This is a genomic window from Stenotrophomonas sp. KH_029 (assembly GCF_057839765.1).
Genome location: NZ_CM174498.1, coordinates 4,048,529 through 4,104,706, shown reverse-complemented (window position 1 = coordinate 4,104,706; position 56,178 = coordinate 4,048,529). Strand labels below are relative to the sequence as shown.

At 68.5% G+C, this 56,178-nt stretch carries 52 protein-coding genes (2 of these 52 only partly in view); 30 read left to right on the top strand and 22 right to left on the bottom strand.

Annotated elements, in window-relative coordinates:
* Positions 1–323 carry the start of a lytic polysaccharide monooxygenase gene (locus AC3ITM_RS18380; protein ID WP_489267104.1) on the bottom strand. 823 nt of this gene lie to the left of the window's left edge, so the window shows 323 of its 1,146 coding nt (coding positions 1–323); its start codon is at positions 321–323; its stop codon lies beyond the left edge, outside the window.
* 431 nt (positions 324–754) lie between these two features.
* On the opposite strand from AC3ITM_RS18380, the gene AC3ITM_RS18375 reads away from it, so the two are divergent.
* From AC3ITM_RS18375 to AC3ITM_RS18360, 4 genes are all read left to right on the top strand, one after another.
* Entirely contained in the window at positions 755–2,275 is a 1,521-nt protein-coding gene (locus tag AC3ITM_RS18375) for an alpha/beta hydrolase (RefSeq protein WP_489267102.1), read from the top strand.
* The gene (locus tag AC3ITM_RS18370) at positions 2,272–3,018 is read left to right on the top strand and encodes an ABC transporter ATP-binding protein (RefSeq protein ID WP_489267100.1); all 747 of its coding nucleotides are present in this window, start codon (positions 2,272–2,274) and stop codon (positions 3,016–3,018) included. Before AC3ITM_RS18375 ends, AC3ITM_RS18370 begins: the two co-directional genes overlap by 4 nt.
* Positions 3,015–4,199, top strand: coding sequence for an ABC transporter permease (locus tag AC3ITM_RS18365; protein WP_489267099.1), 1,185 nt, complete (start codon positions 3,015–3,017; stop codon positions 4,197–4,199). The genes AC3ITM_RS18370 and AC3ITM_RS18365 overlap by 4 nt, the downstream gene beginning before the upstream one ends.
* A gap of 1,052 nt (positions 4,200–5,251) precedes the next feature.
* The gene (locus AC3ITM_RS18360; RefSeq protein ID WP_489267097.1) at positions 5,252–5,524 is read left to right on the top strand and encodes a hypothetical protein; all 273 of its coding nucleotides are present in this window, start codon (positions 5,252–5,254) and stop codon (positions 5,522–5,524) included.
* Here AC3ITM_RS18360 and AC3ITM_RS18355 read toward each other — a convergent pair.
* Positions 5,467–7,116, bottom strand: a complete 1,650-nt coding sequence (locus AC3ITM_RS18355) for an MASE1 domain-containing protein (protein WP_489267095.1) — start codon at positions 7,114–7,116, stop codon at positions 5,467–5,469. The genes AC3ITM_RS18360 and AC3ITM_RS18355 overlap by 58 nt on opposite strands.
* 555 nt (positions 7,117–7,671) lie before the next feature.
* On the opposite strand from AC3ITM_RS18355, the gene AC3ITM_RS18350 reads away from it, so the two are divergent.
* From AC3ITM_RS18350 to AC3ITM_RS18340, 3 genes are all read left to right on the top strand, one after another.
* Positions 7,672–8,130 (top strand): hypothetical protein, encoded by a 459-nt coding sequence (locus tag AC3ITM_RS18350; RefSeq protein WP_489267093.1) that lies wholly within the window; start codon positions 7,672–7,674, stop codon positions 8,128–8,130.
* A gap of 212 nt (positions 8,131–8,342) precedes the next feature.
* Positions 8,343–8,789, top strand: a complete 447-nt coding sequence (locus tag AC3ITM_RS18345; protein ID WP_489267091.1) for a hypothetical protein — start codon at positions 8,343–8,345, stop codon at positions 8,787–8,789.
* Positions 8,786–11,470: an XVIPCD domain-containing protein gene (locus tag AC3ITM_RS18340; RefSeq protein ID WP_489267089.1), complete on the top strand. Its 2,685-nt coding sequence runs from the start codon at positions 8,786–8,788 to the stop codon at positions 11,468–11,470. Before AC3ITM_RS18345 ends, AC3ITM_RS18340 begins: the two co-directional genes overlap by 4 nt.
* 35 nt (positions 11,471–11,505) lie before the next feature.
* Here AC3ITM_RS18340 and AC3ITM_RS18335 read toward each other — a convergent pair whose 3' ends face one another.
* Positions 11,506–12,300 carry an AraC family transcriptional regulator gene (locus AC3ITM_RS18335; RefSeq protein ID WP_489267087.1) on the bottom strand — a complete coding sequence of 265 codons (795 nt, stop codon included), beginning with the start codon at positions 12,298–12,300 and terminating at the stop codon, positions 11,506–11,508.
* A 77-nt stretch (positions 12,301–12,377) separates the two neighbouring features.
* Here AC3ITM_RS18335 and AC3ITM_RS18330 point away from each other — a divergent pair, with 77 nt between their 5' ends.
* Positions 12,378–12,632, top strand: a complete 255-nt coding sequence (locus AC3ITM_RS18330) for a hypothetical protein (RefSeq protein WP_489267086.1) — start codon at positions 12,378–12,380, stop codon at positions 12,630–12,632.
* Between the two features lie 57 nt (positions 12,633–12,689).
* Here AC3ITM_RS18330 and AC3ITM_RS18325 read toward each other — a convergent pair whose 3' ends face one another.
* Together AC3ITM_RS18325 and AC3ITM_RS18320 are read right to left on the bottom strand one after the other, a co-directional pair.
* Positions 12,690–13,694 (bottom strand): energy transducer TonB, encoded by a 1,005-nt coding sequence (locus tag AC3ITM_RS18325; RefSeq protein ID WP_489267085.1) that lies wholly within the window; start codon positions 13,692–13,694, stop codon positions 12,690–12,692.
* Positions 13,695–13,879: 185 nt separating this feature from the next.
* On the bottom strand, positions 13,880–14,515 hold the full coding sequence (locus AC3ITM_RS18320; RefSeq protein WP_489267083.1) for a TIGR00645 family protein: 636 nt from the start codon (positions 14,513–14,515) through the stop codon (positions 13,880–13,882).
* A 108-nt stretch (positions 14,516–14,623) separates the two neighbouring features.
* On the opposite strand from AC3ITM_RS18320, the gene AC3ITM_RS18315 reads away from it, so the two are divergent.
* The 5 genes from AC3ITM_RS18315 (at position 14,624) to AC3ITM_RS18295 (ending at position 21,123) form a co-directional block, all read left to right on the top strand.
* Complete coding sequence (locus AC3ITM_RS18315; RefSeq protein WP_489267081.1) at positions 14,624–15,313, top strand: glutathione S-transferase N-terminal domain-containing protein; 690 nt, start codon at positions 14,624–14,626, stop codon at positions 15,311–15,313.
* A gap of 174 nt (positions 15,314–15,487) precedes the next feature.
* Positions 15,488–17,716 (top strand): S9 family peptidase, encoded by a 2,229-nt coding sequence (locus AC3ITM_RS18310; protein ID WP_489267079.1) that lies wholly within the window; start codon positions 15,488–15,490, stop codon positions 17,714–17,716.
* Positions 17,717–17,747: 31 nt separating this feature from the next.
* The gene (locus tag AC3ITM_RS18305) at positions 17,748–18,263 is read left to right on the top strand and encodes a cytochrome c oxidase assembly factor Coa1 family protein (RefSeq protein WP_489267077.1); all 516 of its coding nucleotides are present in this window, start codon (positions 17,748–17,750) and stop codon (positions 18,261–18,263) included.
* A 247-nt stretch (positions 18,264–18,510) separates the two neighbouring features.
* Entirely contained in the window at positions 18,511–19,206 is a 696-nt protein-coding gene (locus tag AC3ITM_RS18300; RefSeq protein WP_489267076.1) for a hypothetical protein, read from the top strand.
* Between the two features lie 105 nt (positions 19,207–19,311).
* A complete protein-coding gene (locus AC3ITM_RS18295) occupies positions 19,312–21,123 on the top strand; it encodes a DUF885 domain-containing protein (protein ID WP_489267074.1) in 1,812 nt (603 codons plus the stop codon).
* 180 nt (positions 21,124–21,303) lie between these two features.
* Here the strand turns inward: AC3ITM_RS18295 and AC3ITM_RS18290 are convergent, their stop codons facing one another.
* Positions 21,304–21,738 (bottom strand): hypothetical protein, encoded by a 435-nt coding sequence (locus tag AC3ITM_RS18290; protein WP_489267073.1) that lies wholly within the window; start codon positions 21,736–21,738, stop codon positions 21,304–21,306.
* 234 nt (positions 21,739–21,972) lie between these two features.
* Between AC3ITM_RS18290 and AC3ITM_RS18285 the strand changes: the two genes are divergently transcribed.
* From AC3ITM_RS18285 to AC3ITM_RS18270, 4 genes are all read left to right on the top strand, one after another.
* Positions 21,973–22,221: a hypothetical protein gene (locus tag AC3ITM_RS18285; RefSeq protein ID WP_228886103.1), complete on the top strand. Its 249-nt coding sequence runs from the start codon at positions 21,973–21,975 to the stop codon at positions 22,219–22,221.
* 121 nt (positions 22,222–22,342) lie between these two features.
* Positions 22,343–23,260 (top strand): bestrophin family protein, encoded by a 918-nt coding sequence (locus AC3ITM_RS18280; RefSeq protein WP_489267072.1) that lies wholly within the window; start codon positions 22,343–22,345, stop codon positions 23,258–23,260.
* A gap of 39 nt (positions 23,261–23,299) precedes the next feature.
* The gene (hemB, locus tag AC3ITM_RS18275; RefSeq protein ID WP_489267071.1) at positions 23,300–24,289 is read left to right on the top strand and encodes a porphobilinogen synthase; all 990 of its coding nucleotides are present in this window, start codon (positions 23,300–23,302) and stop codon (positions 24,287–24,289) included.
* 31 nt (positions 24,290–24,320) lie between these two features.
* Complete coding sequence (locus AC3ITM_RS18270; protein WP_489267070.1) at positions 24,321–24,593, top strand: SHOCT domain-containing protein; 273 nt, start codon at positions 24,321–24,323, stop codon at positions 24,591–24,593.
* Positions 24,594–24,994: 401 nt separating this feature from the next.
* On the opposite strand, the gene AC3ITM_RS18265 is transcribed toward AC3ITM_RS18270, so the two are convergent.
* Positions 24,995–25,897: a TolB family protein gene (locus AC3ITM_RS18265; protein ID WP_489267069.1), complete on the bottom strand. Its 903-nt coding sequence runs from the start codon at positions 25,895–25,897 to the stop codon at positions 24,995–24,997.
* 54 nt (positions 25,898–25,951) lie between these two features.
* On the opposite strand from AC3ITM_RS18265, the gene aroE reads away from it, so the two are divergent.
* The 3 genes from aroE to dinG all read left to right on the top strand — a co-directional run bounded on the left by aroE (position 25,952) and on the right by dinG (position 29,397).
* Positions 25,952–26,797: a shikimate dehydrogenase gene (aroE, locus tag AC3ITM_RS18260; protein ID WP_489267067.1), complete on the top strand. Its 846-nt coding sequence runs from the start codon at positions 25,952–25,954 to the stop codon at positions 26,795–26,797.
* A gap of 5 nt (positions 26,798–26,802) precedes the next feature.
* Positions 26,803–27,156 carry a hypothetical protein gene (locus AC3ITM_RS18255; protein WP_489267065.1) on the top strand — a complete coding sequence of 118 codons (354 nt, stop codon included), beginning with the start codon at positions 26,803–26,805 and terminating at the stop codon, positions 27,154–27,156.
* A 180-nt stretch (positions 27,157–27,336) separates the two neighbouring features.
* Complete coding sequence (gene dinG, locus AC3ITM_RS18250; RefSeq protein ID WP_489270137.1) at positions 27,337–29,397, top strand: ATP-dependent DNA helicase DinG; 2,061 nt, start codon at positions 27,337–27,339, stop codon at positions 29,395–29,397.
* Between the two features lie 210 nt (positions 29,398–29,607).
* On the opposite strand, the gene ilvD is transcribed toward dinG, so the two are convergent.
* A complete protein-coding gene (gene ilvD / locus AC3ITM_RS18245; protein ID WP_489267064.1) occupies positions 29,608–31,440 on the bottom strand; it encodes a dihydroxy-acid dehydratase in 1,833 nt (610 codons plus the stop codon).
* A gap of 203 nt (positions 31,441–31,643) precedes the next feature.
* On the opposite strand from ilvD, the gene AC3ITM_RS18240 reads away from it, so the two are divergent.
* Genes AC3ITM_RS18240 through AC3ITM_RS18230 form a run of 3 tightly spaced genes read left to right on the top strand, consistent with a single transcriptional unit; the run spans position 31,644 to position 34,042 of the window.
* Positions 31,644–32,207: a DUF1190 domain-containing protein gene (locus AC3ITM_RS18240; RefSeq protein ID WP_489267062.1), complete on the top strand. Its 564-nt coding sequence runs from the start codon at positions 31,644–31,646 to the stop codon at positions 32,205–32,207.
* 3 nt (positions 32,208–32,210) lie between these two features.
* Entirely contained in the window at positions 32,211–33,389 is a 1,179-nt protein-coding gene (locus tag AC3ITM_RS18235; protein ID WP_489267060.1) for a glutathionylspermidine synthase family protein, read from the top strand.
* Positions 33,389–34,042, top strand: coding sequence for a hypothetical protein (locus tag AC3ITM_RS18230; protein ID WP_489267058.1), 654 nt, complete (start codon positions 33,389–33,391; stop codon positions 34,040–34,042). Before AC3ITM_RS18235 ends, AC3ITM_RS18230 begins: the two co-directional genes overlap by 1 nt.
* A 144-nt stretch (positions 34,043–34,186) precedes the next feature.
* Here AC3ITM_RS18230 and AC3ITM_RS18225 read toward each other — a convergent pair whose 3' ends face one another.
* From AC3ITM_RS18225 to AC3ITM_RS18185, 9 genes are all read right to left on the bottom strand, one after another.
* A complete protein-coding gene (locus tag AC3ITM_RS18225) occupies positions 34,187–35,485 on the bottom strand; it encodes a DUF58 domain-containing protein (RefSeq protein WP_489267056.1) in 1,299 nt (432 codons plus the stop codon).
* Between the two features lie 37 nt (positions 35,486–35,522).
* Positions 35,523–36,536, bottom strand: a complete 1,014-nt coding sequence (locus AC3ITM_RS18220) for an AAA family ATPase (protein WP_228886091.1) — start codon at positions 36,534–36,536, stop codon at positions 35,523–35,525.
* Positions 36,533–37,720 (bottom strand): DUF4350 domain-containing protein, encoded by a 1,188-nt coding sequence (locus AC3ITM_RS18215; RefSeq protein WP_489267054.1) that lies wholly within the window; start codon positions 37,718–37,720, stop codon positions 36,533–36,535. Before AC3ITM_RS18215 ends, AC3ITM_RS18220 begins: the two co-directional genes overlap by 4 nt.
* Positions 37,717–39,357 (bottom strand): DUF4129 domain-containing protein, encoded by a 1,641-nt coding sequence (locus tag AC3ITM_RS18210; RefSeq protein WP_489267052.1) that lies wholly within the window; start codon positions 39,355–39,357, stop codon positions 37,717–37,719. The genes AC3ITM_RS18215 and AC3ITM_RS18210 overlap by 4 nt, the downstream gene beginning before the upstream one ends.
* Positions 39,347–40,339, bottom strand: coding sequence for a stage II sporulation protein M (locus AC3ITM_RS18205; protein WP_489267050.1), 993 nt, complete (start codon positions 40,337–40,339; stop codon positions 39,347–39,349). The genes AC3ITM_RS18210 and AC3ITM_RS18205 overlap by 11 nt, the downstream gene beginning before the upstream one ends.
* The gene (locus AC3ITM_RS18200; RefSeq protein WP_489267049.1) at positions 40,336–41,025 is read right to left on the bottom strand and encodes an RDD family protein; all 690 of its coding nucleotides are present in this window, start codon (positions 41,023–41,025) and stop codon (positions 40,336–40,338) included. The genes AC3ITM_RS18205 and AC3ITM_RS18200 overlap by 4 nt, the downstream gene beginning before the upstream one ends.
* Positions 41,026–41,192: 167 nt before the next feature.
* Positions 41,193–41,723, bottom strand: a complete 531-nt coding sequence (locus AC3ITM_RS18195) for a gamma carbonic anhydrase family protein (RefSeq protein WP_489267047.1) — start codon at positions 41,721–41,723, stop codon at positions 41,193–41,195.
* Between the two features lie 129 nt (positions 41,724–41,852).
* Positions 41,853–43,742: a tRNA uridine-5-carboxymethylaminomethyl(34) synthesis enzyme MnmG gene (gene mnmG, locus AC3ITM_RS18190; RefSeq protein WP_489267046.1), complete on the bottom strand. Its 1,890-nt coding sequence runs from the start codon at positions 43,740–43,742 to the stop codon at positions 41,853–41,855.
* 556 nt (positions 43,743–44,298) lie between these two features.
* The gene (locus AC3ITM_RS18185; RefSeq protein ID WP_489267045.1) at positions 44,299–44,808 is read right to left on the bottom strand and encodes a hypothetical protein; all 510 of its coding nucleotides are present in this window, start codon (positions 44,806–44,808) and stop codon (positions 44,299–44,301) included.
* A gap of 271 nt (positions 44,809–45,079) precedes the next feature.
* On the opposite strand from AC3ITM_RS18185, the gene AC3ITM_RS18180 reads away from it, so the two are divergent.
* Both AC3ITM_RS18180 and AC3ITM_RS18175 read left to right on the top strand, forming a co-directional pair.
* Complete coding sequence (locus AC3ITM_RS18180; RefSeq protein WP_489267043.1) at positions 45,080–46,039, top strand: pyridoxal-phosphate dependent enzyme; 960 nt, start codon at positions 45,080–45,082, stop codon at positions 46,037–46,039.
* The gene (locus AC3ITM_RS18175; RefSeq protein WP_489267041.1) at positions 46,024–46,635 is read left to right on the top strand and encodes a YdcF family protein; all 612 of its coding nucleotides are present in this window, start codon (positions 46,024–46,026) and stop codon (positions 46,633–46,635) included. Before AC3ITM_RS18180 ends, AC3ITM_RS18175 begins: the two co-directional genes overlap by 16 nt.
* A 57-nt stretch (positions 46,636–46,692) precedes the next feature.
* Here the strand turns inward: AC3ITM_RS18175 and bioC are convergent, their stop codons facing one another.
* The 5 genes from bioC to bioB form a co-directional block, all read right to left on the bottom strand.
* The gene (gene bioC, locus AC3ITM_RS18170) at positions 46,693–47,577 is read right to left on the bottom strand and encodes a malonyl-ACP O-methyltransferase BioC (RefSeq protein WP_489267039.1); all 885 of its coding nucleotides are present in this window, start codon (positions 47,575–47,577) and stop codon (positions 46,693–46,695) included.
* A gap of 34 nt (positions 47,578–47,611) precedes the next feature.
* Entirely contained in the window at positions 47,612–48,394 is a 783-nt protein-coding gene (locus AC3ITM_RS18165; RefSeq protein WP_489267037.1) for an SDR family oxidoreductase, read from the bottom strand.
* Between the two features lie 59 nt (positions 48,395–48,453).
* Positions 48,454–49,215: a pimeloyl-ACP methyl ester esterase BioH gene (gene bioH / locus AC3ITM_RS18160; protein WP_489270136.1), complete on the bottom strand. Its 762-nt coding sequence runs from the start codon at positions 49,213–49,215 to the stop codon at positions 48,454–48,456.
* Between the two features lie 16 nt (positions 49,216–49,231).
* The gene (gene bioF / locus AC3ITM_RS18155; protein ID WP_489267036.1) at positions 49,232–50,443 is read right to left on the bottom strand and encodes an 8-amino-7-oxononanoate synthase; all 1,212 of its coding nucleotides are present in this window, start codon (positions 50,441–50,443) and stop codon (positions 49,232–49,234) included.
* 85 nt (positions 50,444–50,528) lie between these two features.
* Positions 50,529–51,578 (bottom strand): biotin synthase BioB, encoded by a 1,050-nt coding sequence (gene bioB / locus AC3ITM_RS18150; protein ID WP_489267035.1) that lies wholly within the window; start codon positions 51,576–51,578, stop codon positions 50,529–50,531.
* Positions 51,579–51,827: 249 nt separating this feature from the next.
* On the opposite strand from bioB, the gene AC3ITM_RS18145 reads away from it, so the two are divergent.
* The 5 genes from AC3ITM_RS18145 to AC3ITM_RS18125 all read left to right on the top strand — a co-directional run.
* Positions 51,828–52,406, top strand: coding sequence for a helix-turn-helix transcriptional regulator (locus tag AC3ITM_RS18145; protein ID WP_489267033.1), 579 nt, complete (start codon positions 51,828–51,830; stop codon positions 52,404–52,406).
* A 2-nt stretch (positions 52,407–52,408) separates the two neighbouring features.
* Positions 52,409–53,680, top strand: coding sequence for a type II toxin-antitoxin system HipA family toxin (locus AC3ITM_RS18140; RefSeq protein WP_489267032.1), 1,272 nt, complete (start codon positions 52,409–52,411; stop codon positions 53,678–53,680).
* A gap of 129 nt (positions 53,681–53,809) precedes the next feature.
* A complete protein-coding gene (locus AC3ITM_RS18135; protein ID WP_489267031.1) occupies positions 53,810–54,508 on the top strand; it encodes a ComF family protein in 699 nt (232 codons plus the stop codon).
* 48 nt (positions 54,509–54,556) lie between these two features.
* Positions 54,557–55,573: an SMI1/KNR4 family protein gene (locus AC3ITM_RS18130; protein WP_489267029.1), complete on the top strand. Its 1,017-nt coding sequence runs from the start codon at positions 54,557–54,559 to the stop codon at positions 55,571–55,573.
* A 159-nt stretch (positions 55,574–55,732) separates the two neighbouring features.
* Positions 55,733–56,178: the 5' portion of a SecDF P1 head subdomain-containing protein gene (locus tag AC3ITM_RS18125; protein ID WP_489267027.1), read on the top strand. The gene runs 22 nt beyond the window's last position; only the first 446 of its 468 coding nucleotides appear in the window; the start codon lies at positions 55,733–55,735; its stop codon lies beyond the right edge, outside the window.

Genomic DNA, 56,178 nt, shown 5'->3' with positions numbered 1-56,178 from the left:
CAGTCGGTACGCGGCAGATCCAGGCCGCGGAAGGTGGGGTGGTTGCCGCTGCACAGCGTGCCATCGGGCACCACCGCCTGGTGGTTGCCGGCCGCGTTGGCCTGGTTGATGCCCATCCAGTCGTAGAACGCCTGCGGGCCGGTCACTGCCTTGGCCGCCGCGCAGGCGGCATTGGTCGGGTTTTCCGGGTTGCCCTGGAAGCAGGTGTAGACCCGGCTCATCGGCTTGAGCATGGTGCCGTGCGCGTGGACGGTGCCGGACAGGGACAGGCCACCGAGGGCCAGGGACAGGGCCAGGGCTGCGTGGGGTAAACGAGGAGACATGGAGAAATCCAACAGGAAGGGAAGAGTGCCGCCCCGGGCGGGCGGTGCGCCGTGGCGGCACCCCGCCCGACGCCGCGCGGTGACCGCAGCGGCGCCGGGAGTGTCGCTGCGCGGCGGCCTGTCGAAGGGTAGGAAATCGTGCCATTGCAGCGTTCTGGGCACTGCGTCCCGTTCCCGCTGTGCTGTTCTTCGCGCAGCGGTGCGGTTGGGTTGGGAACGGCCCATGCGCATGGCGTCATTGGCGTCATCGATGCGCCGATGGCCGCGGCGTCCGTGCCGGAGCCGACGGTGATCCTGCCGCGCGGGAACTGCCCGCGCGTGCCGGGCCGGGTGGGCAGTACCGGCCCGCCCGGTGTCCGTGTAAGTTGGGTCACATTCGCCGCACGGCATCGTCGTGATGGCACGCACTTCAATGAGGGGAAGCACCGAAGATGTCCACATACCACCTGAGGTTGGCTGCGGTGCTGGCCGCCGCCCTGGCCGCCGGCTGCAGCGCGCCATCGGCCGGGCCGGTGCCGGCCGCCGACGCCGCCGGCCGCAGCTACGGCACGTTGCTGTTCAAACCCTGCACGCTGACCAGCACCCGCGCCAGCGACAACGTCGAGGCGCAGTGCGCCACCCTGCAGGTCGCCGAAAACCCGGCCGCGCCGCAGGGCCGCAGGATCAGCTTGAACATCGCCTGGCTGGAGGCCGGCAATGCCGGCAAGGGCAAGGACGACCCGGTGTTCTTCCTGGCCGGCGGGCCCGGCCAGGCCGCCACCGAAGTGGCCGCGGTGATCAACCAGTCGCTGCGCGAAGTGCGCAAGCAGCGCGACATCATCCTGGTCGACCAGCGCGGCACGGGCAAATCCAACCCGCTCACCTGCCTGGGCGCCGACGGCAAGGAACTGGCGCTCGATGAAACCGCCACGCCATCGGCCGCGCTGATCCGCGATTTCGCCGCGCGCTGCGCCGCCTCGCTGGCCGACCGCGCCGATACCCGCTTCTACACCACCACCCAGGCCATCGCCGATATCGACGCGGTGCGCGCCGCACTGGGCGTGGACAAAATCAACCTGATCGGCGGCTCCTACGGCACCCGCGTTGCCCAGCACTACGCCGCGCGTTACCCGCAGCACACCCGCAGCGTGGTGATCGACGGGGTGGCGCCGAACGATGTAGTGGTCGGCGGCGATTTCGCCGACACCTTCGAAGCGGCGATCGACCTGCAGGCCACGCAGTGCCGCCAGGACCCGGCCTGCGCCAAGCGCTTCCCGGTGGATACGCGCACCCAGCTGCGCAACGTCATGACCACCCTGGCCAAGGCCCCGGTCGAGGTCGAGTACCGCGACCCGGGTACCGCCGAAACCCGGCGCGACACGCTCACCGCCGATTCGGTGACCGGCCTGGCCTTCATGTTCTCGTACATGCCCGAGCTGTCCTCGCTGCTGCCGGTGGTGCTCGATGAAGCGGCCCAGGGGCGTTACGCACCGCTGATGTCGTTGAGCAGGATGGCCGGCCGTTCGCTGGGCGTGCAGATGAACCGCGGCATGCAGTGGTCGGTGATCTGCGCCGAAGACGCCGACCGCTACCGCGAGCCGGCGGCCAGCGACCGCCTGCTGGGGCCGGAGGTGGCGCGCATGTTCTTCGCCGCGTGCCCGGCCTGGAACGTGGGCAGCCGCCCCAAGGACTTCACCGCGCCGTTCAGTTCGACCCTGCCGGTATTGCTGTTGTCCGGCGAATTCGACCCGGTCACTCCGCCGCGCTATGCCGAGCAGGTCCTCAAGACCCTGCCCAACGGCCGCCACCTGCTGGCCAAGGGCCAGGGCCACGGCACCTTGGGCGCCGGCTGCATGCCGCGCCTGCTCGGCCAGTTCCTCGACAGCACCGATGCCAAGGCGCTCGACGCCCGCTGCCTGGATACCCTCAGCCCGGTGCCGGCCTTCACCTCGTTCAACGGATGGGAACCATGATCGTCGCCGAGAACCTGCACAAGGCATTCAAGACCAAGACCGGCCTGATCAAGGCGGTGGAGAACGTCGGCTTCCACGCCGAAGACGGCCGCATCACCGGCCTGCTCGGCCCCAATGGCGCCGGCAAGACCACCACCATGCGCATGCTGTACACGCTGATGACCCCCGACCAGGGCCGGGTGCTGGTGGATGGCGTGGACGCGGCGGTCGACGCGGTCGCGGTACGCCGCAACCTGGGCGTGCTGCCCGACGCGCGCGGGGTCTACAAGCGACTGACCGCGCGCGAGAACATCGCCTATTTCGGCCAGTTGCACGGCATGAGCGCCGCGCGCATCCGCGAGCGCACCCAGGTGCTGTCCAGGGCGCTGGACATGGAAGACATCCTGGACCGCCAGACCGACGGTTTTTCGCAGGGCCAGCGTACCAAGACCGCCATCGCCCGCGCGCTGGTGCACGACCCGCGCAATGTGATCCTGGACGAGCCCACCAACGGCCTGGACGTGATGACCACCCGCGCGCTGCGCGGCTTCCTGCACGCGCTGCGCGACGAGGGCCGTTGCGTGATTTTCTCCAGCCACATCATGCAGGAGGTGGCCGCGTTGTGTGACCACATCGTGATCATCGCCAAGGGCACGGTGATGGCCGCCGGCAGTGCCGATGCACTGCGCAGCCAGACCGGGGAAAGCAACCTGGAAGATGCCTTCGTCAAGGCGATCGGTACCGAAGAAGGACTGCACGCATGAGTTCGTTTGCCACCCTGTTGACCGTGATGCGCAAGGAACTGCGCGATCTCGGCCGCGACCGCCGTACCCTGGCGCTGACCCTGCTGCTGGGGCCGCTGCTGTACCCGGTGTTGATCCTGGGCATGGGCATGCTGGCCGAAAGCCGGGTCAAGACCCAGATCGACAAACCGCTGGAGATCGCCACCATCGGTGCGCAGCACGCGCCCAACCTGGTGCGCTTCCTGGCCGCGCAGGGGCTCAACGTGGTGGAGGCACCGGCCGACCTGACCGCGGCCATCCGCAGCCAGCAGGTCGATGTGGCCCTGCGCATCAGCCCGGAGTTCGGCAAGGACTGGGTGGAAGGGCGCCCGGCGCTGGTGGAGATCATCCAGGACAGCACCCGGCGCGCGGCCGATATTCCCACCGCACGCCTGCAGCGCGCCCTGGGTGGCTACAACCAGCAGGTGGGCGCGCTGCGCCTGCTCGCCCGCGGCGTGGATGCCCAGGTCGCCCGACCGCTGGACCTGGCCACCCAGGACCTGGCCACCGCCGAGGCCAAGCGCGGGGTGATGCTGTCGGTACTGCTGCCGGTACTGCTGACCATCACCTCTTTCCTTGGCGGCGCCTACCTGGTGATGGACACCACCGCCGGCGAACGCGAACGGCAATCGCTGGAACCGCTGCTGGCCACCCCGGCTCCGCGCAGCGCCATCGTCAGCGGCAAGATCGCCGCGGCCTGCACGGTCGGCCTGGCCTCGTTGCTGCTCACTCTGTTGGCGTTCAAGCTCAGCGCGCAGCTGTCCAGCAGCGATGCCGCGCGCCAGCTCAACATGGGCTTCCTGCCGATGCTGCAGATGCTGCTGATCATGCTGCCGATGCTGTTCATCGGCACCTCGCTGCTGACCTTCCTGTCGGCGGCGGCCAAGAGCATGAAGGAAGCGCAGAGCCACATGACCTGGCTGATGCTGCTGCCGATGCTGCCCGGCTACGCGCTGATGGTGTACCCGCTGAAGAGCGAGCTGTGGCAGTTCTCGGTGCCGTTCCTGGCGCAGAACCAGATGCTGCTGAAGATCATCCGCCACGAAACCATCAGCGCGCAGATGTGGGGCGTCTACCTCACCGCCGGCTTCGGCCTGGCGGCGGTGTTGTGGTACGCCGCGGTGCGCCGTTACCACCAGGAGCGGTTGGCCATTTCCGGCTGACCGTTGCCGGTGCGTTGCGGTGCGGCGGGTACGGCCTGACATCGCGATATCCGGTAGGTCCGACCCGTGGTCGGACCTACCCGCAGCTTCAACAGAAAGGCCCGGATCGCTCCGGGCCTTTTGCATTCTGTGATCAACCAGACGTTGAATCCCATTGGTGAAAGGGGTCGGTTTTTCGCCGGGGCAGGTCACCTGACATTCGACCCACACATCCGGCATCGCGTTGATGAAGGGTCCGGTGATGTGCGTCAAAGGATACATCTTCCCGGAAGGCGCAGAGGGACGGGAGCGACGCGCGGCTCAACGGACGGAGCCCCTCCCGCCAGTGGACCATCGGCCGTGAGTGCGATATTTACCTGTGATTTAAATCACTTTTTCCACGAAGGAACCCTGAGACACTTGACGCTTAATACCAAGGGCTATGCAATCACCCTGGGCATGCGTAGTGGCGGCCAGCTGAGACAATTTTGGATGCTGGACGTTGCCCAGCAAATGGGGAAAGCTGGACATGGCCGGCATCACCAACGGAGTAATCGCCGCGCTGATCGGCGCAGCTGGCGACTCTCTGCTTGCGCTCAATATGGCACGCATGGCGTTCTGGTCACTGCGTGACCGCCCATCAGAACAAGGCCGCGCAGAAGTGACCCGAAACACGAGGCCGTTGCAGCAATCATTCACGCGGTTGGCGAGACCTGCATGGAGCGGCATGCCGACAAGGACGTCGCTGTGGCCCTGTGTATCGACGTTACCGAGGTGGAGGCGCACATTCGTGGCGTGCGTGCATGACAGGCTGGGGACGATTGCATGGATGCGCGACGGCCAGTAGCGGAAATCTGGATCAATCCCTCGACGACGGATGAGTTATGGCGATGAAAAGAAGCGGTGTATATGGTGTGGCAGTGTTGGCAATGATGGTGGCCGGGCCGGGCCTGGCCCAGGAGGTGTCCACCGCTTGCTGTCCTAGCGACCCTACCTGGAGTCCCAAAGCAGCGTCTGGTCTCGGGGACTCGTCCCCCTTGGCGAGCAATGTCAGCCAGTCTTCGCGATGGGGCGTGTACAAGTTCGAGCGCGGTGGTTTCACCTACCTGCAGGTCAATGACCGCAGTGGCAAGGTACGCGCCATCATTGGTAGTGAAGGCACCCTGTTCTGGGCGTTGCCCGCCGGCGGCGCCGCCGACCGGGTGTCGCTGCCAGGGGAAGCGCTGCCGATTCCGGCAGGGGCGAAGCGCGCCGAGCTGTACAACAACGGCCGTATGGTGCTGGTCGCCTACGAGAGCGCAGGCGGCATACTCTGGTCGGTGGAGGCGCCCGACGGAACCCGGTGACCCACCGGTTCGCCGGTGACGTGTTCACTGAGCAGGATGCGGATTCGATTGCGGCGGCACCGGACGGTGCCGTCGAAGAGCAGTGCGCGCCCCATAAGCAGATCCATGGCATGCACCGTTGTTGCGGGGGCAAGTACCTTGAGCCTGTCGAGCAGCGCAATATTGATGGCGATTCCGCGGTACGTACCCTGTCGCCAGCAGCGGGCGCGCACATCGATGGTTCCGGTTTCGTGCTCCATAAGCACTTGGACTGCATCGCAGATGCTGCGATACGCGGTGACCTGCAACTCAATGCTGAGGTGGGCCGGATTGCCATGCAGGCGCGGACGCGTGAGCCGACCAGTCTGTTCCAGTGAAGCAAAGAATCCGCTGGAATGCAGCGCAACATACAGGCCGTAGTGCCCGATGCCGGAGGGGTAGGTCAGCAGCAGTTGCTCGCGAAACAACTGCAGTTGCGGGATGCTGGTGTCCTGTAGCGCCATCGCCTCTCCGGGCAGGCCACTATTGCGAATCTTCCTGATGGCGTTGCGCAGGGCGCTGTCGAGATCATTGGCGATGATCTCCATCCGAATGACCCTATCGAACAACGCGCGCTCGCCCGCAGTCAGGTTGATGCGCGCCGCGGCGATGGCATGCCGGCCGGCCACGTCGCGGTGTTTGAATTTGCGGTAATAGTGGGAGATTGACGAGCCAAAAATCAGCAGCCCCGTGCCTGCCACCGCGAGGATTTCCTGGGCGATGAAGGCATTGCCATCGAAAGAGCCCGCTTCGCCGGTGCTTCGTATCGTCAGCCCGGCGATCAGGTTCAGCGATACAACGCCAATCGCAGCGCCTCGCCAACCGTGCCGATAGGTCAATGCAATTGCCGGCACAATCATGAGGATGCGTAGCGAAGCCTGGATCAATTCCTGCGCCGTTAACCCCTGCGCTGGCTGAGTCGGATCCATGGGAGGGATCGGGATCAGCATGGCGATCACGCCCAGCATGACCATCACCGCAATCGACGCCAGAGCAACCAGCGGAATGCGCCTGATCGAGGGGCTGACAAATGGGTTTTGTTTCCACAACACGACCAGCGGTGCAAAGATCAGGATCGCGAGGTACTGGCCGATGACATGCTTGAGGGCGCCGTTCCAGGAGACAATATCCTGCGTGATCGGACTGAGGAGCCAGGCAGCGCCTAGATTCACCACCGTGACGGTGACAGCGGACAACGCCGCAACGGACAAGATCCAGTTCTGGCTGCCCGAAGCGATCAACCGTTGGTGCCGGTGCACGATGAAGGCAACCGCCGGCATCAGTGCGGCCGACGCGACGATTGTATAGGTCCAGCCATAGTGCGCGGCGTGCGGGAAGCGTGCATAGGCGAAGATCGCATACTCGCCCAGGACCAGATAGGGCCAATAGCGCGGCGCGAACAGCAACAGGGCTGCGACGCGAAGGCCTGCCGGCAGAAACCACTGGTCGACGGACAGGTTCCGCAGGATCGGGTAGAGCAGCGTATACGCCGCAGCCAGCAACAGGCCACCGGGAAGAATGCGGATGCTGGGTATGCGGAGTTCCTTTTCCAACCAACCGAGCCGAGTTGCCATCAGCCTCCTTCGGATCCATGTCTTTCGATGCAGTGGGCCGTCAGCCCGTACAGATCAACAGCTTGGCGTTGCATGCGGCGCTCTGCAAAAGAGCAGGTGATACCCGATGCGATAGCGGCGTTGATCATGATGGCATTGAGAGCCGGGGCGATTGCATAGGCCCGCAGCTGAGCATTCAGTGTCTCAGGGTTCCGCCGTGAAAAAAGTGATTTAAATCACATGCTATCGGCTGATCTGCCGACGGCTCCGTAGACAGGTGTCTTGGCCCGCTTCTGCGGCGGTGCATGCGGGGCTGTGCGTGTGGCTGTGCCCAGCGCCGCTCTGGCCGAGGGCTGGTGTCATCGAATTGCCGCATATCCTGGTCAACGACCGGGTCGCTTCGCTGAAGGAGCGCTGCCCCATCCGATGTGCGTGCGCTCCATGCTCGCGAGGGCGTGCCGCGGCGCCGCATTGCGCTGTTTCGCTGCGCATGAAAAATGCAGAAGCCATAGGCGAGTCGGTGCTCCAACGCCTCAGGTCGCGTAGCATCCGGTCCACTAACCTGGAATCGCTTTGATGGAGGGCACCGTGGCGTTCGTCAATGAATACATCTCGCCAGAGGATGCAAAGAAATATCACTTGGCCGATATAGATGCGAAATTCAGTTGGGGAAATGAATCTCGCGATTGGACTATCGATCGCGAACGCGAAATCTATCTGCGCAACCTTTCGTGGGGGCGGGAAGAGGAGACTCTGCACGAGAGTCTCTGGACGTTCTATTGGAAAGGAACACCGATGACGTTGCGGCTCGACCTGCTGCATGCAACCGGAAAGCGAGGAGGGGAAGCATGGTCACATTGGAGGCTGGTACGCCTCAATGGTACCAATGGCTTGCCATCAGCATTGAAGGGACATAAGCAGACGATTCTGGATGATCTGATGTATGCGCTGCTGGCTCACAAGGATGGTGGAGTGTTCTCGAAAAGTACTGACTTCACCGTAACGTTGGACCTGGCCGGGGAGTGCATCCTATGAGACGGAAGACGTAGCCAAGGAACTGTAAACATCCATTCAAATCGTGTGCATCAACAACAGCCAGGCAGCGAACGAGGGCAACCGGCACGCCGCCGCATTGAGCCGTTTCGCTGCGTTGAAGGTGGAAAATTCAGACGCCGGTCGATGTTCCAGTACGGCGGGTCGCGTAACATCCGGGCCATATCCTCGGCATCACCTTGATGGAGTACCCCGTGACGTTCGTAAATGAATACATCACACCCGAAGATGCAGAAAAATATCGCCTGGCCGAGATAGACGCGAAGTTCGTCGGTGGCAACAAATCCCGGGACTGGACGATCGACCGTGAGCGCGATATCTATCTGCGCAACGTGTCCATGGGGCGCGACGAAGATACCCAGCATGAGGGCCTTTGGACTTTTTACTGGAAAGGAACACCGTTGACGTTGCGGCTCGACCTGCTGCATGCAACCGGAAAGCGAGGAGGGGCAGCATGGTCACATTGGAGGCTGGTACGCCTCAATGGTACCAATGGCTTGCCATCAGCATTGAAGGGACATAAGCAGGCGATTCTGGATGATCTGAGGTCCGCGCTGCTGGCTCACAAGGATGGTGGAGTGTTCTCGAAAAGTACTGACTTCACCGTAACGCTGGACCTGGCCGAGGAGTGCATCCTATGAGCGCGCCGCTGACGGCTGCCCAGGCGATTGAACTACTCCGCAAACACCCTGCTGCCTACAACACCCGTGAGAAATTGGGGGCTCTGGTGGAGCAGGTGAATGCCGACAGTCCGGGGCGTGTCACGGTGCTCTACAGCGGCAGGTTGGGAGGTGGACTCTCGACGGAAGACGTGGCCAAGGAGCTGAAAGCATCGGTCCAGGATGTGCGTATCATCAATAACAGTCAGGCGGCGGAGCTTCTGACTTCAAGAGAGTTCCAGAATGCGGCCTCAGGACTGGATGGAGTGCTTCCGTCAGAGTTCAAAGATGCTGGCTACAGCAGCCCCACCACCAAATGGCTCTATCACCCCACCGACGGCCCATGGGCACAAGCGTCGGCCCGCTTCGCCGACGGCGCGCGAGGGGATGTGCGGGTCGTAGTCCCCAACGCCGCCCCGGACCGGGTGTTCGGTGCCACCGAACTGCCGCGCATCCTGGCCAATGAGCAGGTCACTTCGGTGGAGGGGCTGCCCCGCCCGATGCTGGCCCAGTTGCACGTCCGCGAGGGCCAGCAGGCTGTCTTTGAGATGGTGGCTGCCCAATCGCATGCCAACCTGGGCAACCTGCGCGCCGGGGTGAACTACAGCGGCGCCCTGCTGCGCGACGAACAGGATCGCCTGCACCTGGACAGCCGCACCTACTTCCGGGACGGGCCGGTGCAGGGGCATGTGCCGCCCGTCGCCAGCACTTCGCGCGAGCTGGGCGAACTGGCGGGCCCACCGACGGTGCATGCGCAGGCTGGCCAGGCGCGCCTGCAGGCATGGCAGCTGGAGGTCATGCCCGACGCCGGTCTGCACTCGACCCCGGCGACCACCCGGCTGGCCCGCTCGCTGGGGCATGGCGCCGGCGTGGTCACCACCGGCATTGAGGCCGCAGATACCGCGCATGATTACGCGCGCCTGCGCAGCCAGGGCAACCTGACCGGTGCGCAGGCCGTGGTGGGCCGGTCTGCCAGCCGGGGTGCCGGAGCATGGCTGGGCTTCGAGGCGGGCCTGGCGGTGGGCAGCCCGCTGGGACCCGGCGCGGTGGCGATCGGCGCGGTTGGTGCGGTGGTTGGCGGAGTGGCCGGCGACAAGCTGGCCGACGTGGTCGACCACCATCGCATCTATACCCAGCGCGGCAGCGACGGCAATACCTGGCAGGCCGACCCGACCAAGCCCGCAGAGGGCTGGACGCGCACGCTGCCGCCGCTGCCGGCCGCCCCACAGGGGCAGCGGCTGAGCGCCAGCCCGGAACTGGCCGACGAACTCAACTTCAAGGCCGTGACCAAGGCCACCGAACTGGCCCTGTCGATGGCGAGCGCACGCGCGCCGTTCCAGCTGCCGGCCAGTGGCGAGGATGCCGCCAGCGCCTATGGCGGCGACTGGTCGCGCAACCCGGCCAGCGGCAGCTGGCAGCGGCAGATCAATCATGACAGGCCGGGCATGGGGTTCACCCAGACCGCCTCGCCCGAGCGTGCGGTCCGGTTGGACGCCCAGGCGGACCAGGTCATCGCCGACAATGCCGCGCGCAGCCCGGCCGCCATCGCCGCCACGTTCAAGGCCGTATACGTGCAGAACGATTGGCAGCGGCACAGCCAGGGCAAGCTGCCCGACGCGATCGAGGACACGCTGGCGCACCCGGAACGGGTGGCAGGGTCCGATGGCCGACACTATGCGCGTGATGCCGGTGGCCAGTGGACGCACGATGGCCTGCTGTGGGACAGCCACGCCGATGGCAACCTGCGCGTCGAACTGGACCGGGCCCTGGAGGCGCAGCGCCGGCAGGTGCAGGCACTGCTGCCACCGGGCCTGGCGGAAAACCCCGGCCTGCCCATCACCACGCTGGAGGCGGTGCGGGTAACGCCATCGGTGGAACAGCAGGCCGAGATACCCGCCGCGGTGGTATCTCCACCACCCAGGTCGCCCGAACCGCAGGCAGCACCGCTTCCGCAGCGATTGTCCGATGCACGGCACCCGGGCCATGGTGAGTTCCAGCACGTCTTGCAGGAGCTGCGCTACGCCGAGGCAAATCGCGGCATTCCGCATGGCCGGCACAGCGAGCAGGTGGCCGCCGCGCTGCTGGTGGAGGGCGAGCGCCAAGGCACGCGTATCGATACGGTGCGCATTGCCGCCGATGGCCGGATCGAAGGCATCCACCAGCGCAATGCCTTTGCCGAGCCGACCCTCGTCCGCGTCGACCCGACCGAGGCGTTGTCGGTATCGATGGAAGCGCATGCGGTTCAATGGGCACAGGCGCGGTCGCCGCACCTGGTCAGCAACGCGCCTGTGGCCGAGCGCACGCCGGCGCAGCAGCAGGGGCTGGCCGCGTTGTCCCCGGCCGACCAGGCCATGTTCGCCCGCATCCGCCAGGACGTGCCCGCGCACATCGGCGACGATCACGTGATGCGTGCCGTGCACGATGCCAAGCAGGCCGATATTCCCACCCGCGATCAGATCGACCGGGTCATCATGGCCGGGGACCGGATCTGGGTCGCAGGCACCACCGAAGGTTTCCGCTCGATGACCGAGGTCTCGCAGGCCGCGCCGCCGCTGCAGGAGAGCGTGCAGCAGGTGCAGGCGCTCAACCAGGAGCGCGAACAGCAGTTGGCGATGGACCAGCAGCGCCACCAGAACGGACCCAGCGGACCGAGCATGGGCTGACGCCCGATTGCGCCGGGCCTTCCGCAACGCACCCATCACCCTGCGCGGCGTGCGTACCTGGCCGGGGTGATCCCCAGCTCACGCTTGAACACCGCGATGAACGCACTGACCGTGTCGTAGCCCATTCCCAGCGCGGTAGCGGTGACCGACTCGCCGGCCAGCAGGTGTGGCAGCGCATGTAGCACCCGCAACCGCTGCCGCCACTGCGCCAGCCCCATGCCGGTTTCCGATTGCCAGCGTCGCGCCAGTGTGCGGCTGGAGACCCCGACCAGCGCAGCCCATGCCTCGACCTCACGCACGTCATGCGGCTGCTGCGCCAACGCACGCGCCACCCGCCGCAGGCGACGGTCCTGCGGCTGCGGCAGTGCCAGCGGCAACGGCGCGCTGGCTGCGATCTCATCCACGATCACCTCGGCCAGGCGTTGCTGCGCACCGTCCAGCGGTGCAGGCACCCAGGTCAGCGCACGGGTGACTGCCGCCTGCAGCAGGGGCCCGGGCAGCAGGATGCGGGGGTGGCTGGGCAACGAGGCACTGGTCGCCGCGCTGAAGTACAGGCTCCAGCCATCGAACACCTGTTGGGCCAACAGGGCATGCGGCAGCTGCGGCGGGATCCAGGCCAGGTGGCCGGCCGGCAGCAGCCATTGGGTGCTGCCGGCTTCGATCTGCAGCAGGCCGTGGCGGGCGCCGATCAACTGGCCGCGCGCATGCTGGTGGCGCGGCGTACGGCGTGGACCGGCGCCCCGGCCGGTGCTGGCGGCGAACAGCAGCGGGCCGTGACCGGCGTCGGCCAGCGCAGGGTCGAGCAAGGCGGTATATGTCTGATTTGCCATGGTGATTGGCAGTTATACGACAGATCGGATGAGGCCGTGCTCCGATACTGGTGCTCCCCGAACAACCGGAGTTGCCGATGCGCCCCGAAGACCTGCTGCCCGATGACCAGGATCATGTGCAACGCGATGGCATCACCGTGCGCAAAGGCAGCGTAGGGGCGTTCCTCGCCAATGCGCGGCTCCTGCAGGACCCTGCCGCCAGCCACACCGACCGGGCCAGTGCCGAGCGCGACCTGCGCGCGTTGCTGCCCGGGCTGCATGCGCTGGGCTTGTTCGACGTTCTGGTGCCGCGCGACCCGGCGCTGCGGCAGCTGGTTGAACGTAGCCGCTGAAAAAGAAAAGGCCCGGATCGCTCCGGGCCTTTTGCGTTCAAACGACGCCGACCGCGATCAACCGCCCGGCGCGAAGGCCAGGGTGCGGCGGGTGGTGACCGGGGCGCCGACCGGTTCGAACTTCCAGCGCTTGACCGCGTTGAGGGCCTCGCGGTCGAACACGCGCGACGGGTTGGCGCGCAGTACGCGGGCATTGGTGACCGAACCGTCGGTGCCGACGGTGATCTCCACCAGCACTTCGCCGGAGGTGCCTGCGCGCAGTGCCTCGGCCGGGTAGCGCGGGGCCGGGGTGCTGACCGGGCGCAGACTGGGCGCGGCGGCGGCGGCCGGTGCCTGGCGTGCTGCTGCGGCCTGCTGGGCGGCCGCGGCCTGCTGGCGCTGCTCGGCTTCACGGCGGGCGGCAGCCTGGCGTTCGCCGTCCTGGCGTTCGCTGTCGCGGCGCGCCGCTTCCTGCTGTGCGGCGATCTGGCGGGCCGCGTCGGCTTCGCCGGCCTGCTGCTGGCGCTGCTGGTCGGCCAACTGCTTGGCGCGGGCCTCGGCGTCCTTCTTGACCTTGTCGGTCTCTTCCTGGGTGCGCTTGAGCGCGTTCTGCATGCTGCCGTTGATGCCCTGCTTCAAGCGCGGCAGGGCCGGGGCGGTGGCATCGACCTTCTCGATCAGGGCCACCAGGCGCTGCGCTTCGGCGAAGTCCTCGCGGGCCAGGCTCTGCTCGGCGGCGATCAGGGTGTAGGGCAGCAGGTCGGTCAGCGCGCTCTTGACCGAAGCATCGTCGGGGGTCTTGTCGCGCAGGGCCAGGTAGTACTCGATGGCGTTGTCGCCGACGGGTGCATACATGCGGTTTTCGCGCAGGGCCTGGCTGACCAGCTCGCGCAGCTGGTCGGTGCCCATCGACTGCACCTTGGCCGACACCGCCGGCGCGGCCGGTGCAGCGGGCGTGGCAGCAGCAGGGGCTGCCGGTGTGGCCGGTGCGGGTTCGTCCTTGCCCGAGCAGGCGGCCAGGGCCACCAGCAGGGCCAGCGGCGCAAGCAGCCGCGCCTTGGCGATCGTGTTGACATGCGACATCCAACTTCCCCTTGAAGACGACGATATGTAAGGCCCGATGCGGTCAGGCCGGCCAAAGGCCATGAGCGTTTCCCAGCGTCCACGGCGGTGCTGCAGAGGTGCAATCTAGCATCCACCGGCCCGGCCGGGGCAGGGCGGTGGAGCAGGCCGGCATCGTCACCGATGCCGGCGCTGCCGGGCAAGCCTTAGTGCGACAGGGCCTTGCTGGGCGTGCCGTTCATCAGCTTGTCGGTGTAGGCGATGCCGATCGCCGACAGGATGAAGGCGGCATGGATGATGGTCTGCCACATCACCCCGGTGGAGGTCATCGCGACGCACTTGAAGGCCACCGTGGCGTTCGGGCCGTGCGCGGCGACGGCGGCCGACACGGCCTGCAGGTAGGCATCGCTGTCACACGAGGGCAGCCCGTCCAGGTTGCCGGTGGCGATGAAGGTCTTCAGCAGGTGGATCGAGGAGATGCCGATGATCGACAGCGCCAACTTGACCTTGAGCACGCTGGCATTGACGTGGCTGAGCCATTCGGGCTGGTCCGGGTGGTTTTCCAGGCGCAGGCGCGACACGAAGGTCTCATAGCCACCCACGATCACCATCACCAGCAGGTTGGAGATCATCACCACGTCGATCAGGCCCAGCACCAGCAGCATGATCTGCTGCTCACCCATGCTGTTGGCTTCGTGCAGCAGGTGCCACAACTCCTTGCCGAACAGGAAGACGTAGACGCACTGCGCCAGGATCAGGCCCAGGTACAGCGGCAGCTGCAGCCAGCGCGAGGCGAAGATCAGGGAGGACAGGGGGCTGACGGGCTTGTGGGCGGTGGCCATGCTGGGATGCTGCGTTGCGGGGACGACGCAGGTTACCGGGTCCGGCTTGACCCTGCCAACCCAACTCTCGCACTACACTCGGCGCTTCCCCGTACATGAGCCGCCGCCATGATCGACCTGTACTACTGGCCCACCCCCAACGGCCACAAAGTCACCCTGTTGCTGGAGGAGCTGGGCCTGCCGTACCGGATCGTGCCGGTCAACATCGGCAATGGCGACCAGTTCAAGCCGGAATTCCTGGCCATCTCGCCCAACAACAAGATGCCGGCCCTGGTCGACCATCAGCCGGCCGACGGCGGCGCGCCGCAGAGCGTGTTCGAGTCCGGCGCGATCCTGCTGTACCTGGCCGAAAAGACCGGCCGCTTCCTGCCGACCGACGCGCGCGGCCGGGTGGCGGTGCTGGAATGGCTGTTCTGGCAGATGGCCGGGCTGGGCCCGATGAGCGGCCAGATGGGGCACTTCAACGTATATGCGCCCGAGCAGATCCCCTATGCCATCGAACGCTACAACAGCGAGGTGCGCCGCCTGCACGGGGTGATGGACAAGCGCCTGGCGCAGTCGGCCTATCTGGGTGGGGACAACTACAGCATCGCCGACATGGCCAGCTACCCGTGGATCGGCGCCTACGACAAGCTGCCGGTCGATTTCGACGCGTTCCCGCACCTCAAGCGCTGGCATGATGCGATCGCCGTGCGTCCGGCCACCGCGCGGGCCTATGCGCTGCGCGCGCAGGTCAACCCGGATGCGGGCAAGCCGCTCAGCGCCGAAGAGCGCAAACACCTGTTCGGGCAGCGGTAGCCCCCCGGTAGTGCCGGCCGCTGGCCGGCTCCTGGAATAGATGGCGCAGCGAGAAGCCGGCCAGCGGCCGGCACTACCGGCGTTTGGCCGGGCCGGGATGGTTTTGGTTAGGATGAAGCGTTCCCCACCGGCTCAGCCGGGCCGGGGGATGCCCAGACGCTGCCGGAATCCTTCATGCGCCACCTGTTTGCTTCACTTGCCCTCATGCTCGCTTCGACCACCGCCGCCCACGCTGAAAAACTGTCCCTGGAAGCCATCACCGGTCCGCTGCCGTTGTCCGGCCCGACCCTGATGAAGCCCAAGGTGGCCCCGGACGGCTCGCAGGTCAGCTTCCTGCGCGGCAAGGAAGCCAACCGCAACCAGCTGGACCTGTGGGCCTACGATATCGCCAGCGGCCAGACCCGGTTGCTGGTCGATTCCAAGCTGGTGCTGCCCGGCGAAGAAACCCTCAGCGATGCCGAAAAGGCCCGCCGCGAGCGCCAGCGCATCGCCGCGATGAGCGGCATCGTCGATTACCAGTGGTCGCCCGACGCACGCACCCTGTTGTTCCCGTTGGGCGGCGAGCTGTACCTGTACGACCTGTCCAGGCAGGGCAAGGCCGCCGTGCGCCAGCTCACCCATGGCGAAGGTTTCGCCACCGATGCCAAGCTCTCGCCCAAGGGCGGCTTCGTCAGCTTCGTGCGCGCGCGCAACCTGTGGGTGATCGACCTGGCCAGTGGCCGCCAGATCCAGCTGACCGGCGATGGCAGCGACACCATTGGCAACGGCGTGGCCGAGTTCGTCGCCGACGAGGAGATGGACCGCCACACCGGTTACTGGTGGGCGCCGGACGATTCGGCGATCGCTTTTGCGCGCATCGATGAAAGCCCGGTGCCGGTGCAGAAACGCTACGAGATGTACGCCGACCGCACCGAGATGATCGAGCAGCGTTACCCGGCCGCCGGCGACCACAACGTCACCGTCAAGCTGGCCGTGATCGCCCCGCAGGCAGGCGTCGCACCGCGCTGGATCGACCTGGGCGCCAATCCGGACATCTACCTGGCCCGCGTCGACTGGCGCGATCCGCAGCGGCTGACCTTCCAGCGCCAGTCGCGCGACCAGAAGACCCTGGAACTGATCCAGGCCGACCTGGCCAGCGGCCGCCAGCACACCCTGGTCACCGAAACCTCGCGCACCTGGGTGCCGCTGCACAACAGCCTGCATTTCCTCAAGCAGGGAGGCTTTGTGTGGTCGTCCGAACGCAGCGGCTTCGAGCACCTGTACCGCATCTCCGAGGATGGCAAACAGGTCACCGCCCTGACCAGCGGCAGCTGGCCGGTGGATGAACTGCTGGCCGTGGACGAAGCGGCCGGCAAGGCCTATTTCCGCGCCGGCATCGATTCGCCGCGCGAAAGCCAGCTCTACGCCGTGTCACTGCAGGGCGGCACCCCCCAGCGCCTGTCGCAGGCGCCGGGCATGCACAGCGCCAGCTTCGCGCGCAATGCCAGCGTCTACGTGGACAGCTGGTCCAATACCACCACCCCGCCGCAGATCGCGCTGTACCGCGCCAACGGCGAGAAGATCGCCACCCTGGTCGAGAACAACCTGGCCGATCCCAAGCATCCGTATGCGCGCTACCTGGACGCGCAGCGGCCGGTCGAATTCGGCACGCTCAAGGCCGCCGACGGCACCACCGAGCTGCACTACAGTCTGATCAAGCCGGCCGGGTTCGACCCGGGCAAGCGCTACCCGGTGGTGGTGTACGTGTATGGCGGTCCGGCCAGCCAGACCGTCACCGACAGCTGGCCCGGCCGCGGCGACCACCTGTTCAACCAGTACCTGGCCCAGCAGGGCTACGTGGTGTTCTCGCTGGACAACCGCGGCACCCCGCGCCGTGGCCGCGATTTCGGCGGCGCGCTGTATGGCGTGCAGGGCACCGTTGAAGTGGCCGACCAGCTGCGCGGCGTGGCCTGGCTGAAGCAGCAGGCCTGGGTCGACCCGGCGCGGATCGGCGTGCAGGGCTGGTCCAACGGCGGCTACATGACCCTGATGTTGCTGGCCAAGGCGTCGGACAGCTACGCCTGTGGCGTGGCCGGTGCACCGGTGACCGACTGGGGCCTGTATGACACCCACTACACCGAGCGCTACATGAACCTGCCCGGCAACAACGCCAAGGGTTATGAGCAGGCGCGCGTGCTGGCGCATATCGACGGCCTGCGCTCGCGCCTGCTGTTGATCCACGGCATGGCCGACGACAACGTGCTGTTCACCAACTCCACCGCATTGATGAGCGCGCTGCAGCAGCGCGGCCAGCGGTTCGAACTGATGACCTATCCGGGCGCCAAGCACGGCCTGTCGGGCAGCAACGCGCTGCACCGCTACCGCCTGGCCGAGGACTTCCTGGGGCGCTGTCTGGCACCATAGCGCTACATCACCGGCTACAAGGAGGACGCCGATGACCCAGCCACCCCCGCTTTCCGGGGTTGTTCGCCCTTGCCAAGGATGGTGGCGCCGCCACTGGCGCTGGACGCTTCCGCTGGCCGTGCTGGTACCCGGCGCGGCGGCCGCTGCGGTGGTCTGGTTGGTACTGGTGCAGTGGTCGCAGTGGATCCGCGGCAGCGAGCCGTATCTTGAAGCCATGCGGCGCGCGCATTGCAGCGTCGAGTTGGTGGCCGAGCTCGGCGAACCGATCCAGGACGGTTTCCTGCCGATGGGCGACGTGGCCTCCAGCGGCGATGGCACCGCCTCCAGCCAGCTGGTGGTCCAGCTTCACGGGCCGCAGGGCAAGGGCCGGTTGTTCCTGCGCGCCGACCGCGCGCAGGGCCAATGGGATTACCCGATCCTGTACGTGGTCACCGAGGCGTCCGAAACCATCGACCTGACCGCGCTGGACGATGCCGAGGCGGCGCGGCAGTGCGCGTTGCGCGAATGCCGCCAGGGAGGCGACTGCCCGCTGAAGGCAAGCCTGTAAATGCAGCGATTGCAGAGGGAGGCGTGCTTTGTCGTGACGCAGGCGGCGCGTTTCTTCCAAGGCTTCAGCAATGCTTTTCGCACCCTCTGCTGATTCGATTGATAGCGTGATGCCACGCACGGCTTGCCGCTGCCGCCGCGCCTAGTCTCGACCCTGTTCTTTCTTGTCAGGCGTTTGCGGTGGCACTACTACGTCCGCAGGCGCATCTGGCCTATTGATGGCTGCGGTTGCAGCGGGGGAAATACGCATGGGTATGCAGACGACATGGTTTGCAGGCACGGTGGCATGGGGGCTGGTACTGCCGGCATCGCCTGTCGCGGCGGCGGAAGCTTTTGTGGAGGTCGCAATATCGGGCATCGAAGCTGATGCCGAACAGCGCCGGCGGCATCGCGGTGTCGAGGTGGACTGGGTGCGCCGGGTAAGGGTCAACCCGGCTGCACTGCAGGCACAGGAAATCAGCATCGATCTCTACGATACGACCCTGCAGCTGGTCCGCGACACGCGCGATCTGCCGGCCCGATCACACGGCGAGTGGCTATACAGCATTGATGACGGCGGCAGCCCGCAACGGCAGAGGAACGCGTTGCCAGTTGCGGCTTGGGCAGGCACCGTGCACGGCAGTACCGGGATGGCCGGGTCGGTAGGCGCGCAGGGTGTCCAGGTGAAGATCTGGGCGTCTCCGCATGGGTTCAGCGCCGAGTTCCGACTAGGAAAAATGCGCTATGAACTCAATGGCGATGTATTGGTGAAGCGCGATATGCGCCGCTTCCGCGTGAACGAAAACAACGACGTCCGTGATGTACGACCGGACCGACCGACGCCCATGCGGTTGATTCACCACAACGGTCAGCCGACCGGAACCGCCGACATCCATGACAACGCGCGGGTGCTGCGCGAGACCAAGGCGATCATAGCCGGGTTCTATCCTGACCTTCTGCCATGACAGGGGGCTGGGACTCTACGTATTGCGGCACCATGACCCTTGACGGATTGTCGGCATCACCCTGACCGGGTAGGGTCGCAGGCATCCGTTCCCCGGGAGTCCTGCATGAAGCCGCTTGCCCTTGCCGTTGCGTTGGTCCTTTCCGTTCCCGCCGCGCTGAGTGCGCCGCCGGCCCTGGCCGCCACGCCAGCCACCGCCAAGACCCCGGCCAGCCCGGCCTGGGTCACCCGCAGCAACCAGCTGGCGCAGATCCTGCTGGACGCGCAGGGCCCGTTCCAGCCCGAGGAAACCGGCTTCTTCGGCATTCCCGGCTACGACGACAAGGTGGCCGATTTCGGCCCGGACAACGATGCTCGCTACCGCGCGGCAATGGCCAAGGCGCGTAGCGAACTGCAGGCCAGGCTGGCCGCCGAGCGCGATCCCAACGTGCGCCAGGACCTGGCCATCATGATCGCTGCGGCCACCCAGAACATCGAAGGCAGCGAACTCAACGAAAAGTACCTGCTGCCCTGGAACGATACCCCGCAGACCGTATTCAGCGGCATCAATCTGCTGCTGTCCGACCAGGTTCCGGCCGAACGCCGGGCCAAGGCGCTGGACCGCCTGAAGGCCTACGCCGGGCTGGCGCCGGGCAGCCAGCCGGTCACCACGCTGTCGCGCCAGCGCTATGAAGAACGTCTGGGCGACAAGACCCTGCTGCAGCCGACCAGGATCGAGGTCGAGCAGTCGCTGGCCAACGTGGACACCTACATCACCGGCATCGAGCAGCTGTTCGGCAAATACAAGATCGCCGGCGCCGACGAAACGCTGAAGACCATCGCCACCCAGCTACGCGAGTACCGCGACTGGACCCGCAAGGAGGTGCTGCCCAAGGCACGCACCGACGCCCGGCTGCCCGAGCCGCTGTACGCCTTCCAGCTCAAGCAGGTGGGCATCGATATCGCCCCGGCGTTGTTGATGCAGCGCGCGCAGCTGGAGTTCATGGAAACCCGCTCGGCGATGCGCCAGTTGGCGCCGCAGGTAGTCAAGGCCAAGGGCCTGAAGGTCGGCGACCCGACCGACGTGGTGGCGGTGGTGCGCGCGCTGAAGGGCGACAAGATCGCCGACGACCAGCTCGAGCACCACTACCGTGGCGTGATCGATGCAATCGACCCGATCATCCGCCGCGAGAAGATCGTCGATGTGCCGCAGCGGCCGATGCAGATGCGGCTGGGTTCGGCCGCCGAAAGCGCCGCCTCGCCGGCGCCGCATTTCCTGCCGGCGCCGCTGGTCGGCAACACCGGCCAGCAGGGCACCTTCGTGCTGCCGCTGGGCAACCCGGCTGCCGGCGACAAGACCGCGCAGTACGACGACTTCAATTTCGGTTCGGCGGCCTGGACGCTGAGCGCGCACGAAGGCCGCCCGGGCCATGAGCTGCAGTTCACCGCGATGGTCGAACGCGGCATCTCGCTGGCGCGCACGTTGTTCGCGTTCAACTCGGTCAACGTTGAAGGCTGGGCGTTGTACGCCGAAGCCGAGATGGTGCCGTACGAGCCGCTGGACGGGCAGTTGATCGCGCTGCAGTTCCGCCTGCTGCGCGCCGCACGCGCGATGCTCGACCCGATGCTCAACCTGGGCCTGATCGACCGCGCCAGCGCCGAGCGCGTGCTGATCGACGAAGTCGGCCTGTCCAAGGCGATGGCCACCCAGGAACTGGACCGGTACATGGTGCGTGCGCCCGGCCAGGCCGGCAGTTACTTCTACGGCTATACCCGCATCCTGGAACTGCGCATGCAGACCGAACTGGCGCTGGGCAAGCGGTTTGACCGGTTGGCGTTCAACAATTTCCTGCTCGACCAGGGCCTGCTGCCGCCGGACCAGCTGGCCAAGGCGGTCAACGACGTGTTCGTGCCGAAGTACAAAACCGATAACCGCTGAGGCGCCCGGTAGTGCCGGCCGCTGGCCGGCTCCGCAGGTATGTCGGGAGCCGGCCAGCGGCCGGCACTACCGGTTACGCGTCTGGAACACAGCCCCTGAGTCAGGGGGCGGCCGCGCAGCGGCGGGGGTATGGGGGCTGGTAAGACGGGGCCCGCGGTTTGCGCAGCAAAGCGTGGGGCGTCAGCGCGCATGCGCTGGCGCGTCGGGGTTGGGTACCCAGATCGCCACGCCGGCCGCGCGCTTCTGCGTGGTAGGAATGCCGATGCCCACGCCACCGCCCACGTGCGAACCGTAGCTGCCGGCACCCACCGACATGCCCACCGGCGAGCCGCTGGAACCCACGCCCATCAGGATCACGCCATTGGCGCCCAGCGCGGCCGCCTCGCGCTTGAGCCGCAGCACCGCCGCGTCGGTCTGGCCCTGGGTGCCAAAGCCCACCGCGCTGGACGATTCCAGCTGGGCGATCTCCACCGAGCCTGCCGGCGGCGTGGAGTAGATCTGGACGCTGGCCGGGTCTACCGGCGCACGCGCCTGGCCCAGCATCACCTTGGAGGTACTGGCGCAGCCACCCACGGCCAGCAGCAGCCCGAGTACGGCAATCGATCGGATGTTCATGCATCACCCCTGTTCAAGTAGGGGCCCGGGGGCCCGTGGCGCGATCATCGGCGGCGGCCACTGAATCGGTGCCAACGCCCTGGTGCCTACGCTAGCACTGGCGGGGTGAGCGCCATGCCGTCACCACGACGGCCGGGGCCCTGGCCCGATGAACGCGTCAGCGGCGGCAGCCCGACCGCCGTCCGCAGCGGAATCTGGGCTATGGTGGCCGGACCGTCATCAAGGGAGCGTCGCATGGGATTGATCAGTCTGTTGTGGGGCGTTCTGGCGCTGCTGTGGATGATCCTGGCGCTGATCCCGCTGCTCGGCTGGGGCAACTGGTTCCTGATTCCGTTCGCCGCGGTCGGGGCGGTGATCGCCGCGCTCGGCATCCTGTTCACCCACCCCAGCAAGCGCGGCCGGGCCTGGGCCGGGCTGGTGCTGAACGGGATCGTGGTGGTGGTCGGCATCGTCCGCCTGAGCCTGGGCGGCGGCATCGTCTGAGTACCGGCTGCGACCATCGGTCGCAGCGGCCAGGCGGCGCGCCGCAACGGCGTACAATCAGCGTCTGCGGCGGCGGCGCTGCCGGCGGCCCACGCCCACCCGGGCGCCATTCCCGCTTTCGATGATCATTCGCCCTCGTCCCCACGGCTGGCAACTGCTGTACATCCTGCGCGGCTCCATCGTTCCGGCGGTGGCGCCCAAGGTGCTGGCGATCCTGCTGCTGTCGGTCGCGGTCGCCGCCCTGGCCGAGTTCTGGCACCCGCCGGGCATCGAACGGGTCTCGGTGGCACCGTTCACGCTGCTCGGCCTGGTCCTGTCGATCTTCCTGAGCTTCCGCAACAACGCCTGTTTCGAGCGGTGGTGGGAAGGCCGCAAGCTGTGGGGCCAGCTGGTCTACGAATCGCGCAGCCTGGCGCGGCTGTGCACCGCGTTGCTGGCCGATGATGCGCCACGCCGGGCGCGCATCTGCCGGCTGGGGATCGGCTTTGCGCATGCCCTGGCGGCCAGGCTGCGTGGCCGCGACGCGGCGTTGGCCGCGCTGCCCTGGGTGGACGATGCCGATCACGCGCGCTTCGGTGAACGGCTCAATGCGCCGGACCAGCTGCTGGCGATGATCGCCGCCGAACTGGCGCAGCCGCTGCGCGCCGGTCGCCTCGATCCGATCCTGTACGCCCAGTTCGAAACCCGCCTGCATGCGATGTCCAGCATCCAGGCCGGCTGCGAGCGGATCCTGTCCACGCCGCTGCCATTTGCCTACACCCTGCTGCTGCACCGTTGCGCGTGGCTGTTCTGCGTGCTGCTGCCGTTCGGGCTGGCCAGCTCGCTGGGCTGGGCCACGCCGGTGGTCTCGGCGGTGCTGGCCTACGCCTTCTTCGGGCTGGACCAGCTCGGCGAAGAGATGGAAGAGCCGTTCGGCCTGGAAGCCAACGACCTGCCGCTGGACGCGCTGGTGCGCACCATTGAAATCGACCTGCTCGACAGCCTCGGCGTGCAGCCGCTGCCGGCGCCGCTGCAACCGCATCGTTACCTGCTGCAGTAAACCTGCGGCATTCCCACTGATTCCGTCACGGAGCACCCCATGGCCCACCCCGACTACCGCCCCCGCCGCATGCGCCACGACGAGTTCTCGCGCCGGTTGATGCGCGAAAACACGCTGACCACCGACGATCTGATCTACCCGGTGTTCGTGCACGAGCTGGCCGGCCGCGCGCCGGTGGCCTCGATGCCGGGCGTGGAGCGGTTGTCGATCGACGAGCTGCTCAAGGTGGCCGAAGAGGCGCTGGAGCTGGGCATCCCGGTGATCGACCTGTTCCCGGTGATCGACCCGGCCGGCAAGTCGCTGGACGCGGCCGCGGCGTGGGACGACAACGGCCTGGCCCAGCGGGCGATCCGCGCGCTGAAATCGCGCTTCCCCGAGCTGGGGGTGATGACCGATGTGGCGCTGGACCCGTACACCACCCACGGCCAGGACGGCATCATCGATGCCAGCGGCTATGTGCTCAACGACATCACCGTCGAGGCGCTGGTCAGGCAGTCGCTGTCGCATGCCGAGGCGGGCGTGGACATCATCTCGCCGTCGGACATGATGGATGGCCGGATCGGCGCGATCCGCCGCGCGCTGGACGCTGGCAGCCACGTCAACGTGCGCATCATGGCCTACTCGGCCAAGTACGCCTCGGCCTTCTATGGCCCGTTCCGCGACGCGGTGGGCAGCTCGGCCAGCCTTGGCAAGGCCGACAAGAAGACCTACCAGATGGACCCGGCCAACGGCGATGAGGCCATGCGCGAGATCGCGCTGGACCTGGAAGAGGGTGCGGACATGGTGATGGTCAAGCCGGGCATGCCGTATCTGGACCTGGTGCGCCGGGTCAAGCAGCAGTTCGGGGTACCCACCTTCGCCTACCAGGTCAGTGGCGAGTACGCGATGATGAAGGCGGCCTTCGCCAATGGCTGGCTGGACGAACGCGCCTGCGTGCTGGAATCGCTGATCGGCTTCAAGCGCGCCGGCGCCGATGGCGTGCTGACCTATTTCGCCCCGCAGGTGGCGCGCTGGCTGCGCGAACGCTGACAATACGCGCCAACACGCAGACAGGGGCACGATGATGCAGACGATGGGATGGGTGCAGTGGGTCACCTGGAGTGCCGGGGTGCTGGCCTTCGCGGTGGTGATCGGCCTGGTCATCCGCGGCGTGGTACGCGCCGGCCGGCGTGCACCGGAGCAACCGTCAGCGGCAGCACGGGTAGCCCGTGAGGCGCAGCTGTCACCGGAACTGCAGGCGCAGCTGGCGGCTTTGAACCAACGCAAGGACGACGGCCAGATCAGCGAAGCGGAGTACGAACAGCAGCGCGCCGGGTTGCTGCGCAACGCCTGATGCCCCGGTACCGACCAACGGTCGGCACCCACCGTTGAGTGTCTGGGGGAAAGCCCCCTGAGTCAGGGGGCGGCGCCGAAGGCGCGGGGGTCTGGGTGATGGTAAGACGGGGCCCGCGGTTTGCGCAGCGAAGCGTGGGGCGTCAGCGCGCATGCGCTGGCGATCACCAGATCAGCGAAGCGGAGTACGAACAGCAGCGCGCCGAGTTGCTGTCCTCGCGCTGACCCGGCGGAGAGCGCATCCACGCATGGCGTGGATCTACGGTCCGTCCGCATCCGGGGGTAGATCCACGCCATGCGTGGAGACCGCGTGCAGCGCGGCACAAGCATCCGGAGCCTGGATCACAGACGTTCCGGGTTCCGTCCGGGGATGAAACCCGAGCGAAGCGGCGCATCAGGTGTTCAGGTGCCGGGAACCTGCGTACCCACGCACGCTGTGGATTCACGGTTTTCCGCCACGGGCGTCTTCATCCGATACAGATCCAGCCCACCGGCACGCGGTGCGCGCGCCACCCCGGCCAAGACCAGCTCGGTCGGTTTGGACGCGTCCACCACCGGGGCGCCGGTCCGGCCGTCGGCGCTGTTGAACGACAGCACCAGCGGCGTGGCCGGCTGCCGGTAGTCGCAGCCGACCAGCCACACCTGCGAGCCGGCGGCGGTGACCCGGGTGATCGCCAGGGCCCCGTCGTTGCCCAGCCAGTCCCCGCCCAGTTCGTCGGCCGCGCTGTTGAGCGGCGCCGGCAGTGCCGTGGCGGTGTTGAAGCCCCGGCCCTGGGCGGTCGCCTGGTACAGGTCGAAGCCGCTGCGGGTGCCCTTGCCATTGCGCGCGAACAGCAGCACCTGGCCATCCGGGCGCACGGCCGGGCGGCGCTCGTCGGCGGCGGTGTTGACCGTCACCGGCATCGTCAGCACCGGCCCGAAACTGCCGTCGGCGCGGATCATCACCCCGTGCAGGTCGAACCCACCGGGCCCGCCGCTGGCGTTGGAGGCGAAGTACAGCCAGGCGCCGTCATGGCTGAAGAACGGGTCGAGCTCATCGCTGGCGGTGTTGAAGGCCAGCGGCGTGGGGTCCTGCCAGCGACCGTCGCGCAGCACCGCCTGCCACAGATCCCAGCCGCCGGCGCCGCCGGCGCGGTCGGAGGCCCAGACGATGCGCTGGCCGTCCGGGGCGATCGTGGCCTGGGCCTCGTTGGCCCGGGTCGAGACCACGCCCATGCCTTCGATGCCGAATTCGGAAAGCGCCATCGCCTGCGGCATGGAGAGTAAACTGGCGCACAGCGCGAGCAGTGACAATGGAGTGCGCATAGCCGCTTCCGTTGGGGGTTTGCGTTCCATTCTAGGCCCGGAGCAGACATACCCATGACCGCCGACCATTACGCCGTATTCGGCCAGCCCATCGCACACTCGCAGTCGCCGCGGATCCACGCCGCGTTCGGCCGCCAGGAAGGCATCGCGCTGGACTACCGCGCCATCGATGCGGCCCCGGACGATTTCGCCGCCGCGCTGGAGGCCTTCGCCGCCGCCGGCGGGGTCGGCGCCAACATCACCGCGCCGCACAAGCAGGCCGCCTTCGCGGCGTGCACCACGCTGACCTCGCGCGCGCGCCGCGCCGGCGCGGTCAACACCCTGCTGCGCAAGGGCGACCGCTGGCATGGCGACACCACCGACGGCATCGGCCTGGTGCGCGACCTCACCGACCGCCACGGGCTGGACCTGCGCGGCCGGCGCACGCTGCTGATCGGCGCCGGCGGCTCGGCCCGCAGCGTCGCCCCGGCTCTGCTCGATGCCGGCATCCTGGAGCTGGTGGTGGTCAACCGCACCCCCGAACGCGCCGATGCGCTGATCGATGCGATGGGCGAACCAGGCCGCGCGATCACCCGCTACTGGGAAGACATGCGCGAGCTGGGCGACTTCGAATTGATCATCAACGCCACCTCGGCCGGTCACGATCGCGCCGCCGGATTCAAGCTGCCGCTGGGCCTGGTCAACAGCATGACCACTGCGGTGGACCTGAACTACGGCGAGGCGGCCATCGCCTTCATCGCCTGGGCGCGTTCGGCCGGTTGCCGCAACGTGGTCGATGGCCTGGGCATGCTGGTCGAGCAGGCCGCCGAGAGCTTCCTGCAGTGGCATGCGGTGCGCCCGCAGACCGATGCGGTGTATGCCGAACTGCGCGGCGAACACGCGCTGGCCGGCGAGGACTGAGCGCCATGGACATGGACCTGATGGTGACCATGCTGACCATGACCGCCGCGCGCCTGCCGATCCTGATCGCGCTGGCGGTCTCGGTGGTGTGGGTGGTCGATACGCCGGCCGGCGCGCTGCGCAGCGTGGCGCTGTCGGCGCTGGCCCTGCTGGCGGTGACTACCCTGGCCGGGCTGGTGCTGAACGTGGTGCCGGTCTGGCTGGTGGCGCAGGGCAACTACGAAACGGTGCAGGGCATGTCCGGCTGGCTGGGCGCCGGCCATTTCGTGCTGAGCCTGCTGGAGGCGCTGGCGGTGGTGCTGCTGGTGTGGGCGATGACCCGCGCGCTGCGCAGCCTGAAGGCCGCACGGCCGGCCTGAGCCTGGTGCACGGGGCGGCCGGTCCGGCCGTCATCCGTGCGCGCGGTCGCGGATCTGAACCGGTGCGGAAATCCGCACCGGCCAGCGCGCCCCGGGCATGAGAAAATACCCGCCGATCCAGGCAGGTGTCCCCCCGGCGTGACCGAAAAAGTTGAAGCTCCGCGTGCGCTGAACGACGAGATGAAGGCCGCCATCCGCGATGCCTACGCCAAGCTGCAGGCCAATACCCCCGGCTTCAGCACCCGGCGTTCGCAGAGCCAGATGATCGGCGTGGTCTCGCGTGCGCTGTCGCACAGCGGCGGCGTCGGCGTGGTCGAAGCGCCCACCGGCGTGGGCAAGTCGCTGGGCTACCTGACCGCCGGCGTGCCGATCGCGCTGGCCACCAAGAAGAAACTGGTGATCAGCACCGGCACGGTGGCGCTGCAGTCGCAGCTGGTCGAGCGCGACATCCCCAACTTCCTCAAGGCCACCGGGCTGGAAGCGACCGTGGCGCTGGCCAAGGGCCGCACCCGCTACCTGTGCACGCGCAACGCCGCCGAAGCGCATGGCGACGGCGCGCAGGAGGGCATGTTCGAGGACGAGCAGCCCTTGTTCGACCGGCCGCTGGCGCCGATCGAAATGGACCTGGCGCAGAAGCTGAGCAAGGACTTCCTGGAAGGGCGCTGGAACGGCGACCTGGACAATGCCCCGGACACCATCAGCAACACCCTGCGCTCGCGTATCACCACCCCGGCCTCCGGCTGCGCCGGGCGCAAGTGCGCTTACTCGGCGCAGTGCGCGGTGCTGCGCTCGCGCAACAGCGTGCGCGAGGCGCAGATCGTGGTCACCAACCACGCGCTGTTGCTGTCGGCGCTGTCGATCGGCGACAGCGACAACGGCCAGCCGCTGATCGCCCCGCCCTCGGACATGCTGCTGGTGCTCGACGAAGGCCACCATATCGGCAGCGTGGCCATCGACCAGGGCGCGGCCAGCCTGGCCCTGGACGAGATGGCCAAGCGCACCGGCCGGCTGCAGGTGCTGATCGCCGCCTCTTACCGCGCGGTGGACAAGGACAAGCTGGGCAACCTGCTGCCCAACGAGGCGATCGAGGCGGCGGCCAAGGTCAGCAAGCAGCTGAAGGCCTTCCGCGATGTGATCGAACGCGGCTGGCGCCCGGACCCGGCCGCGCAGGAGCCGATGTGGCGCGCGCCCAACGGCCGCCTGCCGGAGACCTGGATGGCCGATATCGAGGCCATTGCCGACGATACCCGCAGCCTGTTCAACTGGGCCCATGCCGCATTGGCCCAGGTGGCCAAGGGCAAGCCCGAGGACGCCGCGCGCGAACGCCTGCAGCGCAACCTGGGCATGGCGCTGGAGATGATCGAGGCCCAGCACAATCTGTGGACCGCCTGGCGCCGCGAGGACAAGGAAGGCCAGCCGCCGATGGCCCGCTGGGTGACCCTGTCGCGCGATGGCGATCTGGTCCTGCATGGCTCGCCGATCTCGGCCGCGCATGTGCTGCGCAAGCTGTTGTGGGATGAAGTGGATTCGGTGGTGATGACCTCGGCCACGCTGACCGGCGGCGGCGATTTCCAGTCGCTGGCGATCGACAACGGCATTCCCGAGGAAGCCGAACTGGTTTCGCTGTCCTCACCGTTCGACCTGCCCAACCAGGCCCAGCTGATCGTGCCTGCGTTCCCGGTCACGCCCGACGACAAGGAAGGCCACCCCAGGGAAGTGGCCAAGTACCTGGTCAGGGAACTGGACTGGGACAAGGGCAGCATCGTGCTGTTCACCTCGCGCTGGAAGATGGAGAAGGTGGCCGAGCTGATGCCGGCCGAACAGCGCAAGCGGGTGCTGGTGCAGGGCGAGGGTGCCAAGCAGAAGATGATCGACGAACACCTGCGGCGCACCTCGGCCGGCGAAGGCTCGGTGCTGTTCGGCCTGAATTCGTTCGGCGAAGGCCTGGACCTGCCCGGCGAGGCGTGCACCACGGTGGTGATCACCCAGGTGCCGTTCGCCGTGCCCACCGACCCGCAGACCTCGACCCTGAGCGAGTGGTTCGAAAGCCGCGGGTTGAACGCCTTCAACCTGATCGCCATCCCGCACGCGCTGCGCACGCTGACCCAGTTCTCCGGCCGCCTGATCCGTACCTCCACCGACACCGGCCGGGTGATCATCCTCGACTCGCGCCTGCTCAGCCGCCGCTACGGCAAGCGCATCATCGACGCGCTGCCGCCGTTTAAGCGCGTCATCGGGTAGGCCCCTTCACCGCGCCATCCACGCCTGGCGTGGATCTACCCGGGCAACGATCCGCCCGCATGGCATGCGTGGATGGCCACGCACCGGTTAGCGCCAGGCTCTGCCGGCTGCCATGGATCCACGCCATGCGTGCATGGCCGCACCGGTAGCGCCGGGTTCTGTCGGTTGCGGTAGATCCACGCCATGCGTGGATGCCGTTCGCGCCTGCCCTTACAGCTTCGACAGATCCCGCACCGCGCCCTTGTCGGCGCTGGTGGCCAGTAGCGCATACGCCTTCAATGCACCGGTGACCTTGCGTGGGCGCGCTTCACGCGGCGCCCAGCCCAGCGCATCCTGTTCGGTGCGGCGCGTGGCCAGGGTGGCGTCGTCGACCAGCAGGTCGATGCGCCGCGCCGGGATGTCGATGCGGATGCGGTCGCCTTCGCGCACCAGCCCGATCACCCCGCCAGCGGCCGCTTCCGGCGAGGCATGCCCGATCGACAGCCCGGAAGTACCGCCGGAGAAGCGTCCATCGGTGAGCAGCGCGCACTGCTTGCCCAGCCCCTTGGACTTCAGGTAGCTGGTCGGGTACAGCATTTCCTGCATGCCCGGCCCGCCGCGCGGGCCTTCGTAGCGGATCACCACCACGTCGCCGGCCACCACCTGGTCGGCAAGAATGCCCTGCACGGCCGCGTCCTGGCTTTCAAACACGCGTGCGCGGCCTTCGAATACATGGATGGATTCATCCACGCCGGCGGTCTTGACCACGCAGCCATCGGGCGCCAGGTTGCCGCGCAGCACCGCCAGCCCGCCTTCGGCCGAGTAGGCATGGGCGACATCGCGGATGCAGCCTTCGGCGCGGTCCACGTCCAGCGTCGGCCAGCGCGTGGCCTGGCTGAAGGCGACCTGGGTGGGGATGCCGGCCGGCCCGGCGCGGAAGAAGGTGTGCACGCCTTCCTCGGCGCTCACCGCCACGTCCCAGCGCGCGATCGCCTCGGCCAGGGTGCGGCTGTGCACGGTCGGCACGTCGGTATGCAGCAGGCCGCCGCGCGCCAGCTCGCCGAGGATGCCGTACACGCCGCCGGCGCGGTGCACGTCCTCCATGTGGTACTTCGGCGTGTTCGGCGCCACCTTGCACAGCTGCGGCACGCGCCGCGACAACGCGTCGATCGCATGCAGGTCGAAGTCGACCTCCGCTTCCTGGGCGGCGGCCAGCAGGTGCAGGATGGTATTGGTCGAACCGCCCATGGCGATGTCCAGGGTCATCGCGTTCTCGAAGGCGGCGATGCTGGCGATGTTGCGCGGCAGTGCGTTGGCATCCTCGCCGCCGTACCAGCGGTGGCACAGCTCCACGATCACCCGCCCGGCGCGGCGGAACAGCTGCTCGCGGTCGGCGTGGGTGGCCAGGGTCGAGCCATTGCCGGGCAGCGACAGGCCCAGTGCTTCGGTCAGGCAGTTCATCGAGTTGGCGGTGAACATGCCCGAGCACGACCCGCAGGTCGGGCAGGCGCTGCGCTCGACCTCGGCCACCGTCTCATCGGAGGCGTTGGGGTCGGCGGCGATCACCATCGCATCGACCAGGTCCAGCTTGTGTTCGGACAGGCGCGTCTTGCCCGCTTCCATCGGCCCGCCGGACACGAACACCACCGGAATGTTCAGGCGCAGCGCGGCCATCAGCATGCCCGGGGTGATCTTGTCGCAGTTGGAAATGCACACCAGCGCGTCGGCGCAGTGCGCATTGACCATGTACTCGACCGAGTCGGCGATGATCTCGCGGCTGGGCAGCGAGTACAGCATGCCGTCGTGGCCCATGGCGATGCCGTCGTCCACCGCGATGGTGTTGAATTCCTTGGCCACCCCGCCGACCTGTTCGATCTCGCGCGCCACCAGCTGGCCCAGGTCCTTGAGGTGCACGTGGCCGGGCACGAACTGGGTGAACGAGTTGGCGATGGCGATGATCGGCTTGTGGAAGTCGCCATCGGTCATGCCGGTGGCGCGCCACAGGGCGCGGGCGCCGGCCATGTTGCGGCCGGCGGTGGACGTGCGGGAGCGGTATTCAGGCATGGGGCTGGCAGGATCTGGCGGGCCATGGGGGCGCGTTTCACCCCGATTCTGCCGAAAAATTGCGGTTGCGTTTGCAACCGTTGGCATCGCAGCGGCCGGGGCAAAACCTGAAACCGCGTTCATCCTGTCGGCTTTGCCGGTTTTGGTTGTGGCCCCCGATCAGGCATGATTGGGGAGATAACCGCATTCGGGGGCATGACGCCATGAAACGTTCCAGGACCACCGCGCTGCTGCTGATGAGCGCCGCGCCGCTGCTGTTCACCGCCTGCCAGAAGGACGACACCGTCCAGGTGCAGGAAGGGCTGTACACCTCGGTGCAGGCCTGTACCGAGGCCACCGGCGACCCGTCCAGCTGCCGCACCGCGTTCGCCAAGGCGCAGCAGCAGTCGGCCGATGCCGCCCCCAAGTACGCCTCGCGCGCGGCCTGCGAGGCCGATTACAACGCCGAACAGTGCGTGGAACAGAAGACCTCCACCGGGCACTCGTTCATCGGCCCGATGATGATGGGCTTCTTCATGTCGCAGATGCTCAGCAACCGCGGCGGCGCCATGGCCCAGGCCCCGGCCGCCAGCCCGGCTTACCAGGACAAGGCCAAGGGCTGGGCGCGCCCGGCCCCGGGTGGCAGCGGCGGCTTGAACACCGCCAGCGGCATCGGCGCCGGCAAGGCCGGCCTGGCCCCGGTCAACGCGACCCCCAACCGCGCCGTTACTGCCAGCCGCGGTGGCTTCGGCAGCACCAGCAGCGGCCGCAGCAGCGTCGGCGGCTGATCGATGCAGCGCGTGCGTATCGCCGAGCGCAGCCAATGGCGCGCCCGGGCCGAGGAATCCGGCTTCCGCTTCCACACCATCGACGGCCTGCCGTACTGGGATGAGACCGCGTACTACGCCTTCACCCTGCGCCAGATCGAACAGGATATCGAAGACCCCAGCGCCGAGCTGCATGCGATGGCGATGGACCTGGTCGAGGAGGTGGTGGGCAGCCAGCAGCTGATGGACCAGCTGGCGATCCCGCCGCCGTTCCGCGACTGGATCGCCGACAGCTGGCGCCGTGGCGAGCCGCACCTGTATGGCCGCCTGGACTTTGCCTACGATGGCACGGGCCCGGCCAAGCTCTACGAGCTCAATTACGACACGCCCACGTCGCTGTTCGAGGCGTCGTTCTTCCAGTGGCAGTGGCTGGAAGACCAGCGCAACCAGAACCGCCTGCCGCCTCACGCCGACCAGTTCAACGCGATCCACGAAGCGCTGGTGGACCGCTTTGCACAGCTGTCCGCGCAGTTGCCGCCGCCGCTGTACTTCAGCGCGGTGGGCAGCTCGGAGGAAGACCAGGGCACGGTGGCCTACCTGCGCGATTGCGCGGCCCAGGCCGGCCTGCGGGGCGAGGCGATCGCGATCGAGGACATCGGGTTGTCCGAAGACGGTCGCTTCACCGCGATGGATGACACCGTCATTGGCAGCCTGTTCAAGCTGTACCCGCTGGAAGACCTGATGACCGAGTCGTTCGGCCAGGCCTTGCCCGGTTCGGGCGTGCAGCTGTTGGAACCGGCGTGGAAAGCGATTCTCAGCAACAAGGGCGTGCTGCCGTTGTTGTGGCAGCGCCACCGCGGCCACCCCAACCTACTGCCGGCCGAGTTCGACGATGGCAGCGCGCTCCCGCGTGGTTGGGTGCGCAAGCCGTTGTTCTCGCGCGAAGGCGCCAACGTGGCCATGCACCTGGCCGATGGCAGCTGGCAGGAAAGCGAAGGCCCATACACCGGTCCAGCGATCCGCCAGGCCGCGCACCCGCTCACCGCGTTCGACGGCGGCTACCCGCTGGTGGGCAGCTGGGTGGTGGGCGACCAGGCCTGCGGCATGGGCATTCGCGAAGACAACGGCCGCATCACACGCGACAGTGCGCGCTTCGTGCCGCACGCGATCATCGACGAAGCGCCCACCCGCATTTACGTGTGATGGCGATCCAGCGCGACCGCAGTCTGCGTCCCGGGCCGTTGGCCGGGCGACATCTGGATGACGGACATGCCCTGTGGCGCTACGCGGACCGCATCGCGGTGCGCTGCCATCGCTGCGATTTGCCGGGCTGGGTCACGCGGCAGGACCAATCGAGGCGCTTCCGTTGCCTGGGGTGCGCCATGGCGCTCGACGGGGGCTGCGGCTGCAGTCGCTGCGGCCCGGGCGACTGGGTGGGGCCGATGCTCTACAGCGGCTACCGACCCTGCGGCCACTGCGGGTACAAATGGGTGGGCGTGGAGATCCGTCGCCCGCGCCCAACGCCGACGTTGACCACGTCTACCGCGGCGTGCCGGCAATGCGGTCGCGACAGCGAAGTGGAGGTCACCGCGCGGCCACTGGGCAGCGCTGAGTCCAACGACCCGCATTTTGGCATGCCGCTGCTGCTGGTCGAGAAGACCGCAGCCGGCGTGCTTTGGGCGTACAACGCAGCGCACCTTCAGGCGCTGCACGACTATGCCGCCGCACCGCTGCGCGAACGCGCCGGCATGTCCAACGGCTCCATGTTCTCCCGTCTGCCGCGCTGGATGAAGCTGGCGCGCAACCGCGTGCTGCTGCAGAAGGCCACCACCCGTTTGATGGCCAAGGCCCGGTAGGTACGGACCGTTGGTCGGTACATGCTTGCGCGCCGACGCACCGTGCGCCACGACCAACGGTCGTGGCCTACCCGGTTGCGGTGGTGCTGGCGCCGGATCGATGGTTCACAAGGTAGGTACCGACCGTTGGTCGGTACGCGTGGGTTACAGCAACCCGTCGCGTTTCACCGCCAGATACCGTTCCACCAGCGCGCCGGGCAGCGCATCGGCGGTGACGTCCAGCACCATCACCCGGTGGCTGCGCAGGGCTTCATGCGCTTCGTTGCGCTGCTGCAGGTAGCGCGCGATCGCGCCGGCCTGGGTGGCGTCCTGCAGGGTTTCCACCGGCTGCTCCAGCGCCGTGTCCAGCTCGCGCTCGCGCAGGCTGGCCACGCACACCAGGTGCTGGCGCTGCAGCAGGCGCACTGCCGCCAGCAGGTCTTCGATGTCTTCATCGCGCACATTGGTGACCAGCATCACCAGCGAGCGGCGGCGCTGGCGCAGCGACAGTTCGGTGGCCGCGGCCAGGTAATCGGTGGCCACCGGGCGCGCCTGCAGGTCGTAGCTGGCGCGCAGCAGTGCGTCGATCGCGCCCATGCCGCGCTGCGGAGCCACCCAGCGGCTGTCGCCACCGCTGGCGAACAGGCCCACGCCGTCGCCCTGGCGCAACGCCAGGTAGGACACCACCAGCGCGGCGTTGAGCACATGGTCGAAGTGCGACAGCCCGCCTTCGCTGGCCATCATGCGCCGGCCGGTATCGATCATCAGCAGCAGCTGCTGGTTCTTTTCGTCCTGGTACTCGCGCGAAATCAGCTTGCGCGCGCGCGAGGTGGCCTTCCAGTCGATCTGGCGCAGGCTGTCGCCGACCCGGTACTCGCGCATCTGGTGGAAGTCGGTGCCTTCGCCACGGCGCCGCTTGAGATGCGCGCCGACCAGCCGCGAGGCCTGTTCGGCGCTGAACAGCGCAAACCGGGTCAGCGGCGCGAAGTTGGGATACACCCGTACCGTCAGTGCCGGTGGCAGCAGCCGGCGCTGGCGCCACAGCCGCCACGGCGCGTGCACGCGCAGGTGCACGCCGTCGAAGGCGAAGCGCCCGCGCGCGGTGGGGGTGAGCGTGTACTGGACGCTGCTGGCCACCATCGGCTTGAGCGTGAGCGTACGTGGCAAGCCCTGCAGCGCCCACTCACCGGGCACCAGGTCGAACAGTTCCACCCGCTGGCGCAGGCTGGATTCCACCCGCAGCGTGGCCTGGCGTTCGACATTCAGGGCCAGTGCTTCGGGCAGCTCGCGCTGGATGCTGGGCGAGGGCTGCCGCCACAGGCGCAGCAGGTCGACCAGCGCCAGCAGCGCGATGGCCGCGCCGGCGCCATACCAGACCACCTGCGGCCACCGCCCGAACGCCACCGGCAGCCCGAGCACCGCCCAGCCCACCAGCAGCGTCAGCAGCAGCGGGGCAGGCCTCATCGCAGCGGCCGGCAATGGTGGCGGCAGCGGTACGGGCTCATTTGCGCGGCGCTTCCACCTTGGCCAGCAGCGCGGTCAGCGCATCGTCGGCCGACTGGCCTTCGATCTGCAGCTCCGGGGCCAGCGCGATGCGGTGACGCAACGCCGGTTTGGCGATGTCGCGCACATCATCGGGGGTGACGAAATCGCGCCCGGCCAGCACCGCCTGCGCGCGCGCGGCACGCACCAGCGCGATGCTGCCGCGCGGGCCGGCGCCCAGCGCGATGCCCGGCCACTGGCGGGTGGCGGCGACGATGCGCACGGCATAGTCGATCACCTGCGGGTCGACGGTGATCGCCGCGGTGGCCTGCTGCAGCGCCACCACCTCGGCGGCGGTCAGCACGCGCGGCACCTGGGACAGGTCGAAGTCGGCCGCGCTGCGCCCGGTGGTGATCGCATCGACCATGCGCTTTTCGTCTTCCAGCTGCGGGTAGTCGATCAGCACCTTGAGCAGGAAGCGGTCCAGCTGCGCTTCGGGCAACGGGTAGGTGCCCTCCTGCTCGACCGGGTTCTGCGTGGCCAGCGCCAGGAACGGCGGGGTCAGCGCGAACGACTTGCCCTCGATGGTGACCTGGCCCTCCTGCATCACTTCCAGCAGCGCGGACTGGGTCTTGGCCGGGGCGCGGTTGATTTCGTCGGCCAGCAGCAGGTTGGTGAACACCGGGCCGCGGCGGATCTTGAAGCTTTCCGATTTGGGGTCGTACACCGCGTGGCCGCTGACATCGCTGGGCATCAGGTCGGGGGTGAACTGCACGCGCCCGTAGTCCAGCTCCAGCGCCTGCGCCAGTGCGCGTACCAGCAGGGTCTTGCCCAGCCCGGGCACGCCTTCGATCAGCACATGGCCGCCGGCCAGCAGCGCGATCAGGATCTGGTCGAGTACTTCGGGCTGGCCGATGAAGGCACGGCCCACCGCCTCGCGCACGGCATCCACGCGCGCGGCCAGGGTCGGTCCGGCGGCGGCCGGCGACGGTTCGGGAGGAGACAGCGGCGGCGGAACGGTCGGCTCGGTCATAGCAGGTTTCTCATCTGGATCAGCAGGCGGATGCGCTCGCGCAGGCCGGCCACGTCTTGCGAGGCCGGTGCGTGCAACGCGGTCTGGACGCGGGCATGGGGCCAGTGCAGCAAGGTGGCGATGGCGTGCACCTGGGCGTCGCCGCCGAGTGCGGCGGCGGCCGGCGCGCGGCGCCGCAGCCGGCCGAGGAAGGCGCGGCGCACCGCGTCGTACAGCAGCGGCGTCTTGCCATAGCGCAGCAGGTGTTCGCCGCTGGCGCGCACATGCTCCAGCAGCGAACGGCGTTCGATCGCCGGCGACGGCAACAGGCTGCCCATGCGCTGCGCGCGCAGCCACAACCAGCCCAGCAGGGCCAGCAACAGCGGCACCCACACCGGCCAGCCCTGGAAGAACAGGCGCTGCCACAGCGACGGCGGGCGCGAGGCGTACACCAGCCACATCGTGCCCTGGCCGTAGCGCGGCGCCAGCAGGTAGCGGGTCAGGTCGCGGTGGGCCTTGTCGTGCAGGCCGTCGATATTCCTGCCCGCCTTGCCGGCGGACGCCTCGGCCGGCGCAGGGCGGCCCTGGCCCTTCATGAATTCCATGTCGGCCAGCACATCGATGCTGCCCCGGCCGTGGGCCAGCCGGGCGAACACCAGGCCGTCCTCGTCATCGCCCCAGCGGTGCGCCACGCGCATGCCCGCCGGCGGCGCCAGGGCGAAGCGGCGGCCCAGGCAGAACTCGATATGGTGCGGATCATCGGCCACATGGAACGGTTGGCAGCTGCTGTCATGCCCGCGGGCATCCACGCCCAAGGCGTCCAGCAGCGGGCCGTTGCTGTCCAGGTCGGCCGGGGCGAGCGGTGGCGTGCGCACCAGCAGGTGGCCGCCGCGCGCCACCCAGGCCAGCAGTGCCCGGGCGCTGGACGGTGGCAGGTCGGCGCTGTCCTGCAGCAGCACCAGGGTGTCGTGCGGCTGCAGCGGCATCGTGGCCAGGTCCAGGCGCGGCTGCGACTGCACGCTGATGCCGTCGGCCCGCAGTGCCTGGCCGAGTACGTACAACGGGTTGTAGCTGGCTTCGCCGCGTGGGGCCAGCTGCTCGATCTCGTCGACCCGTTCGTGGGTGCGCAGGAACACGATCGCGGCCGGCACGCCGACCAGCAGCAACACCGTCCCGAGCAGCAGCCAGCGCAGGCGGGTACTCATGCGCGCCACCGGAACTGTTGCAGCAGGGTACCGGCCAGGGTGTCGAAGGCTTCGCTGGAGGGCAGCTGGCCGGCGTAGGCCGCGTATTGCCAGACCTGCACGATGCGCGCGAACAGGTCACGGTCGGCCGGGTCGGGCATGCGCCGCGACGCGCGCAGGCACTGCGCCTCGGTGGCGCCGGGCGGCAGGCTGATCTGCGCACGCTCGCTCATCGAGTCCACGCTGGCGCGGTACAGCAGCGCCAGTGCCTGGCGCGGGCGACCCTGTTGCCACAGCGTGCGCGCCTGCGCGGCCGGATCGGGCGGCACCACCTCGGGCAGCACGATCGCTTCTTCGACCACCGCAGCCGCCACCGCGCTGCGGCGGCCGCCGGAACCGCGCAACCAACGCAGCCAGCGCGGTGCGGTAACCAGCAGCAATACCAGCAGTATCCCTACCAGCCCCCACAACATCCACTCGGCGATCTGTGCCGGCAACAGCGGGCCCTTGGCACGGCTGCGGGCGCCGCGGGCGTTGGCGGCGTCCTGTTTTTCCTTTTCCTTGCGCAGCGCTTCGTCCAGCGTGCGCTGCCAGCGGCTCACCTTGCGGGTCGGGCTCTGCAGCGGGTCTTCGTAGGCGCGCTGCACCGCCTGGCGGAAGCCGGCGGTGTCCGCGCCGCGGTCGGCGAAGATCACCGCGGGGGTGTTGGCCGGATCGTTGCGGTGGTCCAGCGGTACCTCGTCTTCGCCGGCTTCATCGTCGGCTGCGTCATCCTTGCCCAGCAGAGCATCCAGCTCCGAAGCGGCCTGCGCGCCGGTGGTGTGCGGCGCGGCCTCCTGCGCGTGCAGCGTGCCGCCGGGCCAGCCCAGCACCAGCACCAGTGCCAGCAGCGGCGCGGCCTGCTGCAGGCGGGTCGCCAGGCGCCGGAACGCGATCTCCACGTCCCAGGCTTCCATTTCGGTGCGGCGGTTGAGGTACAGGCCGAAACCGGCCCCGGTGTAGAACGGCCCGATCAGGCTGGCGGCCAGCCAGAACGCCAGGTTCAGGCCCAGCAGCGCCCAGGCCGGGGTGTCTTCGCGGACCATGTCCAGTGCCGCGCGCCAGGAGTCGGACAGCAGTTCGAACGGCACGAACATGAACACCGCCGCGATGCCGCCGGCCACCAGTACCAGTTCGAACACCATGCATACCGTGGTCAGCAACAGCGCATGGAAGAAGGCGTCGCTGGCGATCGCACGGCGGCGGGCGCCCTGTTGCGCGGGCGGGTTGCCTTCCAGCAGGTTGGCCGGCAGCAGCAGCGTGCGCAGCGGGCTGAAACGGCGCCAGCCCAGGTAGCCCCAGAAGCCGCTGCCGCCCCAATGCCGCTGCGCGCGCAGGGTCTGCAGTGTGCCGGGGGTATCGCCGAACACGCCGCGCGAAAGCACATACAGCGTGATCCGGTCGAACACCGGCTTGAGCCACCACATCAGCAGCCAGGCCAGGCCGAACGCATCGGCCCACCAGGCCAGCGCATTGACCAGCGCAAACAGCGGCAGGCCCAGCAGCAGGCACGGTGCCCAGATCGCCCGCGCATGCCGGCGCACCAGCGCGGTGCCCAGTTCCATCGCCTCCCAGCCGCTGCGCGCGCGCAGCACCACGTCCAGCTGCTCAATGCGCATGGCCGGCTCCGCGTCCGCCACGCCACAGCCAGCCCAGCACCAGCGTCCACAACACCACCGCCACGCCGTACTTGCCCCAGGCCGGTACCTGCGCGATGGACGACCAGAAGGCTTCGATGAAGGCGGCTACGAGCAGCATCGCCGCCACGCCCAGGCACAGCCGCGCGCCGATCATCCCGCCCTCGACCATCGCATCGACCCGCCGCCGCCGGCCGGGTGCCAGCAGCTTCATGCCCAGCTGCAGGCCGGCGCCGCCGGCGATCACGATCGCGGTCAGCTCGAACGCGCCGTGGCCGACCACGAAGCGCCAGAACGGATCGCCATGGCCGATGTGCTGCAGGTGGCCGGCCACCGCCCCGATGGTCAGGCCGTTGAACAGCAGCACCAGTACCGTGCCGACCCCGGCCAGCAGGCCGCTGGCGAAAGTGCGCAGACCGATGCTGATGTTGTTCATGATGTAGTGGCCGAACATCATCCAGTCGGTGCCGCTGTCGCGCCCCAGGTGTGGCGAGGCCGGGTCGTACATGCGTTCGAACTCGGCGATCTGGCCGTTGTCCATCAGCAGGTGGATCAGCTGCGGGTGCCATTGGAGCAGCGCGAAACTGCCCACCAGCGGCACCACGAACAAGGCGGTGGCCACCCACATGCTGCGCGCCTGGCTGCGTACCAGCTGCGGGAAATCGGCGAACAGGAATTCCAGCGCACGCCGCCAGCGTGGCGCGGGAGTGCGGTACAGCAGGCTGTGGCCCTGCTGCATCAGCGCCTGCAGGCGGGCCACCAGCTGCGGGCTGTAGCCGCGCTTGCGCGCCAGCGCCAGCTGCTGGCACAGCCGCCGGTAGTGCTGCGGGATGTCCTCGTCGTTGAGCGTGTCGGCATTGGCGTGCTGGCGGGCGCGCCGCGCGCTGTCGCCGCGCAGCGCCAGCCACTGTTCCAGTGCCTGCCATTCGCCCTGGTAACGGATGACGAACTGTTCCTGTCTCATCGCCGTCCCAGCAGCCAGTTGGCGATCGCGTACAGGCGCAGCACGCCGACCTGGCCGGCGCCGCCGCTGAGCGGGGCGACCAGCGCGGCCAGCTCCTGCTGGCGGGGACCGGACAGCCGCGGCGCGCGCTCGGCAAAGGCGACCACAGCCGCTTGTTCGGCCGGCTGCAGCGGTTGCGGCGGGGCCAGTACGGTATCGATGGCCAGTAGGGACACCACCGGGCGCGGGCTGTCGTGGATCACCACGGTACCGGCCACCAGGTCGCCCAGGCGGCGCCCGTGCGCGTCGAACAGGCTCGACAGCAGCCCCAGCGCATAGGCGAACGGCAGCATGTCCACGGTGCGCAGCAGGTTGCGGGTGACCGCGGCCATCCAGCCGATCGGCGCGCCATCGCGCGACACCACCCGCAGGCCCAGCGCGCGCTTGCCCAGGGTGCGGCCCCAGCAGGCTTCCTGCACGATGGTGTAGGCCCACATCAGCAGGAACATCAGCGCCAGATACAGGCCCTGGCCGAAGTCGCCGAGAAAGGCCAGCGGAATGCTGAGCACGATCAGCGCGCCCAGCCGCACCCCGAAGTCGATCGCCCAGGCCAGCGCACGCGGCACCGGGCCGGCAGCCGGCAGGTGCAGCGGCACGCCTTCGGGCGTGATCACTTCACGGTAGGTATCCAGCATCGGTGCGCTCATGGGCGCACGCGGCGGGAAAGGGGGCGCCGGAATCCTCTCCGGTCGGCTGCCAACGGGGGCATGCGGTTCTCGACTGCTTCCTGGTCGGCTGTGGACTTTACCGTGCGGCCGCGTCGATGCCCAGCGGCAGGCGCCAGGTGGGGCGGGAACGACGCAGGCGACCGTGATCAGCCCAGGTATTGGTCCTTCAGCCGCACGTAGTGGTCGGCCGAGTAGTGCAGCGACTCGATTTCCTTGCTGCTCAGGTTGCGCACCCGGCGCGCCGGGTTGCCCACCCACAGCTCGCCTTCGCCGACCACCTTGCCCGGGCCGACCACCGCCCCGGCACCGACGAAGCCATGGGTCTCCACCCGCGCCCCGTCCAGGATGCAGGCGCCCATGCCGATCAGGCAGTAATCGCCGATGGTGCAGGCGTGGATGATGGTGCCATGGCCGACGGTGACCCCTTCGCCGATCAGGGTGGGGTAGCCGCCCATGTTGTAGGGGCTGTGGTGGCTGACATGGATGATGGTGCCGTCCTGGATATTGCTGCGCGCGCCGATCCGGACATGGTTGACGTCGCCGCGGATCACCGTGCCCGGCCACACCGACACGTCATCGCCCAGTTCCACCTCGCCGATCAGGGTGCAGGCCGGATCGATGTAGCAGCGTTGGCCCAGCACCGGGAGCTTGTCGAGGAAGGGGCGGATCGGGGACATGCTGCAGTTCCTGTGTTGGTAGTGCCGGCCGCTGGCCGGATCATCGTGGACCATGCCGCGCGATATCCACGCATGGCGTGGATCTACGCCGCATGATCGTAGATCCACGCCGTGCGTGGATGCGTTGATTCACGCGACGCGGCTTCGCCTTGCGCGTTCCAGGTGCACCAGCAGCAGCGAAATCGCCGCCGGGGTCATGCCGGGGATGCGCTGGGCCTGGCCGAGGGTCTGTGGGCGCACGCGTTCGAGTTTCTGTTGCACTTCGGCCGACAAACCGCGTACGGCGGCATAGTCGAAATCGGTGGCGATCGCGGTGTTCTCATGGCGCTGCTGGCGCTCGATCTCCTCGCGCTGGCGGCCCAGGTAGCCGGCGTACTTGACCCCGATCTCGACCTGTTCGGCAACCTTGGCATCGGCCACTGCCGGGCCCAGCGACGGCACCTGCATCAGCGTGGCGTAGTCCAGTTCGGGGCGCTTGATCAGGTCCAGCACCGTGGTTTCGCGGCTGACCGCCACGCCCAGGGCGGCTTCCACTTCGCGACCCAGTGCATTGCCCGGGGTGACCCACAGCGCGCCCAGCCGCGCCGATTCGCGCGCCACCGCCTCCTGCTTGGTCTGGAATGCGCGCCAGCGGCGCTCATCGACCAGGCCCAGTTCGCGGCCGATGCCGGTCAGGCGCACATCGGCGTTGTCCTCGCGCAGCTGCAACCGGTATTCGGCGCGGCTGGTGAACATGCGGTACGGCTCGGTGGTGCCGTGGGTGATCAGGTCGTCGACCAGCACGCCCAGGTAGGCCTCGTCGCGGCGCGGGCACCAGCCGCTTTCCCCGCGCACGTGGCGGGCCGCATTGATGCCGGCCAGCAGGCCCTGCGCGGCGGCTTCCTCATAGCCGGTGGTGCCGTTGATCTGGCCGGCGAAGAACAGCCCGGACACCGTCTTGGTCTGCAGCGTGTTGGCCAGCCCGCGCGGGTCGAAGTAGTCGTACTCGATCGCATAGCCGGGGCGGGTGATGTGCGCATTCTCGAAGCCGGCGATGCTGCGCACCAGGGCCAGCTGCACGTCGAACGGCAACGACGTGGAGATGCCGTTGGGATAGATTTCGACCACGTCCAGCCCTTCGGGCTCGACGAAGATCTGGTGGCTGGCCTTCTCGGCAAAACGCACCACCTTGTCCTCGATCGAGGGGCAGTAGCGCGGGCCGATGCCCTCGATCTGGCCGCTGTACAACGGCGAGCGGTGCAGCGCGCTGCGGATGATCTCGTGGGTGCGCTCGCTGGTGTGGGTGATCCAGCAACTGACCTGGGCCGGGTGCTCGGCCACGTCGCCGAGGAAGGACATCACCGGGCGCGGGTCGTCGCCGGGCTGCTCGTCCATCACCGTGTAGTCCAGCGAACGGCCGTCGATGCGCGGCGGGGTGCCGGTCTTCAGGCGGTCGATCACGAACGGGCGCTCGCGCAGGCGCGCGGCCAGGGTGGTGGCCGGCGGGTCGCCCATGCGCCCGGCGGCGTACTGGGTCTGGCCGACGTGGATCTTGCCGGCCAGGAAGGTGCCGGCAGTCAGCACCACGGACGGGGCATGGAAGCTCAGCCCGGTCTGGGTGACCGCCCCGCGCACGGCATCGCCGTCGATCAGCAGATCGTCCACCGCGGCCTGGAACACGGTCAGGTTCGGCTGGGCCTCGACGATCTGGCGGATCGCCATGCGGTACAGGTTGCGATCGGCCTGGCAGCGGGTGGCGCGCACGGCCGGGCCCTTGGAGGCGTTGAGGGTGCGCCACTGGATGCCGGCGCGGTCGGCGGCATGCGCCATGGCACCGCCGAGTGCGTCGATTTCCTTGACCAGGTGGCCCTTGCCGATGCCGCCAATGGCCGGATTGCAGCTCATCGCGCCGATGGTTTCCACGTTGTGGGTCAGCAGCAGGGTGCGCGCACCGCTGCGCGCGGCCGCCAGCGCGGCTTCGGTGCCGGCGTGGCCGCCGCCGATCACGATGACGTCGTAGCGGTAGAAGGAGTCGGTCATGGGGTGGGGCTCGGGCGGGCGGCAACGGCCCGGATCAGCCCTGGGGCAGGGCGCGGGTGGCGATTTTAACGCCAATCGCGCGGATCGACGAAAACAACCCTCAAGTTGGCACGTTTTCTGCAGATAACCCAATAGCACCCAGGATGGCAGGCGCCATGGCGCTACGGACCGGAATTGGAACAGGGGCTGGTCCATGCGCATCCCGGGGAAGCAGAAGGGCCGGCAGTCGGGGGACTGTCGGCCCTGTTTTTTTCCGCGCCGGTGGCCGCGGCCGGGCCAGCCAGGCCGGTGCCGGGCCCGATATGGCGCATGCCGGGCCCTGAACACGCCACCCGGAACAAGCCCGCCCAGAAACAAAAGGCCCCGCCATTGGCGGGGCCTTTTGCTTGAGAGGTGCCGACATCCGACAGGGCCGGAACAGGGGGGATCCAGATGTTCCTGTCGGATATCGACATAGAGCTGTTTGTGACGCCCCGTGTCGCTTTTGTCACTTTTCGACCGAGGCCGTCACTGCGCGCCTAGATTGAACCGCTCGGCACGTGAAAATCAAGATGGATCAGGGCTCAACTGTGCGCTGGTTCAAATTCCGCCATGGGGAACCGTTCATCCTGGGCTGCGATGGACGCGGTGCCTGGGCCGGGCGTGCCTGCGGCGGCGGCGACGGACGCTGCTGTGGCTGCGGGCGCGACCCGACCGAGTCCAGGTTCCGCCACGGCGAGCCGCCGTTGTAGGAAGGACGCGGGCGATCGGGCGGGCGCACGTTGCCGCCGTTGCCATTGCCCGGGCGCGGCGGCGGGCGGTGGTTGTGCGGCGGGCGGTGGTTTGGATACGGCCGGTAGTTCGGGTAGGGGCGATAGGCGGGATAGCCGTAGCCACCGCCACCGTAATAGCCACCGCCGTAGTAGCCGCTGCCGTAACCGTTGGGGTAGCCATAGGGGTAGCGGTATTCCACCGACGGTGCCCCGTGGTAGTAGCCGTTGCCGCCACCACCGCCGACGTAGTCGTAGGTGGCGCAGCCGGACAGGGCCAGCAGCAGGCCACCGGCGAAGATCAGGCGCATTTTCATGATGGGTCCCCCCAGAGGGTGTAGATGCAGCTTCAGCCCGGCGCATTGAATCGGCCCTTAACTACGCACCTTAACGGTGTCGGTGGGCGATACGCCATAGCGCGCGGGGCGGGTGCTGGCGCTGACGCCGCCCGGGACGAGGTTGTCGGCGCCTGGGTCCGCTGCGCGGTGCACGGGAAGCTTGCGCCGATCTGAATGGAGGATTGCCATGGCCGGGGCTTCCCCCCGATGGCAGGCGATGCGAGCGCGGGGCATACGTTAATCTTGCGTCATGAGCGATTCACCCTTGCCCTGTGTCGACGATCTGCTGGCCGCCGCTGCACGCATCGCCCCGTATGCCAGCGTGACCCCGGTGCTGGGTTCGCACGTGCTCGACGGGCTGGCGGGCGCTCGTCTGGCGTTCAAGGCCGAGCATCTGCAGCGCGGCGGGGCGTTCAAGTTCCGCGGCGCCTGCAATGCGGTGTGGGCGCTGGACGCGGCGCAGGCCGCGCGCGGGGTGGTCACCCATTCGTCCGGCAACCATGGCGCGGCGCTGGCGCTGGCGGCGCGCACCCGCGACATCGCCTGCCATGTGGTGGTGCCCGAGGGCGCAGTGGCGGCCAAGCTGGCCAACATCGTCCGCCATGGCGCGACCATGTGGCGCTGCGCGGCCGGGATCGCCGCGCGCGAGGCGATGTGCGCCCAGGTCCAGGCCGAAACCGGGGCGACCCTGGTGCACCCCTACGCCGATCGCCAGGTGATCGCCGGGCAGGGCACGGCCGCGCTGGAACTGCTGCACAGCCACGGCCCGTTCGACGTGATGGTGGTACCGGTGGGCGGGGGGGGCCTGGCGGCGGGGACGCGGCTGGCGCTGCAGGCGGTGGCCGCGCAGACCCGGCTGGTGCTGGCCGAGCCGGAGGGCGCGGCCGATACCGCGCGTTCGCTGGCCGCCGGCCAGCGCCGCATCGATTTCAGCCCCGACACGATCTGCGATGGCCTGCGCGGCACCCTGGGCGCGCCCAATTTCGCCCTGCTGCACCCGGCGGCCAGCGTGATCACCGTCACCGATGCGGACACCGTGGCGGCGATGCGGCTGATCTGGCAGGTGCTCAAGCAAGTGGTGGAGCCGTCTTCGGCGATCGCGCTGGCGGCGGTGCTGTCCGCGCCGGCGCGGTTTGCCGGGCAGCGGGTCGGGGTGGTGCTGTCCGGCGGCAACGTCGACCTGGACGCGCTGCCGTGGGCGGGCGCGTGAGCCGGCGGGCCGGGGTGGGCGTGCTGGGCTGGCTGTGGCGGCTGTGCATCGTGCTGGTGGCCTGGCTGCTGTGCGTGACCACCTGGATTGTGTGGGTGGGCGAGCGCGACCAGGCGGCCAAGGCCGATGCGATCATCGTGCTGGGTGCCGCCGCCTACGATGCCAAGCCCTCGCCGGTGTTCGAAGAGCGCATCCGCCACGGCCTGGACCTGTACCAGCAGGGCTATGCGCCGCTGCTGATCTTCACCGGCGGCTATGGCGGCAGCGGCGCGCGCTTCGCCGAATCGCAGGTGGCGCGCCGCTATGCGCTCAAGCAGGGCGTGCCGGATGAGGCGATCCTGATCGAGACCGCCTCACGCACCACCCGGCAGAACCTGATCGAAGCGCGCCGGTTGATGCAGCAACGCAAGCTGCACCGGGTGATCATCGTCAGCGATCCGCTGCATATGGCGCGCGCGCTGCGCCTGGCGCGCGAGCTGGGCATCGATGCGCTGGCGTCCTCGACGCCGAGCACGCGTTTCCGCAGCTTCCATACCAGCTGGCGGTTCCTGGTGCAGGAAATCTACTTCTTCCACCGCGACCTGTTCCCGGCGTAGACCCGGCCGGCTGCACGCCAAGCCCCATCCACGCAATGGCCCACGGTAGCCGGCGCATTACGTGTAGCGCCGCCGGATCGGAATCGCCGAGACCGGTACGCTGGCCACATCGTGGCCGTGTTCGCGGATAGGCGCGCCGGCCTCCGGTGCCCATGCATGCGCATAGATCACTTCCCAGCTGCTGGGCAGCTTGCCGTCGGCGCGGCGCAGCGGCTCGTAGGCGGCGCGCGCGGCGTCGAAACGGCCGCGCCCGGTCAGCGTATGGCGGCGGTCGTGGCGGGCGTTGGTGGCGCCGATGGCCTGCAGTTCGCGCATCAGCGCGGTCAGGTCGGGGTAGGTCAGGGTGAACAGGTCGCGGTCCAGCACCGGGTCGCGGAAACCGGACATCATCAGCGCATCGCCGAACTGCGCGATCGGCGCAAAGCGGCTGACGTGCGGCACCGTGTCGGCCTGGGCGAAGGCCTCGCGCAGTTCGATCAGCGTTTCCGGCCCGAACGTGGAGCACACCAGCAGCCCGCCGGGCTTGAGTGCGCGGCGGAAACCGGCGAACACCGCCGGCAGGTCTTCCACCCATTGCAGGCACAGATTGCTGAAGATCACATCCACGCTCTGGTCCAGCAGCGGCAGGGCCTGCGCATCGCCGCACACGCGCGCGAACGGCTTCCACCAGCCGGCCTGCCTGCGGGCCTGGTGCAGCATCGGCTCGGCCAGGTCCAGCGCGATCACCTGCGCCTTGGGCCAGCGCTTCTTCATCGCCGCACTGGCGTGGCCGGTGCCGCTGCCGATATCCAGCACCACCTGCGGTTGGCGGTTTTCCAGGTAATCCAGCGATTCCAGCAGGCGCTTTTCCACTTCGCGCTGCAGCGCGGCGGCGGCGTCGTAGCTGCTGGCGGCGCGCGAGAACGCACGGCGGACATGGTGGGGATCGAAACTGGCGGTCATGGGGTACTCGATGCGGACGCGGTGTTGCGTGGGGTCAGAAGGTGCCCGGGTAGGCGCCGCCGTCGATCAGCAGGTTCTGCCCGGTGATGTAGCCGGCCTGGGCGCTGCACAGGAACGCGCAGGCGGCGCCGAATTCATCGGCGGTACCGAAGCGGCCGGCGGGAATGTGGGTACGCTTGCGCTCGGCGACCTGGCCGGCGTCGATGCCCTGCTGCTGCGCCAGGTAGGCGAAGTTGCCACGCAGGCGGTCGGTGTCGAACTGGCCGGGCAGCAGGTTGTTGAGGGTGACGTTGTGGGCCACGGTCTTGCGGGCCAGGCCGGCGACGAAGCCGGTCAATCCCGAGCGGGCGCCGTTGGACAGCCCGAGGATGTCGATCGGTGCCTTCACCGAGGAGGAGGTGATGTTGACGATGCGGCCGAAGCCGCGTTCGATCATGCCGTCCAGGGTCGCCTTGATCAGTTCGATCGGGGCCAGCATGTTGGCGTCCAGCGCGGCGATCCAGTCCTCGCGGCTGAACTGGCGGAAATCGCCGGCCGGTGGGCCGCCGGCGTTGTTGACCAGGATGTCCACCTGCGGGCAGGCAGCCAGGGCCGCCTGACGGCCGGCGTCGGTGGTGATGTCGGCGGCCACCCCGACCACGCTGTGCGCACCGGGCAGTGCCCGTAGTTCCAGCACGGCGCGCTCAAGCGCGTCTTCGCCGCGTGCGGCCACCACCACGTTGACGCCCTCGCGCACCAGTGCCCGCGCGCAGCCCAGGCCCAATCCCTTGCTGGCGGCGCAGACCAGGGCCCAGCGTCCGGTGATTCCAAGATCCATGGCTCAGCTCCGTGGTGAATGGCAGGCGTACATGATCGGTGATGCGTGCGGCCAATGGCTCAGGGCAACGCGGCAACAAAGTGTTGCAGCAGGGCGGCGACCTGGTCGGCATGGCCGAGGAACGGCGCATGGCCGCCCTGCGCGATGACCTGCACCTGCGCGCCCGGCGCCAGCGCTGCGGCGGCCTGCATCGCATGCGCCGACACCAGCCGGTCGCGCTGCCCGGCCAGCCACAGGCTGGGCTTGCCCAGCCCGGGCAGGGCGCCGCGCAGGTCGGCGGTTTCCAGCAGGCGCAAGCCTTCGTGCAGCGCACGTGGGGCCGGCTCGCCGCGGGCGATGAGCATCCCGCGCAGCGTGCGCAGTTCCTGCCGGGCGTGCTCGGAGCCGATCGCATCCAGGGCCAGGAAGCGTTCCAGGGTGCCGCGGTAGTCCCGGGCCAGGTCCTGGCCGAACTGTTGGAACACCGCCGGCTCGACCGCATGCGGCCAGTGGTCGCCGCGCACGAAGCGCGGGGTGGCGGCGATCATCGCCAGTGCGCGCACCTGCGGCAGCGTCGCGGCGGCATGCAGGGCGAACAGCCCGCCCAGCGACCAGCCGCACCACACTGCCGGCGGGGTGGCCGCGGCGATCGCGTTGACCACGTGCGGCAACCGCAACGGGGTGGTGTCGTCGCCGCTGGCGCCATGCCCGGGCAGATCGACCAGGTGCAGCTGGTACTGCGCCGACAGGCGTTCGACCAGGGGCGCAAATACCCCGCCGTGCAGCGCCCAGCCATGGATCAGGACCAGCGCCGGGCCCTGGCCGACCACCTCGATATGCAGGCTCACCGCGACCGGCTCACGCGCTCAGGGCATCCAGCGACTGCTGGCGCAGCACGGTGTCGCGCGCATGGGCGATCGCTTCGGTCAGCGACCGCACCTGGGCCGGGGTATGCAGTGCCGACAGGGTCACGCGCAGCCGCGCCTTGCCTTCGGGCACGGTCGGCGGGCGGATCGCGCCGACCAGGAAGCCGGACGCTTCCAGTGCGGCCGACAGCGCCATCGCCGTGGTTTCGGCGCCGCACAGCAGCGGTTGGATCGGGGTATCGGAGGGCATCAGCTCCAAGCCGTGCTGGCGTGCACCGGCGCGGAACACACCGACCAGCTCGGCCAGCTTCTGCCGGCGCCAGTCATCGCGGCGGGCCAGCTTCACCGCAGCCAGCGACGCGGCGGCCTGGGCCGGTGGCAGCGCGGTGGTGTAGATATACGGGCGCGCGGTTTCGGCCAGGTGCCCGATCAACGCGTCATCGCCGAGCACCACCGCGCCGGCGCCGCCCAGCGCCTTGCCCAGCGTGGCCAGCTGCAGCGGCACATCGGCCACCCCCAACCCGGCCTCGGCGACGCAGCCACGGCCGTGCTGGCCGACCACGCCGATGCCATGCGCGTCGTCCACGTACAGCAGCGCGGCCTGCATGCGCGCCACCAGCGACAGCGAACGCAGCGGGGCGATGTCGCCATCCATGCTGAAGACCCCGTCGGTGGCCAGCATCGCCGCGCCATTGGCGGCGTGCTTGAGCTGGCGCAGCGCGCCTTCGCTGTCCAGGTGCGGGTAGCGGCGCAGCCGGCAGCCGGCCAGGCGCGAGGCATCCAGCAGGCTGGCGTGGTTGAGCCGGTCCTGCACGCAGACATCGTCTTCTTCGCTCAACAGCGCCTGCTGCACCGCCAGGTTGGCGGCGAAACCGCTGCCGAACAGCAGTGCACGCGGGTAGCCCAGCCAGTCGGCCATTTCCCGCTCGAGGGCGTCGTGCACGGCGTGGTGGCCACAGACCAGGTGCGAGCCGGTGGCGCCGGTGCCTTCGCGGGCGGCGGCGTCCTGCAGCGCGCTGACCACCCCGAACTGCTGCGACAGGCCCAGGTAGTCATTGCTGCAGAACCCGGTCAGCCACTGGCCATTGATCTCCAGCTGCACGCCATCGCGACGGGTCACGGTGCGGCGCACGCGGATGCGGCCCTGCGCCTCGCTGAGCTTGCGCTGTGCCTGGATGCGGTCGTGCAGGTCGGGGCGGGCCATGGTGGTCGGCTGGCATGGATGGGCGGCTAGCGTACCCGGTTGCCGGGCGCGGCGCTGCCTGGCCGGGGCCGGCACCGGGCCGGCCTCAGGCGGCGCGCCCATCGGCCTGGCCGGCGCTGCCCTGGGCCCGGGTGATGTCGGCATGGACCGTGCCCGGGTGGTCGTGGTGCGCGGCGTCCACCGTCACCGTCATCGGGCGCAGGCCCAGCCGGTCGAACAGGGCCAGGTCGCGCGCGGTGTCCGGGTTGCCGGTGGTCAGCAGTTTTTCCCCGTAGAAGATCGAGTTGGCCCCGGCCAGGAAACACAGCGCCTGCAGCTCGTCGCTCATCGCTTCGCGCCCGGCCGACAGCCGCACCATCGCCGCGGGCATGACGATCCGGGCCACGGCGATCATCCGCACGAACTCGAACGGGTCCAGTTCGGCGGTACCGTGCAGCGGGGTGCCGGCCACCTGCACCAGCCGGTTGATCGGCACCGAGTCGGGGTGGGTGGGCAGGTTGGCCAGCGCCTGCAGCAGCCCGGCGCGGTGGTCGCGGGTTTCGCCCATGCCGACGATGCCGCCGCAGCAGGTCTTCAGCCCGGCGTCGCGGACATGGCCCAGCGTGTCCAGGCGGTCCTGGTACTGGCGGGTATGGATGATCGAGTCGTAGAAGTCCGGCGCGGTGTCTAGGTTGTGGTTGTAGTAGTCCAGCCCGGCCTGGCGCAGCGCCACGGCCTGGTCGCCGCTGAGCATGCCCAGAGTGGCGCAGGTTTCCAGCCCCAGTGCCTTCACCTGGCTGATCATCGCCGCCACCTTGGGGATGTCGCGCGGTTTGGGCGAGCGCCAGGCCGCACCCATGCAGAACCGCGACGCGCCCGCCGCCTTGGCCTGGCGGGCCCTGGCGACCACCTCCTCGGTGCCCATCAGCTTCTGTGCGTCCACCCCGGTGGCGTAACGCTGGGCCTGCGGGCAATAGGCGCAATCTTCGGGGCAACCGCCGGTCTTCACCGAGAGCAGGGTGGACACCTGTACTTCGGCGGGATCGAAGTGGGCGCGGTGCACGCTGGCGGCGCGGTGCAGCAGCTCCGGGAGCGGCAGCGCAAGCAGGGCCAGCAGTTCGTCGCGGTGCCAGTCGTGGCGGATGACCGAAGCCATGAGGGTGTCCTGACAGGGGCGAAAGGGCGGCAGTCTGGTCAGGCAGGCACTTTCTGTCAACCAAGCTATAAATTTTAAGGTTTACAGTGGATGTCGGTACAAGAATGGAAAATGTCGAATAAAAATTACATATCGACCCAAAGGGATGGATTAATCCATCATCCCATTCTGTCCGGCATCTGAAGCCAAACCACTGGAACATGATGGATTGAATTGACATTACGGCCGCATGTGATGTTTTAATGCAGCATGGCAAAGCGCACTCCTCCAACCAGACCCGGTCACGCCAGGCGCATCGCCGGGCTTGGCCTGCGGCTGCGCACGGCCCGGCTCGCCCGCGGCATGAGCCAGGCCAATCTGGCCGAGCGCGTCGGGGTGGACCGCACCACCATCGGCAAGCTCGAAGCGGGCGATGCGGGCACCAGCCTGTCCACGGTGTTGCGGGTGTTGGCCGCGCTGGGCCTGGAGCAGGACATCGACAGGATCGCCGCCGACGATATGGTGGGTCGCCAACTGGCGGCCAACCGCCTGCGCCGTCCGGCGCCGCGCCGCAAGCCGGGCGGGTACGCCGTGGCCGAAGCGCAGCCGGGAAGCAGCCTGCACGATGGCGCCGACCGTGATCGGGCCGGCCGCAGCGGCGTCCACGAACCGCAGGCCACCGATGCGGGCGCGGCAGCGGACCGGCAGGGCGATGCGCAGGTCGACCGCCCCGGCCTGGCCGAGGCCGGGCACGACCGCTACCGCCTGGTGTCCAGCCAGCGCCCGCCCCGGATCGATCCCACGCCGGGCGTTGTGCGGCGTCCGCCACGTCTTCCCAAAGGGCGCTGAACATGGCCGCCCAGGCGCAGATCGACCGGGAGGTGTGGCTGGATGCGCCGCAGCTATGCCCGCCGGTGCAGGTGGGCTGGATCAGCCGGTTGCCGGGAAGGGCCGGCGACAGCGTCGGCTTTGCCTATACCGACCTGTGGCTGGACGGGGCGATGGGTATTGCACCGTTCGCGCTCGATCCGAGCCTGCCGCTGCTCGACGGCCTTCAGTTCGCTCCCGGCAGCGCCGGTGAGGTGACCGCCGCCTTCCAGGATTGCTCCCCCGATCGATGGGGACGGTTGCTGATGGACCGCCGTGAGGCGGCGCGGGCAAACCGCACCGGTACTGCGCGCAAGGCGTTGCGTGCCTGGGACTATCTGATGGGCGTCGATGATGCTTCCAGGATGGGCGCGCTCAGGCTGCGCGATCCGGCCTCGCTGGCCTGGGTGGAGTCGGGCAATCCGGCCGCACCGCCGATCACCGATCTGCGCAGGCTGGAAAGCCTCGCCGAAAAACTGGAGTCCGGTGCCAGGTTGAGCCAGGACGAAGAGACCCGCTGGCTGGCCCAGCTGGTCGCCCCGGGCGCATCGCTGGGCGGGGCCCGGCCCAAGGCAGGCTACCGTCACCCGGACGGTTCGCTATGGCTGGCCAAATTCCCCGGGCGCGAAGACCGGCACGATGTCGGCCTGTGGGAATACATCACCGCCACGCTGGCCGTCGATGCCGGCATCCATATGCCCAGGGCAGCGCTGCTCAATCTGTCCGCGCGTGGGCATACCTTCGCCGTGGAGCGTTTCGACCGCAGTGCAGGCACGCGGCTGCACTATGCCTCGGCCTTTACCCTGCTCGACGCCGGGCAGAGCGAAGGACACAGCTACCTGGACCTGGTCCAGGTGATCGAAGACGACGGTGTGCCCGGGCGGATCGGCGCCGACCTGGAACAGTTGTTCCGGCGCGTGCTGTTCAACGTGCTGGTGGGCAACCGCGACGATCATCTGCGCAATCACGGCTTCCTGCGCATGCACGGCGGCTGGGCACTGTCGCCGGCATTCGACGTGAACCCCAACACCGCCAGCGATGCGCATGTGCTGGCGCTGGATGCTGCCGACCCGACCCCGTCCTCGGCTCACGTGATGGCCACTGCGGCGTTCTACCAGCTCGCCCCGGCCCGGGTCGCGGCGATCGAGGTGGAGGTTCGTCGCGCCGTGGGGACGTGGCAGGCGGTGGCGCGTTCGCAGGGGGCCAAGCGGCCGGAGATCGAGTTGATGGAAACGGTGATCGACCCACGGCGGTGAACACCATTGGCGGCTTGTCTGCCGCTGCATGCCGGCCCCGGCTGATGCAAGGACGCGGCTTGTACCGACGGCCGGCGCAGGTCAACGATGGCAGCCTTGAACGCAACCGCCTCATGCCGGACGAAGAACATGCGCGCCCGCATTGCCGCTGCGCTGGACTGGCTTGGCCGACAGGCGCTGCCACTGCGCTGCCTGGTCTGCGATGAAGCCGGCAGCGACGGGCTGGACCTGTGCGCGGCCTGCCATGCCGCCCTGCCGTGGAACGACGCCGCCTGCCCAGGCTGCGCGCTGCCACTGCCGGCCGATGAGCCCGCCGCGCGCTGCGGGGCCTGCCTGCGCGACCCGCCGCGGCAGGCCGCTGCGGCAGCGGCGTTCGTGTACACCGCGCCGGTGGACCAGCTGCTGCTGCGCTTCAAGTTCCACCAGGACCTGGCGGCCGGCCGGCTGCTGTCGCAGTTGATGCTGCAGCGGGTGCCGGCGTTCGCCAGTGGCGCGCTGCTGCCGTTGCCACTGCATCGCCAGCGGTTGCGCGCACGTGGCTACGACCAGGCACTGGAACTGGCCCGGCCGCTGGCGCGTTCGCTGCAGTGCCCGCTGTGGCGCGGCCTGTCGCGTGAGCGGCTGACCGCGCCGCAATCGGACCTGGACGCCGATGCGCGCCGCCGCAATGTGCGCAACGCCTTCCGGGTGACGGCCGGCCCGCCCACCCGGCTGACCGTGGTCGATGATGTGATGACCACCGGGGCCACCCTGGATGCCGCCGTGCGCGCGCTGCGCCGGGCCGGTGCAGCGCAGGTGCACCTGTGGGTGTGCGCGCGGGTGCCGTGACCGCTGCTCCTATAATGGCGCTACAGACGCAGGCAGAGACCGCACACGATGGATCCGTTCGCCACCTTCGACTTCGATGGCTTCTGGGACGACGGCGATTATTCGCAGCAGAACTACCAGGAGCCAGCGCCCGGCGATGCCCTGGTCGCCGAGTTGCAGGCCGAGCTGGGCTATCGCCTTCCCGAGGCGTACATCGCGCTGGCACGGCGGCACAACGGCGGCCTGCTGCAGCGCAGCTGCCATCCGATGGAGGAGGCCACCTCCTGGGCCGACGACCATATCCAGGTATCGGGTCTGTACGCCCTGGGCCGCCAGGCGCCGTACTCGCTGGGGGGCCAGTTCGGTTCGCGCTTCATGCAGCAGGAGTGGGGCTACCCCGACATCGGCATCGTCATCGCCGACTGCCCCAGCGCCGGGCACGATGTAGTCATGCTCGACTACCGTCATTGCGGCCGGCAGGGCGAACCACAGGTGGTGCACGTGGACCAGGAGGCGGACTATGCGATCACCGTGGTCGCCGCCGATTTCGCCAGTTTCATCCACGGTCTGGTGGACGAAGAGCACTACGACGATGCGGCCCAGGACCTGGAAGCCGATCTGGTCACGGTGGACCGCGGGACGCTGTCGCCGATCGTGCAGCGTGCCCTGCAGGCCTCGGCCGAAGCGCTGCCGGAGGGTGAGCGCGCGCTGCGTGCGCTGGCGCGCCGGATCACCGAAGAAAAGGGCTTCTTCGCCCTGCATGCCGATCCGCAGTCGCACCGCATGTACGACCTGATGTTCTGGTTGTACTCGCAGCTGACCACCGCCACCTCATGCGCGCATTTCATGAAATTGCCGGCCGAACAGAACGACTACGCGACGCCGTGCTACGCGTTGATGCTGCCGTTCGACCTGGTGGCCGCGCCCTTCGGCTTCAAGACCGGCGGTTTCGCCCCGGGTTTCGTCGAGGACTGGTGGCAGGCGCGCGTGGCCGAGGGCGCCATCGTGCAGGTCGAGCGCGGCTACCGGTTCAGTGACCGGGCCGCGCAGCGGCTGCTGGCATCGGTGAACGCCGAAGTACGCTGACCATGCAGTGCCCGCCGGGCGGTATAGCGTCATCGGCGGCCGCTATCCAGGCGGCGATGCCGGATGCATCCCTCGGCTGCAATGCCCGGCCATAACAGCGATACTGCCGGCATCCCGTTGGAGGAGTGGCGCATGCGCGGTTGCCTGTTGGTTGTGACGATGCTCACCTGTGCAGGCTTGGCCGGCTGTGCAGAGACCCGCCAGGCCGTCGGCCTGTCCGCTGAACCGGCCGGCGCGCCACCCCTGCCGCAGGCGCGCATCCTGATGCGCGAGGTGGATGAAACCGGCAACCCGCACTCCACGCCGCTGAAGGGCCGCGACGGCACCCCGCTGCTGCTGAAGGAACCGCCGTTGGTCACCACCGCCGATGTGGCCTCGGTGGCGCTGGGCATGGACGCCACCGGCCAGCCGGTGCTCAACGTGCAGATGACCGACGCCGCCGCGCCGCGCATCCTGGCCGCAACGCAGGCCAGGATCGGCCGCCGGGTGGCTTTCAGCGTGGGCGAGCGCGTGCTCACCGTGGCGACCGTCGCCGGGCCGTTCGGCAAGGCCATGCAGGTCGCCGGGCTGGAAGACGCTGGCGACGCGCAACGGATGTACACCGA

Coding starts and splice junctions, on each gene's coding strand:
- AC3ITM_RS18375 (WP_489267102.1), top strand. CDS start 755: ATGTCCACATACCACCTGAGGTTGGCTGCGGTGCTGGCCGCCGCCCTG.
- AC3ITM_RS18370 (WP_489267100.1), top strand. CDS start 2,272: ATGATCGTCGCCGAGAACCTGCACAAGGCATTCAAGACCAAGACCGGC.
- AC3ITM_RS18365 (WP_489267099.1), top strand. CDS start 3,015: ATGAGTTCGTTTGCCACCCTGTTGACCGTGATGCGCAAGGAACTGCGC.
- AC3ITM_RS18355 (WP_489267095.1), bottom strand. CDS start 7,116: ATGGCAACTCGGCTCGGTTGGTTGGAAAAGGAACTCCGCATACCCAGC.
- AC3ITM_RS18350 (WP_489267093.1), top strand. CDS start 7,672: ATGGAGGGCACCGTGGCGTTCGTCAATGAATACATCTCGCCAGAGGAT.
- AC3ITM_RS18340 (WP_489267089.1), top strand. CDS start 8,786: ATGAGCGCGCCGCTGACGGCTGCCCAGGCGATTGAACTACTCCGCAAA.
- AC3ITM_RS18335 (WP_489267087.1), bottom strand. CDS start 12,300: ATGGCAAATCAGACATATACCGCCTTGCTCGACCCTGCGCTGGCCGAC.
- AC3ITM_RS18330 (WP_489267086.1), top strand. CDS start 12,378: ATGCGCCCCGAAGACCTGCTGCCCGATGACCAGGATCATGTGCAACGC.
- AC3ITM_RS18325 (WP_489267085.1), bottom strand. CDS start 13,694: ATGTCGCATGTCAACACGATCGCCAAGGCGCGGCTGCTTGCGCCGCTG.
- AC3ITM_RS18320 (WP_489267083.1), bottom strand. CDS start 14,515: ATGGCCACCGCCCACAAGCCCGTCAGCCCCCTGTCCTCCCTGATCTTC.
- AC3ITM_RS18315 (WP_489267081.1), top strand. CDS start 14,624: ATGATCGACCTGTACTACTGGCCCACCCCCAACGGCCACAAAGTCACC.
- AC3ITM_RS18310 (WP_489267079.1), top strand. CDS start 15,488: ATGCGCCACCTGTTTGCTTCACTTGCCCTCATGCTCGCTTCGACCACC.
- AC3ITM_RS18305 (WP_489267077.1), top strand. CDS start 17,748: ATGACCCAGCCACCCCCGCTTTCCGGGGTTGTTCGCCCTTGCCAAGGA.
- AC3ITM_RS18300 (WP_489267076.1), top strand. CDS start 18,511: ATGGGTATGCAGACGACATGGTTTGCAGGCACGGTGGCATGGGGGCTG.
- AC3ITM_RS18295 (WP_489267074.1), top strand. CDS start 19,312: ATGAAGCCGCTTGCCCTTGCCGTTGCGTTGGTCCTTTCCGTTCCCGCC.
- AC3ITM_RS18290 (WP_489267073.1), bottom strand. CDS start 21,738: ATGAACATCCGATCGATTGCCGTACTCGGGCTGCTGCTGGCCGTGGGT.
- AC3ITM_RS18285 (WP_228886103.1), top strand. CDS start 21,973: ATGGGATTGATCAGTCTGTTGTGGGGCGTTCTGGCGCTGCTGTGGATG.
- AC3ITM_RS18280 (WP_489267072.1), top strand. CDS start 22,343: ATGATCATTCGCCCTCGTCCCCACGGCTGGCAACTGCTGTACATCCTG.
- hemB (WP_489267071.1), top strand. CDS start 23,300: ATGGCCCACCCCGACTACCGCCCCCGCCGCATGCGCCACGACGAGTTC.
- AC3ITM_RS18270 (WP_489267070.1), top strand. CDS start 24,321: ATGATGCAGACGATGGGATGGGTGCAGTGGGTCACCTGGAGTGCCGGG.
- AC3ITM_RS18265 (WP_489267069.1), bottom strand. CDS start 25,897: ATGCGCACTCCATTGTCACTGCTCGCGCTGTGCGCCAGTTTACTCTCC.
- aroE (WP_489267067.1), top strand. CDS start 25,952: ATGACCGCCGACCATTACGCCGTATTCGGCCAGCCCATCGCACACTCG.
- AC3ITM_RS18255 (WP_489267065.1), top strand. CDS start 26,803: ATGGACATGGACCTGATGGTGACCATGCTGACCATGACCGCCGCGCGC.
- dinG (WP_489270137.1), top strand. CDS start 27,337: ATGAAGGCCGCCATCCGCGATGCCTACGCCAAGCTGCAGGCCAATACC.
- ilvD (WP_489267064.1), bottom strand. CDS start 31,440: ATGCCTGAATACCGCTCCCGCACGTCCACCGCCGGCCGCAACATGGCC.
- AC3ITM_RS18240 (WP_489267062.1), top strand. CDS start 31,644: ATGAAACGTTCCAGGACCACCGCGCTGCTGCTGATGAGCGCCGCGCCG.
- AC3ITM_RS18235 (WP_489267060.1), top strand. CDS start 32,211: ATGCAGCGCGTGCGTATCGCCGAGCGCAGCCAATGGCGCGCCCGGGCC.
- AC3ITM_RS18230 (WP_489267058.1), top strand. CDS start 33,389: ATGGCGATCCAGCGCGACCGCAGTCTGCGTCCCGGGCCGTTGGCCGGG.
- AC3ITM_RS18225 (WP_489267056.1), bottom strand. CDS start 35,485: ATGAGGCCTGCCCCGCTGCTGCTGACGCTGCTGGTGGGCTGGGCGGTG.
- AC3ITM_RS18220 (WP_228886091.1), bottom strand. CDS start 36,536: ATGACCGAGCCGACCGTTCCGCCGCCGCTGTCTCCTCCCGAACCGTCG.
- AC3ITM_RS18215 (WP_489267054.1), bottom strand. CDS start 37,720: ATGAGTACCCGCCTGCGCTGGCTGCTGCTCGGGACGGTGTTGCTGCTG.
- AC3ITM_RS18210 (WP_489267052.1), bottom strand. CDS start 39,357: ATGCGCATTGAGCAGCTGGACGTGGTGCTGCGCGCGCGCAGCGGCTGG.
- AC3ITM_RS18205 (WP_489267050.1), bottom strand. CDS start 40,339: ATGAGACAGGAACAGTTCGTCATCCGTTACCAGGGCGAATGGCAGGCA.
- AC3ITM_RS18200 (WP_489267049.1), bottom strand. CDS start 41,025: ATGAGCGCACCGATGCTGGATACCTACCGTGAAGTGATCACGCCCGAA.
- AC3ITM_RS18195 (WP_489267047.1), bottom strand. CDS start 41,723: ATGTCCCCGATCCGCCCCTTCCTCGACAAGCTCCCGGTGCTGGGCCAA.
- mnmG (WP_489267046.1), bottom strand. CDS start 43,742: ATGACCGACTCCTTCTACCGCTACGACGTCATCGTGATCGGCGGCGGC.
- AC3ITM_RS18185 (WP_489267045.1), bottom strand. CDS start 44,808: ATGAAAATGCGCCTGATCTTCGCCGGTGGCCTGCTGCTGGCCCTGTCC.
- AC3ITM_RS18180 (WP_489267043.1), top strand. CDS start 45,080: ATGAGCGATTCACCCTTGCCCTGTGTCGACGATCTGCTGGCCGCCGCT.
- bioC (WP_489267039.1), bottom strand. CDS start 47,577: ATGACCGCCAGTTTCGATCCCCACCATGTCCGCCGTGCGTTCTCGCGC.
- AC3ITM_RS18165 (WP_489267037.1), bottom strand. CDS start 48,394: ATGGATCTTGGAATCACCGGACGCTGGGCCCTGGTCTGCGCCGCCAGC.
- bioF (WP_489267036.1), bottom strand. CDS start 50,443: ATGGCCCGCCCCGACCTGCACGACCGCATCCAGGCACAGCGCAAGCTC.
- bioB (WP_489267035.1), bottom strand. CDS start 51,578: ATGGCTTCGGTCATCCGCCACGACTGGCACCGCGACGAACTGCTGGCC.
- AC3ITM_RS18145 (WP_489267033.1), top strand. CDS start 51,828: ATGGCAAAGCGCACTCCTCCAACCAGACCCGGTCACGCCAGGCGCATC.
- AC3ITM_RS18140 (WP_489267032.1), top strand. CDS start 52,409: ATGGCCGCCCAGGCGCAGATCGACCGGGAGGTGTGGCTGGATGCGCCG.
- AC3ITM_RS18135 (WP_489267031.1), top strand. CDS start 53,810: ATGCGCGCCCGCATTGCCGCTGCGCTGGACTGGCTTGGCCGACAGGCG.
- AC3ITM_RS18130 (WP_489267029.1), top strand. CDS start 54,557: ATGGATCCGTTCGCCACCTTCGACTTCGATGGCTTCTGGGACGACGGC.